The organism is Halomonas sp. GD1P12 (assembly GCF_025725645.1).
Lineage (GTDB): Bacteria > Pseudomonadota > Gammaproteobacteria > Pseudomonadales > Halomonadaceae > Vreelandella.
In genome coordinates, this window is sequence record NZ_CP107007.1 from 3693367 (window position 1) to 3749971 (window position 56605).

General features: G+C 62.4%; 55 protein-coding genes (2 of these 55 running past the window's edge). 20 read left to right on the forward strand and 35 right to left on the reverse strand.

Going from position 1 to position 56605, the window contains the following annotated elements; all coding sequences use genetic code 11:
- The 5 genes from OCT39_RS16975 to cysZ form a co-directional block, all read left to right on the forward strand.
- Nucleotides 1-866: the 3' portion of an ABC transporter permease subunit gene (locus OCT39_RS16975; protein WP_263585612.1), read on the forward strand. It extends 244 nt beyond the left edge of the window; 866 of the gene's 1110 nt are visible here — the last part of the coding sequence; the start codon falls outside the window, past its left edge; it ends in the stop codon at nt 864-866.
- Nucleotides 866-2266 carry a phosphate ABC transporter permease PstA gene (gene pstA / locus OCT39_RS16980; protein WP_263585613.1) on the forward strand — a complete coding sequence of 467 codons (1401 nt, stop codon included), beginning with the start codon at nt 866-868 and terminating at the stop codon, nt 2264-2266. Before OCT39_RS16975 ends, pstA begins: the two co-directional genes overlap by 1 nt.
- The gene (pstB, locus tag OCT39_RS16985) at nt 2263-3066 is read left to right on the forward strand and encodes a phosphate ABC transporter ATP-binding protein PstB (protein WP_263585614.1); all 804 of its coding nucleotides are present in this window, start codon (nt 2263-2265) and stop codon (nt 3064-3066) included. The genes pstA and pstB overlap by 4 nt, the downstream gene beginning before the upstream one ends.
- Nucleotides 3067-3091: 25 nt before the next feature.
- Nucleotides 3092-3817, forward strand: coding sequence for a phosphate signaling complex protein PhoU (gene phoU, locus OCT39_RS16990; RefSeq protein ID WP_263585615.1), 726 nt, complete (start codon nt 3092-3094; stop codon nt 3815-3817).
- Nucleotides 3818-3897: 80 nt separating this feature from the next.
- Nucleotides 3898-4629 carry a sulfate transporter CysZ gene (gene cysZ / locus OCT39_RS16995; RefSeq protein ID WP_263585616.1) on the forward strand — a complete coding sequence of 244 codons (732 nt, stop codon included), beginning with the start codon at nt 3898-3900 and terminating at the stop codon, nt 4627-4629.
- Between the two features lie 334 nt (nt 4630-4963).
- Here cysZ and OCT39_RS17000 read toward each other — a convergent pair whose 3' ends face one another.
- The 5 genes from OCT39_RS17000 to OCT39_RS17020 form a co-directional block, all read right to left on the reverse strand.
- Nucleotides 4964-5311, reverse strand: a complete 348-nt coding sequence (locus OCT39_RS17000; RefSeq protein WP_263585617.1) for a hypothetical protein — start codon at nt 5309-5311, stop codon at nt 4964-4966.
- 298 nt (nt 5312-5609) lie between these two features.
- On the reverse strand, nt 5610-6908 hold the full coding sequence (gene phoR / locus OCT39_RS17005) for a phosphate regulon sensor histidine kinase PhoR (RefSeq protein ID WP_263585618.1): 1299 nt from the start codon (nt 6906-6908) through the stop codon (nt 5610-5612).
- Between the two features lie 3 nt (nt 6909-6911).
- Complete coding sequence (gene phoB, locus OCT39_RS17010; protein ID WP_263585619.1) at nt 6912-7601, reverse strand: phosphate regulon transcriptional regulator PhoB; 690 nt, start codon at nt 7599-7601, stop codon at nt 6912-6914.
- A 99-nt stretch (nt 7602-7700) separates the two neighbouring features.
- On the reverse strand, nt 7701-8591 hold the full coding sequence (gene ubiA, locus OCT39_RS17015; protein ID WP_263585620.1) for a 4-hydroxybenzoate octaprenyltransferase: 891 nt from the start codon (nt 8589-8591) through the stop codon (nt 7701-7703).
- A gap of 33 nt (nt 8592-8624) precedes the next feature.
- Complete coding sequence (locus OCT39_RS17020) at nt 8625-9185, reverse strand: chorismate--pyruvate lyase family protein (RefSeq protein WP_263585621.1); 561 nt, start codon at nt 9183-9185, stop codon at nt 8625-8627.
- 112 nt (nt 9186-9297) lie between these two features.
- Here OCT39_RS17020 and OCT39_RS17025 point away from each other — a divergent pair, with 112 nt between their 5' ends.
- The 4 genes from OCT39_RS17025 to yccS all read left to right on the forward strand — a co-directional run bounded on the left by OCT39_RS17025 (nt 9298) and on the right by yccS (nt 13724).
- Nucleotides 9298-10485, forward strand: coding sequence for an NAD(P)/FAD-dependent oxidoreductase (locus OCT39_RS17025; RefSeq protein ID WP_263585622.1), 1188 nt, complete (start codon nt 9298-9300; stop codon nt 10483-10485).
- Between the two features lie 122 nt (nt 10486-10607).
- The gene (locus OCT39_RS17030; protein ID WP_252107991.1) at nt 10608-10880 is read left to right on the forward strand and encodes an HU family DNA-binding protein; all 273 of its coding nucleotides are present in this window, start codon (nt 10608-10610) and stop codon (nt 10878-10880) included.
- Nucleotides 10880-11236, forward strand: coding sequence for a hypothetical protein (locus OCT39_RS17035; protein ID WP_263585623.1), 357 nt, complete (start codon nt 10880-10882; stop codon nt 11234-11236). Before OCT39_RS17030 ends, OCT39_RS17035 begins: the two co-directional genes overlap by 1 nt.
- A gap of 277 nt (nt 11237-11513) precedes the next feature.
- The gene (gene yccS, locus OCT39_RS17040; protein ID WP_263585624.1) at nt 11514-13724 is read left to right on the forward strand and encodes a YccS family putative transporter; all 2211 of its coding nucleotides are present in this window, start codon (nt 11514-11516) and stop codon (nt 13722-13724) included.
- Here yccS and recG read toward each other — a convergent pair.
- Nucleotides 13721-15799, reverse strand: a complete 2079-nt coding sequence (gene recG, locus OCT39_RS17045) for an ATP-dependent DNA helicase RecG (RefSeq protein ID WP_263585625.1) — start codon at nt 15797-15799, stop codon at nt 13721-13723. The two genes, yccS and recG, sit on opposite strands and share 4 nt — an antisense overlap.
- The gene (locus tag OCT39_RS17050; protein WP_252107987.1) at nt 15796-16707 is read right to left on the reverse strand and encodes a hydrogen peroxide-inducible genes activator; all 912 of its coding nucleotides are present in this window, start codon (nt 16705-16707) and stop codon (nt 15796-15798) included. Before OCT39_RS17050 ends, recG begins: the two co-directional genes overlap by 4 nt.
- Nucleotides 16708-16856: 149 nt before the next feature.
- On the opposite strand from OCT39_RS17050, the gene OCT39_RS17055 reads away from it, so the two are divergent.
- Nucleotides 16857-17738, forward strand: a complete 882-nt coding sequence (locus OCT39_RS17055; RefSeq protein WP_263585626.1) for an SDR family oxidoreductase — start codon at nt 16857-16859, stop codon at nt 17736-17738.
- A gap of 64 nt (nt 17739-17802) precedes the next feature.
- Here the strand turns inward: OCT39_RS17055 and OCT39_RS17060 are convergent, their stop codons facing one another.
- The 4 genes from OCT39_RS17060 to gmk form a co-directional block, all read right to left on the reverse strand.
- On the reverse strand, nt 17803-18192 hold the full coding sequence (locus OCT39_RS17060; protein WP_263585627.1) for a RidA family protein: 390 nt from the start codon (nt 18190-18192) through the stop codon (nt 17803-17805).
- Nucleotides 18193-18265: 73 nt separating this feature from the next.
- Complete coding sequence (locus OCT39_RS17065) at nt 18266-20398, reverse strand: RelA/SpoT family protein (RefSeq protein ID WP_263585628.1); 2133 nt, start codon at nt 20396-20398, stop codon at nt 18266-18268.
- Nucleotides 20399-20423: 25 nt separating this feature from the next.
- Entirely contained in the window at nt 20424-20681 is a 258-nt protein-coding gene (gene rpoZ, locus OCT39_RS17070) for a DNA-directed RNA polymerase subunit omega (protein ID WP_252107983.1), read from the reverse strand.
- Nucleotides 20682-20769: 88 nt separating this feature from the next.
- Nucleotides 20770-21402 (reverse strand): guanylate kinase, encoded by a 633-nt coding sequence (gene gmk / locus OCT39_RS17075; protein WP_263585629.1) that lies wholly within the window; start codon nt 21400-21402, stop codon nt 20770-20772.
- Nucleotides 21403-21558: 156 nt separating this feature from the next.
- Here gmk and OCT39_RS17080 point away from each other — a divergent pair, with 156 nt between their 5' ends.
- Nucleotides 21559-22254, forward strand: coding sequence for an extensin family protein (locus OCT39_RS17080; protein ID WP_263585630.1), 696 nt, complete (start codon nt 21559-21561; stop codon nt 22252-22254).
- A gap of 4 nt (nt 22255-22258) precedes the next feature.
- Here OCT39_RS17080 and OCT39_RS17085 read toward each other — a convergent pair whose 3' ends face one another.
- Nucleotides 22259-22510 (reverse strand): hypothetical protein, encoded by a 252-nt coding sequence (locus tag OCT39_RS17085; protein WP_263585631.1) that lies wholly within the window; start codon nt 22508-22510, stop codon nt 22259-22261.
- A gap of 82 nt (nt 22511-22592) precedes the next feature.
- Nucleotides 22593-23801, reverse strand: a complete 1209-nt coding sequence (locus OCT39_RS17090) for an MFS transporter (protein WP_263585632.1) — start codon at nt 23799-23801, stop codon at nt 22593-22595.
- 168 nt (nt 23802-23969) lie between these two features.
- Between OCT39_RS17090 and OCT39_RS17095 the strand changes: the two genes are divergently transcribed.
- Nucleotides 23970-24581, forward strand: coding sequence for a DNA-3-methyladenine glycosylase family protein (locus OCT39_RS17095; RefSeq protein WP_263585633.1), 612 nt, complete (start codon nt 23970-23972; stop codon nt 24579-24581).
- A 10-nt stretch (nt 24582-24591) separates the two neighbouring features.
- On the opposite strand, the gene OCT39_RS17100 is transcribed toward OCT39_RS17095, so the two are convergent.
- Nucleotides 24592-25467 carry a pirin family protein gene (locus OCT39_RS17100; protein ID WP_263585634.1) on the reverse strand — a complete coding sequence of 292 codons (876 nt, stop codon included), beginning with the start codon at nt 25465-25467 and terminating at the stop codon, nt 24592-24594.
- A 130-nt stretch (nt 25468-25597) separates the two neighbouring features.
- The gene (locus tag OCT39_RS17105; protein WP_263585635.1) at nt 25598-26638 is read right to left on the reverse strand and encodes a zinc-dependent alcohol dehydrogenase family protein; all 1041 of its coding nucleotides are present in this window, start codon (nt 26636-26638) and stop codon (nt 25598-25600) included.
- Between the two features lie 137 nt (nt 26639-26775).
- Here OCT39_RS17105 and OCT39_RS17110 point away from each other — a divergent pair, with 137 nt between their 5' ends.
- Nucleotides 26776-27255, forward strand: a complete 480-nt coding sequence (locus tag OCT39_RS17110) for an Lrp/AsnC family transcriptional regulator (RefSeq protein WP_263585636.1) — start codon at nt 26776-26778, stop codon at nt 27253-27255.
- A 278-nt stretch (nt 27256-27533) separates the two neighbouring features.
- On the opposite strand, the gene OCT39_RS17115 is transcribed toward OCT39_RS17110, so the two are convergent.
- Together OCT39_RS17115 and OCT39_RS17120 are read right to left on the reverse strand one after the other, a co-directional pair.
- Entirely contained in the window at nt 27534-29630 is a 2097-nt protein-coding gene (locus tag OCT39_RS17115) for a putative bifunctional diguanylate cyclase/phosphodiesterase (RefSeq protein WP_263585637.1), read from the reverse strand.
- A 134-nt stretch (nt 29631-29764) separates the two neighbouring features.
- A complete protein-coding gene (locus tag OCT39_RS17120; protein ID WP_263585638.1) occupies nt 29765-30643 on the reverse strand; it encodes a YicC/YloC family endoribonuclease in 879 nt (292 codons plus the stop codon).
- A gap of 126 nt (nt 30644-30769) precedes the next feature.
- Here OCT39_RS17120 and rph point away from each other — a divergent pair, with 126 nt between their 5' ends.
- Nucleotides 30770-31507, forward strand: a complete 738-nt coding sequence (gene rph / locus OCT39_RS17125; protein ID WP_263585639.1) for a ribonuclease PH — start codon at nt 30770-30772, stop codon at nt 31505-31507.
- 109 nt (nt 31508-31616) lie between these two features.
- Here the strand turns inward: rph and OCT39_RS17130 are convergent, their stop codons facing one another.
- Nucleotides 31617-32384, reverse strand: coding sequence for an exodeoxyribonuclease III (locus OCT39_RS17130; RefSeq protein WP_263585640.1), 768 nt, complete (start codon nt 32382-32384; stop codon nt 31617-31619).
- A 134-nt stretch (nt 32385-32518) separates the two neighbouring features.
- On the opposite strand from OCT39_RS17130, the gene pyrE reads away from it, so the two are divergent.
- Nucleotides 32519-33187 (forward strand): orotate phosphoribosyltransferase, encoded by a 669-nt coding sequence (pyrE, locus tag OCT39_RS17135; RefSeq protein WP_263585641.1) that lies wholly within the window; start codon nt 32519-32521, stop codon nt 33185-33187.
- On the opposite strand, the gene OCT39_RS17140 is transcribed toward pyrE, so the two are convergent.
- Nucleotides 33184-33651: a tRNA (cytidine(34)-2'-O)-methyltransferase gene (locus OCT39_RS17140; RefSeq protein WP_263585642.1), complete on the reverse strand. Its 468-nt coding sequence runs from the start codon at nt 33649-33651 to the stop codon at nt 33184-33186. The genes pyrE and OCT39_RS17140 overlap by 4 nt on opposite strands.
- Nucleotides 33652-33892: 241 nt before the next feature.
- Here OCT39_RS17140 and rep point away from each other — a divergent pair, with 241 nt between their 5' ends.
- Nucleotides 33893-35959 carry a DNA helicase Rep gene (gene rep / locus OCT39_RS17145; protein ID WP_263585643.1) on the forward strand — a complete coding sequence of 689 codons (2067 nt, stop codon included), beginning with the start codon at nt 33893-33895 and terminating at the stop codon, nt 35957-35959.
- 85 nt (nt 35960-36044) lie between these two features.
- On the opposite strand, the gene OCT39_RS17150 is transcribed toward rep, so the two are convergent.
- Together OCT39_RS17150 and OCT39_RS17155 are read right to left on the reverse strand one after the other, a co-directional pair.
- Entirely contained in the window at nt 36045-36713 is a 669-nt protein-coding gene (locus tag OCT39_RS17150; RefSeq protein WP_263585644.1) for a c-type cytochrome, read from the reverse strand.
- Between the two features lie 312 nt (nt 36714-37025).
- Nucleotides 37026-37931, reverse strand: coding sequence for a GNAT family N-acetyltransferase (locus tag OCT39_RS17155; RefSeq protein ID WP_263585645.1), 906 nt, complete (start codon nt 37929-37931; stop codon nt 37026-37028).
- Between the two features lie 70 nt (nt 37932-38001).
- On the opposite strand from OCT39_RS17155, the gene OCT39_RS17160 reads away from it, so the two are divergent.
- From OCT39_RS17160 to OCT39_RS17170, 3 genes are all read left to right on the forward strand, one after another.
- Nucleotides 38002-38679 carry a response regulator transcription factor gene (locus OCT39_RS17160; protein WP_263585646.1) on the forward strand — a complete coding sequence of 226 codons (678 nt, stop codon included), beginning with the start codon at nt 38002-38004 and terminating at the stop codon, nt 38677-38679.
- Entirely contained in the window at nt 38676-40085 is a 1410-nt protein-coding gene (locus OCT39_RS17165) for an ATP-binding protein (RefSeq protein WP_263585647.1), read from the forward strand. The genes OCT39_RS17160 and OCT39_RS17165 overlap by 4 nt, the downstream gene beginning before the upstream one ends.
- Before the next feature lie 126 nt (nt 40086-40211).
- Complete coding sequence (locus OCT39_RS17170) at nt 40212-40829, forward strand: CBS domain-containing protein (RefSeq protein WP_263585648.1); 618 nt, start codon at nt 40212-40214, stop codon at nt 40827-40829.
- A 101-nt stretch (nt 40830-40930) separates the two neighbouring features.
- Here the strand turns inward: OCT39_RS17170 and nhaD are convergent, their stop codons facing one another.
- From nhaD to OCT39_RS17195, 5 genes are all read right to left on the reverse strand, one after another.
- A complete protein-coding gene (nhaD, locus tag OCT39_RS17175) occupies nt 40931-42397 on the reverse strand; it encodes a sodium:proton antiporter NhaD (protein ID WP_263585649.1) in 1467 nt (488 codons plus the stop codon).
- A 142-nt stretch (nt 42398-42539) separates the two neighbouring features.
- Nucleotides 42540-44366, reverse strand: coding sequence for a glutamine--fructose-6-phosphate transaminase (isomerizing) (glmS, locus tag OCT39_RS17180; protein ID WP_263585650.1), 1827 nt, complete (start codon nt 44364-44366; stop codon nt 42540-42542).
- A 34-nt stretch (nt 44367-44400) separates the two neighbouring features.
- Nucleotides 44401-45768 (reverse strand): bifunctional UDP-N-acetylglucosamine diphosphorylase/glucosamine-1-phosphate N-acetyltransferase GlmU, encoded by a 1368-nt coding sequence (gene glmU / locus OCT39_RS17185; RefSeq protein WP_263585651.1) that lies wholly within the window; start codon nt 45766-45768, stop codon nt 44401-44403.
- Nucleotide 45769: 1 nt separating this feature from the next.
- On the reverse strand, nt 45770-46900 hold the full coding sequence (locus tag OCT39_RS17190; protein ID WP_263585652.1) for an FAD:protein FMN transferase: 1131 nt from the start codon (nt 46898-46900) through the stop codon (nt 45770-45772).
- 28 nt (nt 46901-46928) lie between these two features.
- On the reverse strand, nt 46929-47729 hold the full coding sequence (locus OCT39_RS17195) for an undecaprenyl-diphosphate phosphatase (protein ID WP_263585653.1): 801 nt from the start codon (nt 47727-47729) through the stop codon (nt 46929-46931).
- 233 nt (nt 47730-47962) lie between these two features.
- On the opposite strand from OCT39_RS17195, the gene OCT39_RS17200 reads away from it, so the two are divergent.
- Nucleotides 47963-49156, forward strand: a complete 1194-nt coding sequence (locus tag OCT39_RS17200; RefSeq protein WP_263585654.1) for a cation diffusion facilitator family transporter — start codon at nt 47963-47965, stop codon at nt 49154-49156.
- 41 nt (nt 49157-49197) lie between these two features.
- Here the strand turns inward: OCT39_RS17200 and mgtE are convergent, their stop codons facing one another.
- The 9 genes from mgtE to atpB all read right to left on the reverse strand — a co-directional run.
- Nucleotides 49198-50583: a magnesium transporter gene (mgtE, locus tag OCT39_RS17205; protein ID WP_263585655.1), complete on the reverse strand. Its 1386-nt coding sequence runs from the start codon at nt 50581-50583 to the stop codon at nt 49198-49200.
- Nucleotides 50584-50739: 156 nt separating this feature from the next.
- Nucleotides 50740-51168: a F0F1 ATP synthase subunit epsilon gene (locus OCT39_RS17210; RefSeq protein WP_263585656.1), complete on the reverse strand. Its 429-nt coding sequence runs from the start codon at nt 51166-51168 to the stop codon at nt 50740-50742.
- 24 nt (nt 51169-51192) lie between these two features.
- The gene (atpD, locus tag OCT39_RS17215) at nt 51193-52572 is read right to left on the reverse strand and encodes a F0F1 ATP synthase subunit beta (RefSeq protein ID WP_263585657.1); all 1380 of its coding nucleotides are present in this window, start codon (nt 52570-52572) and stop codon (nt 51193-51195) included.
- 67 nt (nt 52573-52639) lie between these two features.
- Nucleotides 52640-53527, reverse strand: coding sequence for a F0F1 ATP synthase subunit gamma (atpG, locus tag OCT39_RS17220; RefSeq protein WP_263585658.1), 888 nt, complete (start codon nt 53525-53527; stop codon nt 52640-52642).
- Nucleotides 53528-53592: 65 nt separating this feature from the next.
- The gene (gene atpA, locus OCT39_RS17225; protein ID WP_263585659.1) at nt 53593-55137 is read right to left on the reverse strand and encodes a F0F1 ATP synthase subunit alpha; all 1545 of its coding nucleotides are present in this window, start codon (nt 55135-55137) and stop codon (nt 53593-53595) included.
- A gap of 16 nt (nt 55138-55153) precedes the next feature.
- Nucleotides 55154-55687 (reverse strand): F0F1 ATP synthase subunit delta, encoded by a 534-nt coding sequence (locus tag OCT39_RS17230; protein ID WP_263585660.1) that lies wholly within the window; start codon nt 55685-55687, stop codon nt 55154-55156.
- 11 nt (nt 55688-55698) lie between these two features.
- Nucleotides 55699-56169, reverse strand: a complete 471-nt coding sequence (locus OCT39_RS17235) for a F0F1 ATP synthase subunit B (protein WP_263585661.1) — start codon at nt 56167-56169, stop codon at nt 55699-55701.
- Between the two features lie 76 nt (nt 56170-56245).
- Nucleotides 56246-56473, reverse strand: a complete 228-nt coding sequence (gene atpE / locus OCT39_RS17240) for a F0F1 ATP synthase subunit C (RefSeq protein ID WP_252107852.1) — start codon at nt 56471-56473, stop codon at nt 56246-56248.
- Nucleotides 56474-56541: 68 nt separating this feature from the next.
- Nucleotides 56542-56605, reverse strand: the final stretch of a protein-coding gene (gene atpB / locus OCT39_RS17245; protein WP_263585662.1) for a F0F1 ATP synthase subunit A. Its footprint extends 764 nt past the window's final position; 64 of the gene's 828 nt are visible here — the last part of the coding sequence; its start codon lies beyond the right edge, outside the window; it ends in the stop codon at nt 56542-56544.

Below are 56605 nucleotides of genomic sequence, written 5' to 3' on the forward strand. Positions count from 1 at the left end.
CGCTGGGCGCGGCGATTTTTTCGGCGCTGTTCATGACCGACCGACTGCGCGCGCGCATCAAGCCGAGTCTTGAGCTGATGGAAGCGGTACCCGGCGTGGTGATCGGGTTCGTGGCCGGGCTGGTGCTGGCGCCCTGGGTCGAGCGTCATCTCGCCAGCACCCTTGCGCTGTTATTGTGGCTGCCGCTGTCGGCGGGTCTTGCTGGCATTCTTTGGCACCTGGCGCCGAAGGCGCTGCGCCGGACGCTGTCGCTTGAAAGCGCGGGGCTTTGGCTGCTGCCCTGGATTGCCGCCATGGCGGCGCTGGCGCTTTGGGCGGCGCCGCTTTTGGAGCAGCATTGGCTGGGTAGTGACCTGGCCACGTTTCTGGATCGGCGCTTTGGCATCGACTACACCACTCGCAACACGTTGATCGTCGGGCTGGCGATGGGCTTTGCGATCATTCCGAGCGTTTATTCGCTGGCCGAGGACGCGCTTTACGATATTCCCAGGCCACTGATGGAAGGCGCCCAGGCGCTCGGCGCCAGCCGCTGGCAGGCGCTTTGGAAAGTGGCGCTACCCATGGCCGGGCCGGGCATTTTCTCGGCGGTGATGATCGGCGCCGGGCGCGCCGTGGGCGAAACCATGATCGTGCTGATGGCGAGCAGCAACGCCGCGCTGATGAGCGCAAGCCTTTTTGAGGGGCTGCGCTCGTTTTCCGCAGCGATCGCCATCGAGCTTCCCGAGGCGCCGCCGGATGGGCAAACCTACCATCTTCTGATCTTAGCGGCACTGGTCCTGTTTCTCTTCACCTTTTTGGTCAACACTCTGGCCGAGGTCGTCCGCCAGCGCCTGCGCCGCCGCTATCAGCGGCTGGGAGGCGCCTGATGTCGCGCCCTACTCACCGCCGCCGATGGCCCGGCGACGCGCTCTGGGCTTGGCTTTGCGCCGGGTGCGTGGCGCTGTCGCTGTTCATGCTGGCCACGCTGCTGACACTTCTCACCGTCAAGGGGTTGGGCCATTTCTGGCCGGCAACCCTCGAGGAAGTCACGCTGGGCTCCGGCGAGCAGCTGATCGGCCAGCCACTGCGCGAGGCGCCGATGCCCACCGGCAATGCCACCGAGCGGCTTTATTTCACCGGCAACCGGGAACTGACCGGCGCCGACTGGCGCTGGGTAGGCCTTGACGAGATCGTAAGCGTTGCGACCCCGACAGACGTGATTCGTCTGGAGCGTAGCCCCTGGGGGGACTTCATCGGCCGGCTCATCGCGCTGGAGCTCGACGGCGAGCGTCTCACCGGCGCCGCGGCTTTCGAGCGCATTAGCCAGGTGCTTGCGCTACCGCCTTCTGAGCGCGAGGGCGAACTGGTGCTGCTCTCACCAGGCGGGCGCGGGCTCGTTCAGCCGCTGTCCGGGGTGAACACCTTCGTGGCACCGAATGCGCTCTCGATAGGGGAAAAAATTGCGATCTGGGGTCAGGGCGTGTGGCGCTTTCTCAGCGAAGGCCCGCGCGCGGCCAATACCGGCGGCGGCGTGTGGCCGGCGATTTTCGGCACGCTGTTGATGGTCATATTGATGTCGGTGATCGTGACGCCCTTTGGCGTGCTGGCGGCGGTTTATCTCAACGAGATCGCTCACCAGAACCGCTTGACCCGGCTGGTGCGCATCGGCGTGCGCAACCTCGCCGGCGTTCCCTCGATCGTCTACGGCGTGTTTGGCTTGGGGGTGTTCGTGTATGGGGTGGGCGGCTCGCTCGATCAGTGGTTTTTCGACGACGCATTGCCCTCGCCGACCTTCGGCACCGGCGGGCTTTTATGGGCGTCGCTGACGCTGGCACTGCTGACCCTGCCAGTCGTGATCGTGGCGACCGAAGAGGGGCTTGCGCGCATTCCCGACGCCCAGCGCGAAGGCGCCGTGGCGCTGGGCGCCACGCGCCTGGAGATGCTCACGCGCATCGTGCTGCCCATGGCGACCCCTGCCATGCTGACCGGTGTGATCCTCGCGGTGGCTCGCGCCGCCGGTGAGGTGGCGCCGCTGATGCTGGTGGGCGTGGCCAAGCTCGCCCCGCAAATGCCGCTGGACGGGGAGTTTCCTTACCTGCACCTTGAGCGCAAGTTCATGCACCTTGGCTATCATCTATTCGATAGTGCCTTTCACGGCGACGACGTCGAGGCGGCGATTCCGCTGGTCTACGCCACGGCGCTATTGCTGGTGCTGATCGTGCTGGTGCTTAACTTAACTGCCATATTCCTGCGTCATTATTTACGCCGACAGCGAGGAGAGTCATGAACGCGCCCCTGAACGACGCGCCGCCGGTGGTCACCTTTCCCGTCGAGCAGCGCTGCCTGAACGTCGAGGCGTTTAGCCTGGCCTACGGTCACAAGCCGGCGCTCAAGGCGCTCACCCTCGAGGTGCCGCGCCACCGGGTGACTGCGTTCATCGGGCCGTCGGGCTGTGGCAAGTCGTCGCTTTTGCGCGCGTTCAATCGGCTGCACGATCTCAACGAAAACGCGGCGCACCAGGGCCGCATTCAGCTGGAAGGCGATGACATTTACGCGCCGAATCTCAACGTCAGCGAGCTTCGCCGCCGGGTCGGCATGGTATTTCAAAGCCCCAACCCCTTCCCGATGTCGATCTACGAGAACGTGGCGTTCGGCCTGCGTCTGGAGCGGCGCCTGCCCAAGCGCCAGCGCGACGACATCATCGAATGGGCGCTCACCGCCGCGGCGCTGTGGGACGAAGTCAAGGATCAGCTGCACCGCTCGGCGTGGCAGCTCTCCGGCGGCCAGCAGCAGCGGCTGGTGATCGCGCGCACGTTGGCGGTCAAGCCGGAGGTGCTGCTGCTCGACGAGCCGGCCTCGGCGCTGGACCCGATCTCCACGCTCAAGATCGAGGAGCTGATACGCAATCTCAAAAACGAGCTGACGCTGATCCTGGTGACCCACAACATGCAGCAGGCCGCGCGGGTCTCGGACTACACCGCCTTTCTACACAGCGGCGAGCTCGTTGAATACGGCCCGACCGACCAGGTTTTCACCAACCCCCAACGACCGCGTACCGAAAACTACATTACCGGCCGGGTCATTTGACCCACCCGACCCTCAGGAGGGCTCGATGGATATTACAAGCGATACCCATAGCCAGCATATTTCGCGCCAGTTCAATCAGGAGCTCGAAGAGCTGAAAACTCACCTGATGGCCATGGGCGGACTGGTGGAAAAGCAGGTCCAGAACGCCGTGCACGCGCTGCTGGAAAACGACAGCCACTTGGCCGAGGAAGTGCGTGACAACGACCGCCAGGTCAACGATCTGCAGCTGAAGATCGACGAGGAGTGCACCCGCGTGCTCGCCCGGCGCCAGCCGGCGGCGTCGGATCTGCGCCTGGTGCTGGCGGTCATTCGTGCCACCTCGGATCTCGAGCGTATCGGCGACGAGGCGAGCAAGATCGCCCGCAACGCGCTGCTACTTTCAGAAAACGCCAGTAACGTGCGGGGCCTGGTAGAGGTGCGCCACATCAGCGAGCACGTGCGCAAGATGCTGCGCGATGCGCTCACCGCCTTTGCCCGCTTCGACACCGAGCTTGCCATGCAGGTGGTGCGCGAGGACGAATCCGTGGATGACGAGTACGGTAGCGCCATGCGCTCGCTGATGACCTTCATGATGGAAGATTCGCGCTCGATCACGCCGGTGCTCAGCATCATGTGGGTGCTGCGGGCGCTGGAGCGTGTCGGCGATCACGCCAACAACCTGGCCGAGTACGTGGTCTACCTCGTCAAGGGGCTCGATATTCGCCACAGCGCGCCGGACAGCGTCGACCAGCAGATGCTAAAAAAGCCTTGACCTTTTAGCGCGTTGATCCTGCAATACGCCCGGCTTCTTCACCCACGCTTTTCGTCGGGCGTATTGCGAAAGGATCAACCATGCTGACTGCGGTTTCCGCACTGAGCCAGGGGCTGCGCCTGGTGTATCAAAAGGGGCAACGGCGCTACGTCTTTCTCCCCATTCTCATCAACCTTATCGTCTACATCGGCCTTGTGAGTTTCACCGCACGGCGTTTTTCCGGCTGGCTGGACCACGCCATGGCGAGCATTCCCAGCTGGCTTGATTGGCTCGACTGGCTGCTTTGGCCGCTGTTCGTTTTGAGCCTGCTGGTGGCAATCTTTTTTACGTTCACGCTGGTGACTCATTTTATCGCCGCGCCGTTTTATGGGTTTCTCGCCGCGCGCGTGGAGCGCACCGCCACCGGGGTAGAACCGCTGGATGATCGCGGCCTGGCTAAAACGGCGCTCGACGCAGTAGGTCGCGAGCTCGTAAAGCTGCGCTACATCCTGCCCAGGGTTGCGCTTCTATTCGTCTTCAGCTGGATCCCCGGGCTCAATCTGGCGGCCCCTCTTTTATGGGCGCTGTTTTCGGCCTGGGTGATGGCGATCACCTATCTGGACTATCCGATGGATAACAACAAGGTTAGCTTCAAGGAGATGCGCCGACGGCTGGGCGAGCGCTGGTGGCCCAGCATGAGCTACGGGGGGCTGGTCACGCTGATCACCTGGATACCGCTGGCCAATCTTTTCCTGCTACCGGGAGCAGTCGCCGGGGCAGTGTTGATGTGGGACGCTCACTACCGTGATCTTGAACGGCTGCCTGCCCGTTGAAAGCGGCTGACAGTCACACGTTTCAAGGTTTTTAGAGCGTCACACGCTTATCGATACTTACGACAAGAAAGTAGCACCCACAAAAAATTAGACCCCGCAAAGGGCGGGGTCTGGATCTCGTTTAGCGATTTCGATACGTAACGTAAGCTTCCAATCCTTGTGCGGGTCTCCAACCATGGAATCTACCCTGACAAACGTTTTGATCTTCGCTTGATTCGTTCCTTGAATCGGTGAGCATCCGTGCAATGGGACATCCTTGCCCCTTCTTTTGCTCACTCCATAAGCGTAATACTTTGTACCGAAATTGCAAACAAATGTTACTTAACGCTACTACTTATGACTCGGAGTTTTTCTCGACGACTTCTTCCGGCGACATTTCAGCGCCTTCATCGGTATCGCCTATCGAATCCGGAGCGGTGCCCGTAGAGTCCGGCTCGCCGATCGTTTCATCGTTCGGGCCTTGAGTATGGTGATCAGTCGTGAGCTCTTCCTGGGTATAGTCAGGGCTCTCATTGGTGTTCATATTGACGCCATGATCTTGCGTTTCATCCTGCTCGACCATGCTATCCTGGTTCTCTTCGATAGACGGATGCTCGGTGGTTTGTGCAAAGGCCATCGGGCTTGCCAACAGACCAAACGCAATACCTACGACACCCGCTTTCTTGAGTAGCTCCTTGGACATCATATTCCACCTCCTGAATTGCTGTGGTACCGCTTAAAGTAAGAAAGAGTGCCTTGCGGCGGACTACTTTGAAGCAGCTGTCTTTCTTACTTAAATCTTTGCAGAGGCTGTGCCATAAATCCAATAAAAAATTAAATTACTTTAAAATCAATAATATAAAACATTACAAAACCTGTACAATGCGTTCCATGTGGCTGTATAGGCGCTCTGAAAGTGGCTAAAAATGACACATGAGCATTCCTGTACCACTCTTACATGCCATATTGACACACTTGTACAGGTGTTGTTTCAAAGAGGATCAGCTTAGGCGGGCGGCGGGGAAAATACAGCGGAAGGTAGCGCCAAAGCCCGGGCGACTTTCGATCGAAAGCCGCCCGTCGTGGCGAATCAGCACATGCTTGACGATGGCAAGCCCAAGGCCGGTACCGCCGGTGGCCGTGCTGCGCCCTTTATCGACGCGATAAAAGCGTTCGGTCAGCCGTGGAATGTGTACCGGGTCGATGCCGTGACCGTTGTCCTTGACCTCGATACAGGCGCCGCCTTCGGCAAGCTCGGCGTAGCGCAGCGTAATCGTACTTCCCCCCGGGGCGTAGCGCACGGCGTTGAACACCAGGTTGGACACCGCGCTTCGTAGCTCCTGCTCGCTGCCGATCAGCCGCGCGTCGCTTTCGATCTCGAGCGCGATCTGCTGGGGCGTTTCGTGCTGCTGACCGGACAGCGCCCGGGCGTCCTGACACACGCTTTCCAATAGCGGCCCCAGTGCCAACGGCTGGTGATCCTTGCCGCCCTGATCAATCTCGAGGCGCGAAAGCAGCAGCAAATCGTCGACCAGATTCTGCATGCGCAGGGTTTGCGCCTGCATCTGAGCGACGCTGCGGCCAAGTCTTGGCGGCAGTTGATCGCTCAGATCGCTGTAGGTTTCCAGATAACCGGAGAGCACGGTCAAGGGCGTGCGAAGCTCATGGGAGACGTTGGCGACGAAATCCTGGCGCATCTGCTCCAGCCGGTGCAGCCGGGTAATATCTCGCGCCATCAAGAGCCGCTCATCGTCGCCGTAAAGCGTGATCTGATACTCGAGAATGCGCCGTTCGTCGATGGGTGAGGTGAGCGTTAGAGGCTCACTGTATTCGCGGGACGAGAAGTAGCGCACAAACGCGGGGTCGCGCAACAAATTGGTGATGTGCTGGCCGCGGTCATGGGCGGTTTGAAGCCCCATCATCTTTGTGGCGGCGCTGTTCCACCACTCCAGGTCGCCGTGACGGTCGAGCATGACCACGCTGTCGCGCATCGCCTCCGACGACTCCTGAATACGCGCAAGCGTGGCTCTGAGGCGGCCCTGAGTGATGCGCTGACTTTTCTGGTAGCGGTAGAGCCGGTCCAGAAGCTCGCCCCAGAGCCCGGGCCCGGCGGGTGGCTCCTCGCTCGGCGTAAGCGTTAGCCATAGATAAAGCGCGCGCAGCTGGCGCAAGTGGTAGAAAAGACACACGCCGAGCCCGGCGGCGAGGCCCAACCCCGGCGCGCCAAACAGCCAGCCCATGATCACCCCGAGCGTGGCAAGCCAGGCGATACGCCAGAGTTCCCGGCTCCACAGGTGCACGCGCTAGCTCCGGGCGGAGAAGCGATAGCCGGTGCCGCGCACCGTCTGAATCAGGTTCTGATGAGCATCGCCCAGGGCCTTACGCAGGCGACGAATGTGAACGTCCACGGTGCGCTCCTCGACGTAGACGTTGCCGCCCCATACCTGATCCAGCAGCTGGCTGCGGGTATAGGCGCGCTCCTGGTGGGTCATGAAAAATTGCAGCAGTCGGTATTCCGTCGGCCCCATGTCCAACGCCTTGCCGTGAGCGCTGACCCGGTGGCTTACCGGGTCGAGCAGCAGGCCGTTGATTTCCACCGGGTCCTCCATGCCGCGCGGCGTGGTACGCCGCAGCACCGCTTTCAGGCGCGCGACCAGCTCTCTGGGAGAGAACGGCTTGGTGATGTAGTCGTCGGCACCCGCCTCGAGCCCCTGGATCTTGTTGTCTTCCTCGCCCTTGGCAGTGAGCATGATGATCGGAAGCTCGGCGGTGGCCTCTTCGCGCTTGAGGCGACGGGCCAACTCGATGCCGCTGGTACCGGGCATCATCCAGTCGAGCAGCAGCAGATCCGGCTGGTTGTCGACCACCAGCGCGTGGGCATCCTGGGCGTTATCGGCTTCGAGCACGCGATAGTCCGCCATCTCCAGCGCCACCGCGATCATCTCGCGAATCGGCGCCTCATCGTCGACGATCAAAACGGTTTTGGCGGTCATGGGCGGGCCTCACGGTGTCCAGGCAAAGTGGTCGATGACATATCGGTGACAATCACACCATGAGCGAGTGACAGTTTTATGACACCCGCTTTTGCCACCTTAGCCCGCCACCGGCCAAAAGCTCAAGGCGAGCCCGGCGAAGAGCACAAGCCCCGACCAGTGATTGTTCAAAAACGCCTGAAAGCAGGCCTCGCGCTCGCGGTGAACGATCAGGCGCTGCTGATGCACGAAGGTGGCCGCCATGGCCACAAGGCCCAGCCAGAAAAAACCTCCCAGACTTATAGCCCACCCCACCCAGGCCAGCAGTAACAGCGTGGCCGCCTGCAGCAGGCCAATGATCAGCCGGTCGGCCTGGCCAAACAGCACTGCGGTGGATTTGATGCCGATCTTCAAGTCGTCGTCGCGGTCCACCATGGCGTACTGGGTGTCATAGGCGACGGTCCACAGCACGTTGGCCAGAAATAGTACCCACGCCTCGAGCGGCACGTGACCCAGAACCGCGCCAAAGGCCATGGGGATCGCCCAGGAGAACGCCGCACCGAGCACCACCTGGGGGAAGTGGGTATAGCGCTTCATGAAAGGATACGCGGCGGCAAGCAAAAGCCCGCCCACCGACAGCAACACGGTAAACCAGTTGGTCAACAGCACCAGAATGAACGACACCGCCACCAGCGCGATGAACAGCACCTTGGCTTCGGCTTCCCCGATGCGCCCGGTCGCCAGCGGCCGGTTTTTGGTACGTTTGACGTGGCCGTCGAAGTGGCGATCGGCGTAGTCATTCACCACGCACCCTGCCGCGCGCATGGAGTAGACGCCGGCGATAAAGATCAACAGCACCCCGCGCCCCGGCACCCCCTCGGCGGCGATCCACAGCGCCCAGAGCGTCGGCCACATCAAAAGCCAGGTGCCGATGGGCCGATCAAGGCGCATCAGCGTGATGAAATCACGCGCCCGGGACCAGCCGGTCGGGCGCAGCAGAGAACGGTCCATGCTTACCTCTCGAGGATAAATCGCGCGCCCAGCTTAGCGCGAAGCCAGATCGGGTTCATCCGCCAGGGTCGATAAAAACGCTTCCTGCACCAAAAGCGACAGCCCGCCGTGGTAGAAGATCGAGCGCCGCGCCCAGACGCTCGGAAGCTCTGGCGCCTGGCGATGAGCGAACGCCGGACGCTGGCCGGTGGCGTAAAGCGCGCCGCGCACGAGATCCGGCTGGCGAAACAGCCAGCTCCCCAGCGAACGCTCGCCCAAACGCTCGAGATGCAGCCCCTTGAGCTGCGCCAGCGGCGCCACCGAGCGCGCCACCACCCAAGGGGTGTCATCGATGCACAGCGCCACCTCGCGACACCAAACAAGCCGGCGCGGCGCAAGGCCAAGCGCCTGGGCTTCGTCGCGTTCGGGTACGCCGACGCCCTGGCGCAGCAGCCGTACCCGAAACGCGCGGCGTCTGCCCGCCGCGACCAGCCGTGCGGTCAGCGAATCGGTGGAGGCGACCCACTGCCACCAGGGCGCGCTCATGGCCGGGCGAAACGCCGCGACGGGTTGCCAGCGCGGAAAAAGCGCTATCGGCTGAGTGTGTATTGCCACGCGATCTCCAGAGCGGTCAAGTCGTTCGCGCTAGTGTAACATGATGGCCCAACGCGCTTTTCTCGAGAACATCCGCGTTTCGAGCCCCCGAATTTCAACGTCTGGTGAAGGCATGGCCGACTCTTTCTCTCACGCCGATGCGCCGGTGGATCTTCTCATCATCGGTACCGGCATGGCCGGCATCGGCCTTGCCCGCGAGCTGCGAAGGCTCGGTGATACCCGCTCGATTACCCTGGTAAGCGTCGGCAGCGCCGATGAGTACAGCAAGCCGCTGCTCTCGACGGGCTTTGGCAAGCGCCTGACACCGGAGAAGCTCGCCAAAAAAAGCGCCGCCAGCGTTGCCAATGAGCTCGACGCCACGCTCTGGCCGAACACCCGGGTCGTCGCCCTCGATGGCGACCGCCGCCGGGTCACCCTTGAAGACGGCGAGTATGTGGGCTTCGAGACGCTGGTGCTGGCCACCGGTGCCGGCCCGCGAAACGCCTTCGACATTCCCGCGGGGCTCGCCGAGCGCTTTTTCAGCGTCAACGATTTGGACGATTACCGTCGCTTTTACACCGCCCTGGCGCCAGAACCCGCGCGCGTCGCCGTTGTCGGCGCGGGGCTCGTGGGCTGCGAATTCGCCAACGACCTGCTTGTCGGCGGCCACCAGGTCACGCTGATCGCCCCGGAGACCACGCCGCTGCCCCGCCTTCTGCCGGCAACGCTTGGCCAGGCGCTGGGCCGCGCGTTCGAGGCCGGCGGCATCGAACTTGCGCTGGGTCGCACGGTGAGCCGCATCGCCGCCGGCGAGCACGACGATATCGTTTTGAGCCTGGACAGCGACGACACCCATCACGTCGATGTGGTGCTGATGGCCACCGGGCTTGCGCCGCGAAGCGCGCTGGCGCGCGAGGCGGGCATCAGTGTCAGCGAGAGCGGCATTCGGGTCGACCGGACGCTAGCGACCTCCCATGCCGGCATCTACGCCCTGGGCGATGCGGCGTGCATCGACGGCGTCAACGCCATGTACGTCCCGCCGCTTCAGGCCAGCGTCAAGGCGCTGGCCGCCACCCTCACCGGCCAGCCGACCCGCGTACGCCTCGGCGCCTGGCCGGTGGTGGTAAAAACGCCGCTTCTACCCGTGGTGGCCTATCCGCCGGTCGCGCCGGTCGCCCAGTGGCGCGTCGAGGGTGACGGCGATACGTTGACCGCACTTGCCGACGATAAAGATGGTCAATTAGTCGGTTTTGCGTTGACAGGCGGGGCGGTCAAAAGGAAAGTGGAGCTTTCCAGAGCAGTACCCGCGCTGCTAGGCTAAATCGCAACGCAGTGGCGCTCGAGCCCGGCACTTGGCTTGAGCCGACAAATTAAAACACTCGTTCGTTTTCAATCGCACTCATAAGCGTTACGCTTATTTTTTCTATCAGGGAGACTCCTTTTATGCGCAAACCTGACCTGGCCGCTGCCATCGCCGATAACGCTGACCTGTCCAAGGACAAGGCAGGCCAAGTGCTGAACGTCATTCTCGACGAGATCACCAACAGCGTGGCGAAAGGCGAAGACGTTGCCCTGATCGGCTTTGGTACCTTCACCGTACGCGAGCGCGCTGCCCGCACCGGCAAAAACCCGCAAACTGGCCAGCCGCTGAACATTCCGGCCAGCAAGAACGTGGCGTTCAAGCCCGGTAAAGCGCTCAAGGACGCCGTCTCCTAATGAAACTCCGGCTTGCGCTGTGGCTACTGGGCTTGTTGCTCAAGCGCGCGCTGCGGCGTAAGCCGCGCTTCAAGGAGCAGCTCGAGCGAATGCGCGGTCTGGACTGGGGCATCGCTACCGAGGATCTACACACGGCACGCCACTACCGAATGACGCCCAAGGGCATCGCCACGGGCAAGGGCCTGCCAATCGATCTGGATCTGGAGCTGCGCTTTCGCGACCAGGACGCGGCGCTCAGGATCCTCAAAAAGCCGACCCAGCAGGCGTTTCTGCACGGCATGATGAACGGCGACGTTCGCCTGGTCGGCGATTCCAGCGACCTGACCAAACTGCAGAAGCTTTTAAAGCACCTGTAGCGCTTAACGGCCCGCCTTTTACGGCGGGCCGTTTTGTTAAACACCCTCGCATCACGCCCGACCAGATGGTTCGCTCCCCTGAAAGCGCCCTGCTTTTGCCGCCACAACCCGACTGCTGGCGATAAGCGCCTGACGTAGTGTCGATATCGAACGCCGGCAAACAACGCTGGAGCGTACGCTTTAGGCCAAGCGGTGGTCGGCATAGCCAGGTACCAGGCGACGTTGATATACTGACGATTAGTTATACTAAAGTCTAAATAACAATCGAAGAGACGCCATGCCGATCGCTCTACCCCTTCGCCGCCTTTGGACCCTGGATAAATTCGCCTACAGCCTGCGGGTGTTCATCGCCTTTAGCGGGGCGCTCTTGTTTAGCGTGTTTCAAGCCGACGTGGCGCTGGTCATTCCGCTGTTTCTCGGCATCATCGCCTGTGCGCTCTCGGAAACCGACGACAGCTGGCAGGGGCGGCTTCAGGCGCTGATCGTGACGCTTTTGTGCTTTGCGCTGGCCTCCTTCGTGGTGCAGTGGCTGTTTGCCTGGCCCTGGCTGTTCGCGCTCGGGCTGGGGGTGTCGGCCTTTACGCTGATCATGCTCGGCGCCATCGGCCAGCGCTACGCTACCATCGCTTCGGGCACGCTGATTCTCTCGATCTATTCGATGATCAACATCGAGCAGCATGGCGGCGTCGACGCCGACGTCGCCTCGCGCCAGCTTTTGCTGCTGGCGGGCGCGGCCTGGTACGGCCTCATCTCCGTGATCTGGTGCGCGCTATTCTCACGCCAGCCGGTCAAGCAGAGCATGGCGCGGGTATACAAGACGCTGGGGGAGTTCTTGATCCTCAAGTCGGCGCTGTTCGAGCCGGTACGCGGTGTGGATGTGGAGGCACGCCGGGTGGCGCTGGCGCATCAAAACGGCCAGGTGGTGGCCGCGCTCAACCAGGCCAAGGAGATGATCTTTCGCCGCCTGGAGGGTCAGCGCGGAAGCCAGAAGCTCAACCGCTACCTGCGCATTTACTTCATCGCTCAGGACATCCACGAGCGAGCGAGCTCCACCCACTACCCCTACAGCGCGCTGACCGAGGCGTTCTTTCACCACGACGTGCTGTTTCGCTGCCAGCGCCTTCTGGACCAGCAGGGCCGGGCCTGTCGCCAACTGGCCAAGTCCTTGCTACTCAACCGCCCGTTCGATCACGAACTCAGCGAGCAGGCGCTGATGGACCTGCGCGCCTCGATCGACAATCTGAGTGACCGCGACCGTCCGGAGTGGCGCGCGCTGATTCATCCGCTCAACGCCCTGGCAGACAACCTGGCCACGCTGGAGACGCAGATCGCCAGTGTCCAAAACCCGGATGCAAGCTTCGATCGCCGCGACAGCGCGCTGTTCGATCGTTCGCCGTCGAGCATCAAGGAAGCCTGGAACCGGGTGCGGCTGAATCTGACGCTGGGCTCGCCCACCTTTCGCCACGCCGTGCGCCTGTCGAGTGCGCTGGTCGCAGGCTATGCGCTTTTGCAGTGGCTCGATCCAGAGCAGGGGTTCTGGATTCTCTTGACCACGCTGTTCGTGTGCCGACCCAACTTCGCCACCACGCGGCGCTTTCTTTCCCAGCGGATTCTGGGCACGGTGCTGGGGCTGGTCGTGGGCTGGGCCTCCATTTCGCTTTTCCCCCAGCCCGGTGTTCAAAGCATGATCGCCGTGGCCGCCGGGGTCTGCTTTTTCGCCAACCGCGAGCGCCATTACGTCATCGCCACCGCCTCGATCACGCTGTTGGTGCTGTGCAGCTTCAACCAGGTGGGGGACGGCTTTGACCTGATCTGGCCGCGGCTGTTCGATACGCTGCTCGGCGCGGTCATTGCGGGGCTTGCGGTGTTCTTCATTTTGCCCGACTGGCAGGGGCGGCGGCTCTACCGCGAGGCGGCCAAGGTGCTGACCAGCCACCGTGGCTACCTGGATGAGATCGTTCACCAGTACGAAACCGGTAAACAGGACGATCTGGCCTACCGGCTGGCACGGCGCAACGCCCACAACGCGGATGCGGCGTTCTCGACGCTCTTAACCAACATGCTTCACGAGCCCGGCCACTACCGCAAGCAGGACGCAGACAGCGGGCTGCGCTTTCTGGTGCTCTCCAACACGCTGTTGAGCCACCTGTCGGCACTCGGCGCCCACCGCCACCGGCTGACCGACGACGAAGACGACGCCGCGCTGATGCCCCAGGCCCGGCGTATCAGCGAACTGCTCGAGGCGATGACCCGTGAGCTACACGCGCGCCAGCCCGTCACCGCGCTCGATGAGCAGACCGAGATGCTGCTCGCCGCCCTCGGCGATACGCCGAAGGACGCCGCCACGCCGGTCAGCAGCGAGCGCGCCACCGCGGTGACGCTCTACCGCCCGATCCAGAGCCAGCTCAGGCTGATCGCCGAGCAGCTCACGCCGCTGGCTCAAAGCGCAGCCCGGCTCACCCAGCGGCCCAAATCGGCCGGCCATTAAACCTGCCCGTAGCGTCCGGCGGCTTCCCCCAGCCAGCGGCGCACCAGCACGGCGGTGGCGTCACGGTCGCCTTGAAGCGTTTTCGCCAGCGCCGTGACGCGCTCCAGAAGGTCGGCATCGCGCTCGAGATCGGCGACCTTCATCTGGGCGAGGCCCGTCTGGCGGGTGCCGAGCACCTCGCCCGGGCCGCGAATCTCCAGGTCCTTCTCGGCGATGCGAAAGCCGTCGGTGGTTTCGCGCATCACGCCCAGACGCTCCTTCGAGCTTTTCGACAGCGGCGGGTGGTAAAGCAGCACGCAAAAACTCTCCAGGCTTCCCCGCCCGACCCGTCCGCGCAGCTGATGAAGCTGGGAAAGCCCCAAGCGCTCCGGGTTTTCGATGATCATGAGACTGGCGTTGGGCACGTCCACGCCGACCTCGATCACCGTGGTGGCCACCAGCAAATCCAGCTCGCCTTCCTTGAACGCCGCCATCACTTCGGCCTTTTCCGCCGCTTTCATGCGCCCGTGGATCAAGCCGATGGCAAGCTCGGGTAGCGCTGTTGTCAGCTCCTCGCGGGTGACTTCGGCGGCCTGGCACTGCAGCACCTCGGACTCGTCGATCAGCGTGCAGACCCAGTAAGCCTGGCGGCCATCGCTGCAGGCGCGGCGAATGCGCTCGACCACTTCCGGGCGGCGCTCGTCGGACACCACCACGGTCTTGACCGGCGTGCGCCCCGGCGGCAGCTCGTCGATGATCGAGACGTCCAGATCCGCGTAGGCGCTCATGGCAAGCGTACGGGGAATGGGCGTGGCGGTCATGATCAGCTGGTGCGGGGTAAGCCCGCCCGCCTCGCCTTTTTCGCGCAGCGCCAAGCGCTGGTGCACACCGAAGCGGTGCTGCTCGTCGATGATCGCAAGCCCCAGGCACTTGAAGTGAACGTCCTCCTGGAACAGCGCGTGGGTACCGACCACCATCCGCGCCCGACCATCGGCGATCGCTGCCTTGGCATCGAGGCGGCTTTTACCCTTGAGCTTGCCGGCAAGCCAGGCGACCTCGATACCCAGCGGCTCGAACCAGGCCTTGAAGGAGCGGTAGTGCTGCTCGGCAAGAATCTCCGTGGGCGCCATGATCGCCGCCTGGCAGTCGCCGGCCAGCGCCGACAGCGCGGCCATGGCGGCGACCACGGTTTTGCCCGAGCCGACATCGCCCTGCACCAGCCGCAGCATCGGCGCGGGCTCGGCGAGATCCAGCTCGATCTCCTCGAGCACCCGGCGTTGGGCACCGGTGAGCGCGAAAGGCAGCTTGGCCAGAAAGCGGGTTTGCAGGCCGCGCCCGGCCGGCAGACGCGGGGCGCCGTCGGCCTGGATACGCAGGCGCACTTCGCGAAGGCTCAACTGGTGGGCCAGAAGCTCCTCCAGCGCCAACCGCCGGGTCGCCGGGTGTAGGCCCTGGGCGAGCGTGTCGAGATCGACCTCCGGCGGCGGCTGATGCAACAGCACAAGGCTTGCGTGAAGCCCGGGCAGGCCGAAGCGCTCGGCAAGCTGCGGGGGAATCATGTCCGGCAGCGCCTCCGGGGCGGCTTCGAGTCGCTCGAGCGCCTGCAGCGCCAGCGCCCGCAGCCGGGTCTGGTGGAGCCCTTCGGTGGTCGGGTAGATCGGCGTGTAGTGCTCCTCGACCGGCGTCTCGGCGTCCCCGACCGGGCGGTACTCCGGATGATAGATCTCGAGCCCCGTGGCACCGGCGCGCGCCTCGCCGAAGGCGCGCAGCGTCACGCCCGGGCGCAGCTGCTGGCTCTGCGCCGGGGAGAAGTGGAAAAAGCGCAGGCTCAGGATGCCGCTTTGGTCGCGAAGACGCACCAGAAGGCTTCGCCTTCGCCCCTTGACGATGTCGCAGGCAGTCACTTCGCCTTCGACCACCGCTTCGCTGCCCGCGCGTAAAAGCCCGATCGGGGTCAAGCGCGTGCGGTCCTGGTAGCGCAGCGGCAGGTGAAAGAGCAGATCGCTCACCCGCTCGACGCCCAGGCGCGCAAGCTTGGCCGCCAGCGCCTCGCCGACGCCCTTGAGCTCGGTGACCGGCGCATCAAGCGCGTTCATGGCATGGCCTGCCGGCACTGGTTGATCGCCTGCACCAGCGCATCGATCGCCTTGGGCCTGGGAAAGCTCGCCCGCCAGGCGATGGCGACGGTGCGCGAGGGCGACGGCGAAACGAACGGCCGGCTCGCCAGCAGCGAGCGTTCATCCTTCTGCGTTCCCAGCGCCGACTGCGGCAGCACCGTGATGCCGAGCTTCGAGGCCACCATGTGGCGGATGGTCTCGAGCGAGCCGCCTTCGGCGATCAGCGTATTGCTGGGGCTGTTGAGCTTGTGGGTGATCGCCGGGCAGGCCTCGAGAATCTGGTCGCGAAAACAGTGCCCTTCGCCCAGCAGCAAGAGGCGCTCCTCGAGCAGCGCCTCCTTCTCGATCGCCTCCCGTTCGGTCCAGGGGTGGCTGCTGGGCATCAGCACCTCGAAATCCTCGTCGTAGATCGCCTTGGTCACCACGTCGGTTTCGGTGAACGGGAGCGCGACGATGATGACGTCGAGCTCGCCGCTTTTGAGCTTGCCCCTGAGCGTGCCGGTCAGCCCCTCTTCGATGTAGAGCGGCATCTGCGGCGCCGCCTCGGCCAGTGCCGGCACCAGATGCGGGTAGAGATACGGCCCGATGGTGTAAATGGCACCGATGCGCAGCGGGTTGGCCAGCTGGTCACGGCCGGCGCTGGCCATTTCGAAAATCAGGCTGGACTGCTCCAGCACGCGCTGCGCCTGGGCGACGATTTTCTCGCCAAGCGGGGTGACCTGTACGGTGGATTTGGAGCGCTCGAACAGGGGTGTGTCGAGTTCATCCTCGAGTTTTTTCACCGCCACCGAGAGCGTGGGCTGGGAAACGTGGCAGCGTTCGGCGGCGCGGCCGAAGTGGCGCTCTTGTGCAAGGGTTACGATGTAGCGAAGTTCTGTTAAAGTCATAACGGTGCCGGATGGCATCCTCTCGTAGCAGGTCGTGACTCAGCGTGGCCATGAACGGGACGGCAAGGACAAACAAATTCTCTTGACGATGGCATATCTCAAGAGGACTTTGTATCTAATAGGGAATATTTATCATGAGGAGTGCGCAGGTGAAACTCACTGTACTGATCATCGGCTGTGGCGATATCGGCACCACCCTGGGGCGCGAGCTTACCAGCGAAGGCCATCGCGTCATCGGCGTGCGCCGCCAGGCCGACTCGTTACAGGGGACCGGCATCGAGCCCCTGGCGCTCGACCTTGCGACGCTCGACGATGCCAGTGCCTCTGCGCTGCCCGAAGCCGATTACGTCATCTATACCGTCAGCGCCGACCGCTTCGAGGAGAGCGCCTATCAGAGCGCCTACCCGAACGGCTTGAAACGGGTGCTGGGCGTGCTCGAACAGCACGAAACACCGCCACGGCGCATCTTCTTCGTCTCCTCGACCAGCGTTTACGGTCAGCAGGAGGGTGAAGTAGTCAACGAGGTCAGCCCCACCGATTCGACCAGCTTTTCGGGCACTCTGATGCGCGATGCCGAACAGGCGCTGCTGGATCATCCGCTACCAGGCACGGTCGTGCGCTTTTCCGGTATCTACGGCCCTGGCCGCGACCGGCTGATCCACCAGGTCAAGGGCGGGCGCATGGCGGCGATCACCCCGGCGATCTACTCCAACCGCATCCACCGCGACGATTGCGCCGGGATTCTCGCCCACCTGATCCAGTGTCAGGAGAGCGGTAAACCCCTGGCCGAGCTCTATCTGGGCAGCGACTCCGAGCCCGCCACCATGTACAACGTCATGAGTTGGCTGGCCAAGGAGCTCAAGGCCACCGCGACCGAGACCATGCAGTCGCCGCTGAGACGGCGTACCAGCAAACGCTGCGACAACAGCCGCGTGCGCGAAACCGGCTACGAATTCCGCTACCCCAGCTTTCGCGAAGGCTACGCCCAGATTCTCAAGGAAGGCGGCTTTTTGACCTCCAAAAGCGCCTGATCCCCGTGCCTGTTGACGAAAAAAGCGAGCCCAAAGGCTCGCTTTTTTATGTCCATTCAGCCGCTTAGTCGCCGATGACCATGACCGCTTCCGCTTCGACCTGGCTGCCCTTGGGCAGCGCGCGCACGCCCACCGCGGCGCGGGCCGGGAACGGCGCCTTGAAGAACTCTTCCATCACGCGATTGACGATGGCGAAGTTGTCCAGATCCACGAGATAAAGATTGAGCTTGACGATATCGGAAAGCGACCCGGCGGCCTCTTCGCACACCGCCTGCAGGTTGGTGAAGACCTGGCGGGCCTGGGCTTCGATGTCACCAGAGACGATCTCCATCGAGCTTGGGTCGAGCGGAATCTGACCGGAGAGATAGACCGTGTTGCCCGCCTTGATCGCCTGGGAGTACGGGCCAATGGCAGCCGGTGCCTTTTCGGTGTTGATAACGGCTTTATTGCTCATAATTATGCTGCTCCTGTAATCAAAAAATCCCGCGCGCCCCGGGGCTACCAGGGGCGGCTTACTTAGGGAAGGCTTAGTTGGCCGTTCGAGTTATTTTGCTGACGCTTGGCAGGTTGCGAATGCGTTTCATGATACGCGCGAGGTGCACACGGCCCTTGACCGAGAGGGTCAGGTTCACCGTCGAGAGTTTGGCGTCGCGCTCCTCGATGCCGATCCGCTCGATATTGGCATCGGCGTCGGTGACCAGGCCCGCGAGCTCGGCCACCAGCCCCCGGCGGCTTTCGATCTCGATACGCAGCGCCACCGGGAAGTCCTCGTCGATATTCTCCGACCACTGCAGTGTGAAGAGCTTTTCCGGGTCGCTTTTCAAATCCACCAGGTTTCGGCACTCGTCGCGGTGCACGACGATGCCCTTGCCCACCGACAAATGCCCCACGACCGCATCACCGGGTAGCGGGTGGCAGCAGCGGGCAAAACTCAACACCATGCCTTCGCTGCCGCTGATCACCACCGCGTTATCGCTGTTCTCCAGCCGGTTGATCTCGCGATTCTCGCCCTGGGCGGTATCCGCCAGCCGCCGGGCCGCCACGTAAGCCATGCGATTACCCAGCCCCACCGACTCGAGCAGGGTGTCCAGCGAGGAGACGTCGAGCTCCTTGAGCGCCTTGGTGAAGACCCGCTCGTCGAGCTCCTCGAGGCTCGTCTCATATGAGGCCAGCGCCTTGTTGAGCAGCCGCCGTCCGAGCATGATCGCCTCGGACTGCTGCTGATGCTTCAGGGCGTGGCGAATCGCCGAGCGCGCCTTGGCGGTGGTGACGAAATTGAGCCACGAAAGATTAGGCCGCGCGCCGGGGGCGGTGATGATCTCGAGCGTCTGGCCGCTTTCCAGTCGCGTGGAGAGCGGCGCCAAGTGGCGGTCGATGCGACAGGCGATACAGTTGTTGCCGATATCGGTATGCACGCTGTAGGCGAAGTCGATCACCGTGGCGCCCTGGGGCAGCTCCATGATGTCGCCCTTGGGCGTGAACACGTAGATGTCGTCGGGGAACAGGTCATTCTTGACGTGCTCGATGAACTCCAGCGAGTCGCCGGCGTGGCGCTGCATCTCGAGTAAGCCCTTGACCCAGGCCCGTGCCCGGGCGTGGCTGCCCTCGGCGATCGGATGCTCGGTCTGGCCGGCCTTGTAGAGCCAGTGAGCGGCGATGCCGTTGTTGGCCATCGCTTCCATCTCGCGGGTGCGAATCTGCACCTCGATCGGCATACCGCGCTGACCAAAGAGCGTGGTGTGCAGGCTCTGGTAGCCGTTCGCCTTGGGAATGGCGATGTAATCCTTGAAGCGCCCGGGCACCGGCTTGAAGAGGTTGTGCACCACGCCGAGTATCCGGTAGCAGCTCGCCACATCGTCGGTGATGATGCGAAAGCCGAACACGTCCATGATCTCGGCAAAGGGCTTTCGCTGGTCGCGCATCTTCTTGTAGATGGAGAGCAAATGCTTTTGCCGACCGATCACCGTGCCCTTGAGTTCTTCGTCGTCCAGGCTTTGTTGCAGCGACGACTGAATCTGGCGCATCGCGCTTCGCCGGTTACCGCGGGCGCTGGCCACCGCGCGCTTGATCCGCTCGGCGCGCATCGGGTGGATCGCCTGAAACGAAAGATCCTCGAGCTCGATGCGGATGGTGTTGATCCCGAGCCGCCCGGCCACGCGGGCGTAGATCTCCAGCGTCTCGCGGGCGATGCGCCGCTTCTTGTCCGGCCGCAGCGCCCCCAGTGTGCGCATGTTGTGCAGCCGATCGGCGAGCTTGACGATGATGACGCGAATGTCCCGCGACATCGCCAGCACCATCTTCTGGAAGTTCTCCGCCTGAGCGACCGCCTTGTCCTCGAAGGTGATCTGGGTGAGCTTCGAGACGCCGTCGACCAGCTCCGCCACCGGCTGACCGAACTGCTCGCCAAGGGCTTTTTTTGAGACGCCGGTATCCTCGATCACATCGTGCAGCATGGCCGCCATCAGGCTTTGATGGTCCATGTGCATGTTGGCGAGGATGTTGGCGACGGCGAGCGGGTGGGTGACGTAGGGCTCGCCGGAGCGGCGCCGCTGGCCATCATGGGCCTGTTCGGCGTAGTAGAAGGCGCGTTTGACCTGCTGGATCTCGTCCGAGGGTAGATAGCCGCCGAGTCGGTCGGCCAGGTCATCGATGGTGAACATGGAACGCGCCCCTTCGGTTCCGGACTTAGTCGTCGATCTGGATGCTGGGCGCGGCCGGACGCTGGCGCACCGGCGCCTCGACCGGCTCGTCGAGCACCGTGTGATCGACCAAGCCTGCGGCGATTTCACGCAGCGCCATGACCGTGGGCTTGTCGTTCTCCCAGGCAAGCTGCGCATCGCGGGAGCCGCGGGCGAGCTGGCGGGCCCGCTGGGTAGAGATCATCACCAGCTTGAAGCGGTTTTCTACGTTTTCGAGACAATCTTCGACGGTTACGCGCGCCATGGGAGCTTTCCTTTAAAAAACGACGCCGGGCCGGCAGGGCGTGAAACGACCGCCGACTCGGCAAAAATGGGTCACTGGACCCGATAGATTACTCGACCGCCGGCGCCTGTGACAAGAGCGCCTTGAGCAGCGAGGCATGGCGATGCTGCATGGCAGCACGTGTAAGCCGCTGGCTGGTGATCAGCGCCTGCAGCTCGCCAAGCGCGGTGGTGAAATCGTCGTTGATCACCAGGTAATCATACTCGTCGTAATGGGTCATCTCATTGACCGCATCACGCATGCGCCGCGCGATCACCGCGTGCTCGTCGGTACCGCGATTTGACAGGCGCCGCTCGAGCTCGGCCCGTGACGGCGGCAGGATGAAGATCGATACCGCATCACTCATCTGCTCGCGCACCTGCTGGGCGCCCTGCCAGTCGATTTCGAGAATCACGTCCTGACCGGCGGCGAGCAGCTCCTGCACGGCGTGGCGCGAGGTGCCATAATAGTTATCGAACACGCGGGCGTATTCGAAAAAATCGCCGCGTTGGATCATGGCTTCGAACGTCGCGACCGGGCAGAAATGGTAGTTCACTCCGTCCACTTCGCCTTCGCGCCGGCCGCGCGTGGTGTGCGATACCGATACCTGAAGACCGTCCAGGCTCTCGATCAGCTCGCGAACCAGGCTGGTTTTTCCCGCGCCCGACGGCGCCGACACGATAAACAGCGTACCCTGGGACATGAAACGCTCCCCTCAAAAACAGTCGTTGACCCTGGCGTCGCCACGCTTACCGCTCGCAGGTGGCGCTAAAGCCGGGCAGTATCGCATACCTGCCGCGCGGGCTGTAGTAAAAGCCTGGGCGCGCTCAATAAGCGTTAGTCACCCAAGGAGAGTGGCATGCGAGGAACGGTTTTCATTCTGGCGCTGATAGCCCTGGGCGTGGCGCTGCAAAAAGGCATCATCGAGATTCCCCGTCAATGGGCGCCCTGGGCCCCGCTGCATATCGACGACCCGATCACGCCGGTCACCAAACTCAAGCTCAAGCGCCTGGAAGGCGACCGTCAAGGGTGTCTGGCCGCGCTCGACACCGTACCCGCAAGCGAGCTCGACTACACGCCGGTGGCAGACTACTCGCCGACGGCGAGCTGCCCACTTTCCAACATCGTGCGCATCAATTCTAGCAGCGTACGCTTCAACCGAAGCTTCGTCGCCTCCTGCCCCATGGCGTTGGCTTGGGTCATGTTCGAGCGCCACGAACTTCAGCCCGCCGCCGTCGAGCTTATGAGTAGCCGCGTCAGCCAGGTGGATCACGTGGGAAGTTTTGCCTGTCGCAACGTTTACGGAAGATCAACGGGAAGGCGGAGCGAGCACGCTACCGCGGAAGCGCTGGATGTTACGGGGTTTCGGTTCGAAAACGGCCAGCGCATTACGCTGATCAGCAACTGGGACGACGAGGGGTCAGTAGGAGCGTTCTTTAGAGCGGCGCGGGATGGCGCCTGCAAGAGCTTTGGGAACGTGCTGGGACCAAACTATAACGCCGCGCATGCCGACCACTTTCACATGGGCATGCGCGGCTACGGGCTGTGTCGTTAGACGATTACTCGAGGTTGATGTCGTCTTCGTCGGTCAGCGCGCCCGCCGCGGCACCTGCGCCGGCACCGAGGATCGCGCCGCCACCGATGCTGCCGCCGGTGGCCGCCGCGGTACCCGCGCCTACCGCGGCGCCCACACCCGCGCCGCTGGTGGCACGCTCACCGGTGGTGGAACCACAGCCAGCCAGGCCAATCGTCAGTGCCGCAATGGCGGAAAGCGTCACGATGCGCGAGGTTTTCAAAATCGGGGTATGCATGAGTCATCTCCTTATGGGGTGCACTTATACAACCTAGAAAGGTTTGCGCAACTTTGCCAGCCTTGTTTGCGCAAACGCCGATTTAACTCATGTTATTACTGAGCGAGGGTGCCGGATACGTGCGTTTTTCCAGCCACCGCCCAAAAACGAAGATCGCAAGCCCACATAGCGCAAGCCCGGTACCCACGAAGCCCGTGCTCGACGGCGTGAAGCCGGCGCTGATGGCAAGCCCGGCAAGCCAGGCGCCCAGGGCGTTGGCGCCGTTGAACGCCGCGTGATTGAGCGAGGCCGCCATGGTCTGCGCATCTTCGGCCACGTCCATCAGGCGCGTTTGCAGCGACGGCGCCAGCGCCATGCTGGTGCCCACCAGGCCGACGAACAGAAGTCCGGTCCAGACGCTGTTGGCGGCAAAGTAGTAGAGCCCCTGAATCACCGCACACCAGATCAAAATGCGCGGGATCGCGCGCATCAGGTTCTTGTCCGCCATGCGCCCGCCCACCAGGTTGCCGATGATCGAACCGATACCGAAGATCACCAGCACCAGCGGGCCGAGCGCCTCGCTCATGCCGGCCTGGCGGGTCAGCGTGGGCATCACGTAACTGAAGATGGAGAACATGCCGCCGCAGCCGATGCAGGCGATGGCCACGGTCACCAGCACGCGCTGCTTCAGGAGCGCCGAGAGCTCTTTCACGGGGCTTGCCGCCGAATCGACCGGCTGTACCGGCACGAACAGGCGGATCAACAGCGCCGTGATGACGGCAATGACGCCTACGCCGGTAAACGCGATCTGCCAGCCGAACTGATTGCCCGCCCAGGTGCCCAGCGGCGCGCCGAGCAAAATCGCTACGGTCAGCCCCATCATGACCCGCGACACCGCCCGCGCCCGCTGATCCACCGGCACCGCCCCCGCCGCGACCAGCGCGGCCACGCCAAAGTAGGCGCCGTGAGGCAGCCCTGCCAGAAAACGCAAGCCCACGAAGGACCAGAACTCCGGCGCCATGGCACTGGCGATGTTACCAACGGCAAACACGAGCATCAGCAGAATCAATAACAGACGCCGCGGCATGCGCGCCGCCAGCGCCGAGATGATCGGTGCCCCCACGACCACGCCCAGGGCGTAGCTGCTAATGGCGTAGCCCACCTGGGGCACGGTGACCGCGAGATCCCCCGCCACCCGGTTCATCAACCCCATGATGACGAACTCGCTGGTACCGATCCCGAAACCGCCCAGCGCTAACGCAAACTCGGCCAGCCGCGGATTACGCGCCCAACCGGTGGAAGACTCCTGCACACTTGACTCCTCGGGCCTCTGCCCGCTTATCGATTCACAATGGCGCGAATGATCGCAGTATTAGACGAAAGTAGAAACACGTGCGGCCAAAAAGACGGGCGCCAACGCCCTCGTTGACGTTTAGGGCGGATACACTCAAGAACGATACCGCCCATTCAGCGAGTTTTTATGACACCCGAGACCATTCCCCAGGCCATGGCCGCCCTTGCCAAGGTTGATGCCGATATCGCCCGCGCCCTACCCCAGGTCGGCGCCCCCGCCGCCCGGGCGCGCGAGCGCGGCTTTGCCACCTTCTTCTCGACCATCGTCAGCCAGCAGCTCTCCGTCGAGGCGGCGCGCTCGATCATGAATCGGGTCAACACTCTGCTGCCGGCGCTTCATGCCCAAGCGGTGATGGACGTGGAGGGCGAGGTACTGCGCGATGCAGGGCTCTCCTGGCGCAAGGTCGAGTATGCCAGGGGGCTGGCCGAGGCGGAGCTCGCCGGCACCTTCAGCGCCGATGGGCTCGAGCAGTTGAGCGATGAAGAGGTCATCAGCGCCATCACCGCCCTCAGAGGTTTCGGGCGCTGGAGCGCCGAGATTTATCTGATGTTCTCGCTCGGGCGAACGGACGTGTTCCCCGCGGACGATTTGGCCCTGCGCGTGGCGCTGGGGCGGCTGAAAAGAATGGACGACAAGCCCACGCCCAAACAGGCGCGCCAAATGGTCGAACACTGGGCGCCCTGGCGCAGCGTAGGCGCGCTTTTTCTGTGGCACTACTACCGCGGCGAGCCGCTTTAACCACGCATCCTCAGGCGTTCAAGCCCCCGAACTTACCCGCCTGGTAATCCTCGACCGCCTGAATGATCTCCTCGCGGGTGGTCATTACGAAGGGGCCGTGAGAGTAGACCGGCTCGTCGATCACATCGCCGTGGCCGAAGATCAGCCGCGCATCGCTCGATGCCTCGAGTTCGACATGGCCGCCCTCACGATCAAGCTCGATCAGGTGTTGGGCCTTTACTGGCTCGCCGCCCACACTCACATCACCCTTCACCACGTAGAGAAACACCTGCCGCGTTGGGGCGACGGGCAGCGTCTCGCGGCTGCCGGCGGCAAGCGTGAGCGTGGACATGAACACGCCAGTCAACGTATCGATGGGGCCCTGAAGGCTCTCCCACTGTCCGGCGATCAGGTTCAGCTCGACGCCGCCGGCAAGGGGAATTCGGGGAATATCGCCCTGCTGCAGGCCGACGTAGTGCGGCGCGCTCATCTTGAGCTTCGAGGGCAGGTTGATCCAGAGCTGCAGAATCTCCAGCGGCCCGCCGTCGCGCTTGAACTCCGGCGGCGACACTTCCGCGTGGACGATACCGCTGCCGGCGGTCATCCACTGCACACCACCTTCATGAATCACGCTCTGATGGTCGGTGCTGTCGGCGTGGGCCAGCGAGCCTTCGAGAATGAACGTCACCGTCTCGAAGCCGCGGTGCGGGTGCGGGCCAAACGGCAGCCCCTGGTTGTTCGCGGGATACGTCTGCGGGCCGTGGTGGTTCAAAAACAGAAACGGGTCGAGCTGATCGAGCCCGGGCCCCGGTAGCGGCCGCCGGGTGGTGAGATCACCGATATCGTCGCGGTGGGCCGCGTGCTGGCGGATGACGCGGCGCGGGGTTTCAACGTTCGACGCGGACATGTATCGCTCCTTTATCCAGAATGCGCCCAGTGTAAAACCCGGCGCCACGGTTGAGGAGCGAATAATCTGCTTGGGTTGGTTGAAGTAAATCGAGTGGACGCTCCGGGCCGTCGCAGCCCGGCTTCACTGGCTAGAACTCGGTGACGACCGTCACCCCGGCGCTTTCGAACGTATCCATAGTCACCAGCACATCGATCGACGCCTCCAGGCTGATGCGCCGGCCGATCAGCCGCTCAGGGGCCAGCTTGCCGGACTCGATCATCGCCAGCATGTCGCCGTAGCGGTGGGCCTGCATGCCGTGGCTGCCAAGGATTTCCAGCTCGTTGGCGATGATCTGACTCATGGGCACTGCGGGCGTGCTGTGATCGGCAAGCATTAGCCCCACCTGAACGTGGCGGCCGCGCTTTCTCAGATTGCTGATCGAGTTGAAGCAGGTACTTGGGTGGCCCAGCGCATCCAGCGAGACGTGAGCGCCGCCTTGGGTGATCTCGCGCACCGCTTCGACCACGCTACCCACCTCGGCGGCGTTGACGGTCGCCACCGCGCCCAGCTGGCGAGCCAGCTTCAGTGCTTTCTCCGAGATATCCACCGCGACCACGTTGGCGCCCAGGGCATTGGCGATCATCACCGCCGAGAGCCCGACACCGCCGCAGCCGTGCACCGCCACCCATTGGCCCGCCGCGGCGCGCCCCTGGTCCACCACCGCGCGAAACGAGGTCACGAAACGACACCCCAGGCTCGCCGCCGTGGCGAAATCGAGACGTTCCGGCAGCGCCACCAGGTTTACGTCGGCGTAGTGAATGCTCACGTACTCGGCAAAGGAGCCCCAGTGGGTAAAGCCCGGCTGGAACTGATGATCGCACACCTGATGGTTACCCGAATGGCACTCCGGGCAGGCACCGCAGCCGCCCACGAACGGTACCGTTACCCGATCGCCGACGCGCCAGCGGGTCACGTCCTTGCCCACCGCTTCCACGATGCCCGCAAGCTCATGACCCGGCACGTGAGGCAGCACGACATCCGGGTCGTGCCCCATCCAGGCGTGCCAGTCGCTGCGGCATACGCCGTTGGCCATCACCTTCACCACCACGCCGTGGGGTTCGGGCGTCGGGTCAGGTACCTGCTGGATGGCCGGCGGAGCGGAAAAGTTTTCGAAAACAACGGCTTTCATGGAGTACTCCAACGCAGTCATGTGGCGTTTTACTATAACCAGCCGCGCTTGAAATTACTTTTCTGTTGGCTGGACGACAAGACTAATAATGAAGCACTCTTTCATTTGGTTCGGCTAATTTGAAAGAGATAACCACCATGAGCCAAATAGACAAAGTGGATGCCAAAATTATTGGCCACCTGCAGGCCGACGGCCGCCTCTCCAATTCCAAACTGGCCGAGCGGCTTTCCATCAGCGAAGCGACCTGCTGGCGGCGCCATAAACGCCTGGAGGAGAGCGGCGTCATCGAGGGCTATCAAGCTAACTTGAACCGCCGCGCCATCGGCGGCAGCGTACTCGCGTTCGTACAGATCACCTGCACCCAGCACGATGAGGCCGCCACCGCCGAGTTCGAGCGTTTGATACAACAAAGCTCGCGGGTGCTCGCCTGCCACAACACCACCGGCGAAGCGGACTTCCTGCTGCAGGTCGTCGCCCGCGACCTGGACGATTACAGCCACTTCGTCGAGCGGGTACTGCGCCAACTGCCTGGCGTTTCGAGCATCCGCTCGAATCTGTCGCTGCGGGAAGTGAAGGTGACGAACCAGTTGCCGGTGGAAGAATTGGTGGGTGATTAGTCAGCGGATGGCAAGGCTTTCTTCACGCGCATTTAAACTTCCCATCGGCGCTTAAAGACTGCCTGGAAATCCTCTTCTACCTCGTCAAAAAGAAGAGTCAGGAGAAGCGGCTCACGCACGCCATGGTCGAATAACGCGGAATAAGAGAAGACGAACTCGAGCTTGGGTTTTCTATCATTCAGAAAGCGAAAAACCTAGATGAAGCTCACCAAGGTTTAGACGCCAACCGGACACTCCCAGTCCATTTGTGGCTCATTTTGAGCCCTCTGTATCTTGAATCAATTTTCGTTATTCGTTCTATCAATCATTGAAGCGTGGCGCCCCCAAAACCGCTTCAACTCTTCCCCCTCCAGCGCTTCGCTGAACAGAAACCCCTGATACTCATGGGTGTGAAGTTGGCGTATCAGCGACAGCTGCTGCTCGCTTTCCACGCCTTCGGCCACAACCTGCAAGTTCAGGCTTTGCGCCAGCGCAATGACGGCCTTGACGATGGCGGCGTCCTGCACATCGGTAACGACGTGGGACATGAACGAGCGGTCGATCTTCAAGCGGTCGATGGGGAGGCGGCGCAGAAGCGCCAGGTTCGAGTAGCCGGTGCCGAAGTCGTCGACTGACAGCGTCACACCCATCCCGCGCAGCTCGACCAGTATAGTGAGCGCGACCTCCGGATTGAGCACCAGCGCGCTTTCAGTGAGTTCGAGTTCCAGATGGGAAGGTTCCAAACCGGTCTCTTCGAGCACTTTCTTGACCATATCGATGAAGTGGCGGTTATTGAGCTGGATCGCTGAAATGTTGACCGAGACGAACAGCGGCTGCGCCATCTCTTCCTGCCAGTCAAAGGCATAGGTGCAGGCGGTTCGCAGCACCCACTCGCCGATTGGCAGGATCAGGCCCGTGTCCTCGGCCACCGGGATGATCTCACTGGGCTCCACCGTGCCCAGTTCCTCGTCTTCCCAGCGAAGCAGCGCCTCTACCCCGGTAATGCGGCCGTTATCGACATCCACCCTAGGCTGGTAGGCCAGGCGCAAACCGTCGTTGTCGATCGCCAGACGCAGGCGCCGCTCGAGAGCAGCACGGCGTTTTTCGTGGGAGGTCATGTCCAGCTCGAAGAACTGGAAGTTGTTGCGTCCCATGCGCTTGGCGGCGTACATGGCGGCGTCGGCGTGAATCATCAGCGAGTGCTTGTCGCTGCCGTCCTCGGGATGAAGGCTGATCCCGATACTGGTCGAGACCTTGACCAGACTTGCGCCAATTTGAAACGGGTTCGCCAACGTGCTCACTAGCCGTTTGGCCAATTCGGCGGCGTCTTCGCGCGTGGAGTGTTCACCCAGCAGTACGATGAACTCATCGCCGCCAACCCTGGCGACCGTATCGGCCTCGCGAATCATGGTTCTTAACCGAATCGCGGCCTGACGGATGAGCTGGTCGCCGACGTGGTGGCCCAGCGTATCGTTGACCTGCTTGAAGCGGTCCAGATCGACGAAGAACAGCGCGAAAGGCACCTGCTGGCCTAGCTGCTCTTCCAAACGCTCCTCGAGCAGCAGCCGATTGGGCAGCTGGGTGAGCGCGTCGCGGTAGATCATCTGCTTGAGCTCGGCGTTGGCCTCCTGAAGCGAGGCGGCCAGCTGCGCGTTGCGTGACGACATATGGGCGTCGAACAGCGAGATCATCAGCGCCGCCAGCATGATGCAGGTAGAGACCAGCGCTACGCTAATGGCCAGCTGGCCGGTAGAGATGCCGACATTGGCAGAAGGCACGAACCCTTGTGGATAGACCGCTGCCGCCATGCCGGTATAGTGCATGCCGGAAATACCCACGGCCATGACCAGCGCCGCAATCAGGCGCTGCCAAAGCGGCGCGCGGCGCGTACCGGTCGGGTTGAGCCGAAAGGCGAGCCAGAGCGCCACGCCAGAGGCGGAGACCGCAATCGCCACCGAGGTCAAAAAAAGCGCTGGCGCATAGCGCATGCTGCCTTCGATATGCATCGCCGCCATGCCGACGTAGTGCATCAAACACACGCCGCCGCCCATGATCAGCGCACCGATGGACAGTCGTGACAGCGATACCCGCCCGGACTGCACGATAAATAGCGCCAGCGCCGAGGACGCAATCGCCGCCACCAGCGAGAGTAGCGTCAGGAAAATACCGTAATCGACGCGGGCGCCCATCTCCATGGCCAGCATGCCGATGAAATGCATCGCCCAGATGCCGGTGCCCATGGCAAAGGCGCCGCCGGCCAGCCATAAGTGGCGCACGACGCCACGGCTTGCCCGAACGCGGCCGGCGAGGTCCAGCGCGGTGAACGACGCGATGCTGGCCACACCAAAAGAGAGCAGGACCAACGCCAGATTGTAGGACGTGTGATGATCGTGCATGGCGCGTTTTTACCAGAGCCGCGTGGAAAGAGTGACTGATTTTAAATCAAGTTAATCCACTTGCTCTGGGTTATCAAACGGCTATCCAGCCAACACTTCATTCTTTCGGCTGACCTCGTCTCATACCGATCGGTCTACTCAATATTCTGAATCTGCTCACGCATCTGCTCGATCAGCACCTTCAATTCCACCGCGCATCGTGTGGTGTCGGCGACCACCGATTTCGACGAGAGCGTGTTGGCTTCGCGGTTGAGCTCCTGCATGAGAAAGTCGAGCCGGCGTCCCTGGGGGCCCTTTTGGGTGAGCTGGCGGCGCACCTCATCGACGTGGGTGTCGAGGCGGTCGAGCTCTTCGTCGACGTCCGCCTTTTGCGCCACTATGACCAGCTCCGCTTCCAGCCGCTGGGGGTCGAGCTCGGTGCGGGCGGCTTCCAGCCGCTCGAGTAGTAGCGCGCGCTGGCGCTCGAGAATTTGTGGAAGAAAGCCGCGTACCTGATTGACCTGTTCGCTGACCGCGTCGAGCCGTGACGCGATCATCTCGCCGAGCTTGTCGCCTTCACGGGCGCGGGCGTCGATCAGATCCAACAGTGCCTGGTCGAACAGCGCGAGTGCCCGCGCCTTGATCAAATCCTGATCGAGATGACGGGTTTGCAGGACGCCGGGGTAATTCAACAACTCGAGTGTGGTGGGCGCGCGGGCGTCGGGGATCCGGGCGTTGATCGTCGCCAACGCATTGGCGATTTCTGCCAGTTGCGCCTCGTCGACACTGGGCGCCTGGGCCTCCTCGGCGCTTTCGAAGCGCAGAGTGCACTCTATCTTGCCGCGGGCCAGGCGCTGCCTGAGCGCTTCGCGCAGGGCGGGCTCGAGATCGCGCAGCGCCTCCGGCAGGCGAAAATGCAGGTCCAAGTAGCGCTGGTTCACGGAGCGGATTTCGATCTGCAGGGTGCCGATGGCGCTGGCTTCTTCGGCCCGGGAAAACGCGGTCATGCTGTGTACGCGGTGAGTAGCGGCCATTGAGGTCATCCTTGTGAGAGCGCATTTGCGCCAGTCTACCTGAGGTGGGCGGGTTTAGGCGGTCAGGACGTGTACAATGGGCGCCTTTTATGAATTCTGCGCGCTCACGCGCAATTGAGAGGTGCCATGCGTCCCGATGTTGTTCGCCCCAGCGGCCGCGAGGCCGACCAGCTGCGCGATATTCGCCTGACCCGTGACTATACCCGCCACGCCGAGGGCTCGGTGCTGGTGGAGTTCGGCGATACCAAAGTGCTGTGTAACGCAAGCGTCGAGGCGGGCGTGCCGCGCTGGCTGCGCGGCAAGCACCAGGGCTGGGTCACCGCCGAGTACGGCATGCTGCCCCGCGCCACCCACACGCGAGGCGGCCGTGAAGCCAGCCGCGGCAAGCAGGGCGGACGCACGCTCGAGATCCAGCGGCTGATCGGGCGCAGCCTGCGCGCGGCGGTGGATCTCAAGAAGCTCGGCGAGTTCACCATCACCGTGGATTGCGACGTGATCCAGGCCGACGGCGGCACCCGCACCGCAGCGATCACCGGCGGCTGCGTGGCGCTGGTGGATGCGATCCGTTTTCTTCAGCGCGAGAAAAAGATCAAGGGCGACCCGTTCAAACAGCTGGTGAGCGCGATTTCGGTGGGCATCTTCAAGGGGTCGGCGGTGCTGGATCTGGACTACCCGGAAGACAGCAAGGCCGACACCGATCTGAACGTGGTGATGACGGAAAGCGGTGAGCTGATCGAGGTGCAGGGCACCGCCGAGACCAAAGCCTTCAGCCGCCACGAACTCAACGCCATGCTGGATCTGGCCGAGAAGGCCGGCGCCGAGCTGCTCGAGCATCAGCGCGAGGCACTGGGCATTCGCGGCTGATCGGCTGCGCCCATGTAGAAACGTCAACGTGTAGAAACGCCAAAGGCCAGCATGATGCTGGCCTTTTTGCGAACGGCTCGCTAAAGGCGACGCGGGAAGCCGTCTTCGCTTAAAGCGCGAGATCGTACTCGACGATCAGCGGCGCGTACTCGGAGAAGGTGGCGTCATAGTCGATCCAGGCGTCGACCACGTGGCGGCGAAAGTTCGGGCCGACCAGCTGGTAATCGATGCGCCAACCTTCCTGGCGGTCGCGAGGAACATCCTGGTCGAGCTTCGGCCACCAGGTGTATTCGCCGGCGTCGCGGTTGATTTCGCGGAAGGTGTCGATGAAGCCGGTCGGGCCGAGCACCTGGTCCATCCAGGCGCGCTCTTCCGGGCGAAAGCCAGAGGTGAGCTGGTTGTCGGACCAGTTGGCCAGATCGACAGTCTTGTGGGCGATGTGCCAGGTCCCGCAGATGATGTACTCGCGGCGCTTGCGCGACATCTTGGTCAGGTACTCCTGGTACTGCTCCATGAAGGCGTGCTTGGCCTTTTGGTCCGAGCCGTCGGGCATCAAAAACGTGGCGATGCTGAAGCGGTCATAGTCCGCCTGCAAAAAGCGCCCTTCGTGGTCGCACTGGGGAAAGCCCAGCCCGTACATGATCGCCTTGGGAATCTTACGACAATAAAGGCCCACGCCGGAGAAGCCGTCCTCCTCGGCATCGAGAAAATAGCCTTCGAAGCCTTCCGGATAGAGGATATGGTCGCCCAGTTCGAAGCTCTTGGCCTTGAGATTCTGCACGCAGACCACGTCGACATCCTGCTGAGCCAGCCAGTCCAGGAAGCCTCGGTCGACGGCATCGCGTATACCATTGACATTAATGCTGGCAATTTTCATAAATCGTCCCTTTTGCGTCGCTGCGGTATGATACCCGACGTTTCGACGTTTGGGTAAATAGGCAGCCTCAATCAGGCGTGTTACCTGATCAAATCGGTTACTTTCACTCACTTTCGACTCAAGAGACGATCATTGTGACTTCGACTCTCAAAACCTATCAGCGCGACTTCATCGCCTTCGCCATCGAACAGGGCGTACTCAAATTCGGCGAGTTCACGCTCAAGTCCGGGCGTGTCAGCCCCTATTTCTTCAACGCCGGTCTTTTTCAAACCGGACGCGCCTTGGCCAAACTCGGCCGCTTCTACGCCCAGGCGATCATGGACAGCGACCTTCGCGCCGATGTGCTCTTCGGCCCGGCCTACAAGGGCATTCCCCTGGCCGCCGTGACCGCCGCGGCGCTTGCCGACCATCATGGCCGGGACATGCCCTACGCCTTCAATCGCAAGGAGGCGAAGGCCCACGGCGAAGGCGGCAACATCGTCGGCGCAGCGCTTGCCGGCGACATTCTGATCATCGACGATGTGATCACCGCCGGTACCGCCATTCGCGAGGTGATGACGCTGATCGAGGCTCAAAGCGCCCGCGCCGCCGGCGTCATCATCGCGCTGGATCGCCAGGAGCGCGGCCAGGGCGAGAAGAGCGCGCTGCAGGAAGTCACCGCCAACTACGGCATGCCCGTCGTTAGTATCGTCACGCTCGAGCAGGTACTTGAATATCTCGAAGAGCATGCCGGCGGCGAGATGCTCGCCTACGCCGAGGCGGTGCGCGCCTACCGCGACCGCTACGGCGTCACCGCCGCCTAATTGCCGGCGCCCTGGTAGCCCTGCTGGCGCCAGGCCTCGTAACTCACCACCGCGACGGCGTTGGAGAGATTGAGACTGCGGTTGTTGGGCTGCATGGGGATCCGAAGCTTTTGGGCATCGTCGATCGCGGCGTGGACATCCGCTGAGAGCCCGCCGGTTTCCGAGCCGAACAGCAGCACGTCCCCCGGGGCAAAGGCGGCCTCGCTGTGCGCCTTGACGCCTTTCGTGGTGATCGCCCAGATCCGGCGGCCGGCCATCGCCTCGACAAAGGCGGCGAAATTGGCGTGGCGCGTCACGTTGGCCAGGTCCCGATAGTCGAGCCCCGCGCGGCGAAGCTTCTTCTCCTCGAGATCGAAGCCCAACGGCTCGATCAAATGCAGCCGACAGCCGTTATTGGCCACCAGGCGCATGATGTTGCCCGTATTGGGCGCCATGCGCGGCTCGAACAGCGCTACTTCAAACATGCCTCTTCCTTTGCGTGCTGCGCCGGCCGGTAGATCAACGGCCGGGGCAGGCTCAACGCGGAAAGCAAAGGCGTGGCGCCTTTAGCGGTCGCGTATTATACAAGCTCTTATAGAACTTTGGTCTAATGCTATAAAAGATTTTTTAGACGCTACCGGCCACTTTTATTCACCGGTTTCGCCTTCGTCTTGCCGGCCTGTATGATACGGCCAAAGCGTCCCGCTTTCCTCTCAGGTAGTGATCATGTCCTCTATTCTCAGCCGCATCAAAGGCCTCAACCCGCGACAGCAAGAGGCGGTTCGATATATCGACGGCCCCTGCCTGGTACTGGCTGGCGCAGGCTCGGGCAAGACCAGCGTGATCACCACCAAGATCGCCTATCTCGTTCAGGAGTGCGGCATGAGCGCGCGGCGAATCGCCGCGGTCACCTTCACCAACAAGGCCGCCCGAGAGATGAAAGAGCGGGTCGGCCAGATGCTCAAGGGCAAGGAAGGCCACGGGCTGACCGTCTCGACCTTCCACACCCTGGGGCTCAACATCATTCGCGGCGAGCTGAAAACCCTGGGCTACAAGCCGGGCTTTTCGCTGTTTGACCCGGAAGACGCCAAGGCGCTCTTGCGCGATCTGATGAACAAGGACGCTCAGGTCGACGCCGAGCAGATCAACGCGGTGCAGGCCAAAATCTCCACCTGGAAAAACGATCTGGTGCTGCCAAGCCAGGCGCTATCCCACGCCGAAGACGAGGACGAGCAGTTCGCCGCGCGGGTGTATGAAGCCTACATGCGCCATTTGAAAGCCTACAACGCGGTGGATTTCGACGACCTGATTCTGCTGCCGGTAGTGCTTTTGCAAAACGACGCAGAGGCGCTGGCGCGCTGGCGGCGCAAGATCCACTACATGCTGGTGGACGAGTATCAGGACACCAACGTCTCGCAGTATCTTTTAGTGAAGCTTTTGATGGCCGAGCGCGCCACCTTCACCGTGGTCGGCGACGACGATCAGTCGATCTACGCCTGGCGCGGCGCGCGCCCGGAGAACCTGGTGACGCTGGGCGAGGATTTTCCCCGCTTGAACGTCATCAAGCTTGAGCAGAACTATCGCTCCACCGGTACCATCCTGCGCGCGGCGAACACGCTGATTGCCAATAACCCCCACGTCTACGACAAGACGCTCTGGTCGGAGATGGGCGACGGCGCGCCGATCCGCGTGGTAGTCAACCGCCACGAGGAGGCCGAGGCGGAGCGGGTGGCGAGCGAAATGCTCACCCGGCGCATCAAGGAGAAAGCGGAGTGGCGCGACTTCGCGGTACTCTACCGGGGCAATTTTCAGGCCAGGCTTTTGGAGCTCAAGCTCCAGCACTACCAGATTCCCTACAAGCTCTCCGGCGGCACCTCGTTTTTCTCGCGCAACGAGATCAAGGACGCCATGGCCTACCTGCGCCTTCTGATCAATCCGGCGGACGACAACGCCTTCTTGCGCATCGTCAACGTGCCGCGCCGCGAGATCGGCCCCGGCACGCTCGAAAAGCTCGCCAACTACGCCAACGACCAGGCCTCCGGCCGCGCCATTTCGCTGTTCAACGCCTGCCGCGAATTGGGCCTGGAGCAGGTGCTGCCGACCCGGGCGGTGGAGCGTCTGGGGCGCTTTACCCACTTCATCGAAGGGGTCAGAAAGCGCATGGACCAGGGTGACGCCATCGCCGCCATTCGCGACATGCTGCGCGACATGGATTACGAGGCCTGGCTCTACCAGAACGCCAGCGCCCCGACCATCGCCGAACGGCGCATGGCCAACGTGTGGATCTTGATCGACCAGCTCGAGAAGTCGCTCAATCGCGACCCGGAAGAGGACGACGACTCGACGGCAACAGAAACCGACGGCGTCGAAGCGGCCATCTCGCGGCTGGTGCTGCGCGATATTCTCGAGCAGCAGGCCGAGGAGGACGACTCCGACCGCGTGCAGCTACTCACCATGCACGCCTCGAAAGGTTTGGAGTTTCCCCACGTCTACCTGATGGGGCTCGAAGAGGATCTGCTACCCCACCGTAACGCCATCGAGGTCGGCACCGTCGAGGAGGAGCGCCGCCTGGCCTACGTGGGTATCACCCGTGCCCGGCGTACGCTGACCATGACGCTGGCCCGCCAGCGCAAGGCGTACGGCGAGCTGATGGACTGCCAGCCGAGCCGCTTTCTCGACGAGCTGCCCGCCGACGACCTCGAATGGGAGGGGCGCGCCGACAAGGAAGACCCGGACAAGAAACAGGCACGCGGCAAGGATGCGATCGCCGGGCTGCGCTCGCTGCTGGGCTAGATACGCGCACGATAAAATCGGGTGAATATCGAGTTATCCACAGCCGGACCGAGCCGAGCGGCTGTGGATGGCTTGAATGGGCGCGTTAGCGGACGCGCTCGATCATGTAGTCCACCATCGCCTTGAGCTCGTCGTCGCTGGCGGTGCTCGCGCCCCGGGGTGGCATCACGCCCTTGCCCAGGATCACACTTTGATAGAGCGTCTCACGCCCCTGCGCCAGCCGCTCCCGCCAGGCGCTTGCGTCACCCAGTTTCGGCGAGCGGGCGATACCGGTGGCGTGGCAGGTGGCGCAGCGCGCGCGAACGTAAAGCGCCTCGCCGTCGAGACGGCGGTGATCGACGCTTGAGCCTTCGCTTTCGGTGTCAGACTCGGCATCGTCAGCAACCGGTAGCGGCGTCTCGCCCTCGACACTCTCATCAAACGCCTCGCTCTTTTCAGCCGGCGTCGCCATGACCGGCTCGATCAGATAGTGCGTGGCCGCACGTATCTCGTCGTCGGTCAGGTTGGGATTGCCGCCGCGGGGCGGCATGGCGCCGATGCCGTCGATGGCGTGCTGCACCAGCGTCTCGACGTCCTGCTCCAGGCGCGCCGTCCAGTGATCGCTTTCGCCGCGGATCGGCGCGCCGGCCACGCCGGTTTGGTGACACGCCATGCAGAGCCGGTCATAGACCGCCTCGCCCTCTCCGGTCTCACCGGCCACGGCGACGCTTGATAAAACGCCGAACACTACTGCCGCTACGCGCCTGACGCTCACCGTGGACTCCTTGTATGACACATCGCCCCGACCGGCCGAAAGCCACGTCGGGGCGTGAAGAAAAAGGGGGAAACGATCGCGAGCGCTAGTGCGTCGCGACCGATGGCTGGCTCGAACGTCAAGCCCACGCCGACACCGTCAGAAGATGAGCTTGAACACGCCCGTTAGCGTCAACAAACCGACGAGGAAGATAAATACGATAATACCGAGAATGATTTTCACCAGCGTTCCTCCATGAATTGAACAGTCGTCCTTGTGCGAACGCCCTCAGTATAGAGTAAAAAGGCGTTTTTCAACGACCGTTTGCCGCGATTACGAAGGCTGACGCCACGCATAAAGCCATTGCTCGCTTTCACGCTCGAACCCGGCATCGAGGTAAAGCCTGACGGCCGGGGCGTTCTGCGCATCGACGGTTAGACAAAGCTCACGGGCGCCAGCCTGAAACGCCAGCCGCATCGCCCGCTCTAAAAGCGCCCGGCCAAGCCCTCGACCGCGTAAGCCCGGCAATAACCCCATCAGCTGAAGCTCCCAGCGCGCGGGGCCTTGCGGTGCCAGCAGCAGCACACCCGCCGTTTCGCCATCGTGAAGAATGCGATACCAGTGCCTGGGGGCATCGGGAGCCCCGGCGTAAAATCCCGACAGTAGCGTTCGTATCGGCAGCGCCTCGAGCAGCGCCGGACAGTCGAGCGAGCCGTCGCTGACGCCTTGTAACAGCGAGAGCTGCGCTTCGCGCTCGAGCGCGTCGAACGGGGCTGTCTCAAGCGTCTGCGTGGCAGGCGGCGTTGAAAGCGTGACGTTCAAGTGCCAAAGCGTAGCCAAGCGCTCCATGGCGCTTCGTACAAGCACCGGCTCCCAGTGCCTGTCACCTGCCGCAAGCGCCACGTGGCAAAGTGCGACTCCCTGCTCGTCGACCGACTGACGGGCATCTCTCAAAAGCGCGCCCACACACGCGTGCTGAACACCGGGTAGCCAGAGCCGGGCGATGGCCCCCTCCATGGGCTCGATCCATAGCGCCGTCTCGATGTGAGCGCCTCGTTTGACGACGCGAAGCCCCTGCCAATCGCTTTTCGGTGCACGCTTCATCCGCTGTAACGCGCGCTGCAGGTCGGCCTGACAGGACGGGTCTGTCACCGCACCGAGCTTCAAGAGCGCTTCGCGGCGCTGCTTGAAAGGGCACGCGCCCACGCAATAGTGGTCGAACGCTTCGTGACATGGCATGTTAGCTTCTCCGACGTAACGCGACGGATTCGTCCGGTCCCGCTGTGAATGAAAGGAGTCCTGCACTGCTATGCGTATACTGCTGGTCGAAGACGATCCCAGTCTAGCGTCGGGAATTCGCCTGGCCTTGAAGCCCGAACACTACACCGTGGATCATCTTGGCGATGGCGCCGCGGCGTTGAACGTCCTGAAAAACGAAATTTTCGATGCGGTTATTCTGGACCTGGGCCTGCCGCGCCTGGATGGCATGGCGGTGCTGGAAGGCGCACGCCGTCTCAACGTACAGGTGCCCGTGCTGATCCTCACCGCCCGCGACGGTGTCGACAGCCGCATTGCCGGGCTCGACGCCGGTGCCGACGACTACCTGACCAAACCCTTCGAGGTCGAGGAGCTCAAGGCGCGCCTGCGGGCGCTGTTACGCCGAAGCCAGGGTCAGGTAAGCTCCAGGCTTTGCTGCCGCGGTATCGAGCTCGATCCGGAGTCGCTCAGCGTCACCTACCAGGGCCAGGAGATCGCGCTGTCGCGCCGCGAGTTTACCCTGCTGCAGGAGTTCATGAGCCATCCGGGGCGCGTGTTCACCCGTGACGCGCTCGCTCAGCTGCTTTACGGCTGGGAGGAGGATGTCGAGAGTAACGCCATCGAGGTGCACGTTCATCATCTTCGCCGCAAGCTCTTCAGCGACGCGGTGCGCACCGTGCGCGGCATCGGCTACGTGATGGACAAGGCCACCGCAGAGCCTGCGCCGTGACATCGCTTCGCCAGCGCACTCTCGGCCTGACCCTGCTGGTGTTTGGTCTTAGCGTGCTGGTCATCGGCTATATCAGCTATCGCTACGCCGCCCAGGAGATCGAGGAGCTTTACGACGCGAGCCTTTCGCAAAACGCGCGGCTGCTCGAAGGATTTTTGCGCGCGCCGCTGCCCGAGGCCGACCGCGACGTGCTGCTGGAGAGCCTCGCCCGGGCGCTCTCCGAGGCAGAAGGCGCATCGGAGCGCGCCGACAGTCCTCTCTACGAAAGCCACCGCTACGAAAGCCCGCTGGTGTTCCAGCTCTGGGAAGGTGATTCGCTGCTGCTGCGTTCGACGGCGGCCCCAACCGCGGCGCTCAACCGGCAGCCGCCGGGCTACTCCTCGCTCGAGGTAGAGAACCAGGCATGGCGCGTCTACACGCTGAGCGTGCCGGAGACCGACCGCCGGGTGGTCGTGGGCGAGCGTGAGGACGTGCGCGACGAGCTGATCGCCCGGGTGGCACTTCGCACCCTGATGCCGGATCTGTTGGGTCTGCCGCTTTTGACGGCGCTTTTGTGGTGGTCGATCGGCTGGGGGCTGTCGCCGCTGTCGCGCATGGCCGAACAGATCCGAAACCGCGACCCTAATAATCTGAAACCGCTCTCGCGGGAGCCACTGCCGCTCGAGCTTGCCACCATCGCCGGCGCGCTCGACCGGCTGCTCGAACGAGTGGGCCGGCTGAGAGCGCGCGAAAAGCGCTTCATCGCCGATGCTACCCACGAGCTTCGAACGCCGCTGGCCGTGCTCGACCTTCACGCCCAGAACGCGCTGGCCGCCGATAACGCCGAGGATCGCGGGACCTCGTTGACGCTCCTGCGCGATGGCGTAGCGCGCGCCACCCGGCTGGTTGGCCAGCTTTTGACGCTTGCACGGCTCGACCCGGACGTGGATGCGCCGCCGGCGGCCAGGCGTATCGACGTCGCTTTTGAAACTCGCGAAACGCTGGCGAAGCTCTCGCCGCTGGCCGCCAAAAGCGGCCATCAGCTGTTAATGAATGCCGACCCGCACGCAAGCTGGCGCATGGATGAGGAGCCCGGCGCCATCGAAACGCTGATCCAGAACCTGGTCGGCAACGCGCTGCAGCACGCCCCACCCCAGACCACCGTGACCGTCACCCTAAAGGCCGATGCAAAAACCGTCACCGTTCTCGTCGACGACCAGGGCCCGGGCATTATCGAGAGCGAGCGCCTGCGCGCCCTGGAGCGTTTTCAGCGCGCGGGGCCAGGTGCCGGGGCGGGTCTGGGGCTTTCGATCGTCGGGCGGCTGGTCACGCGCCACTCGGGTGAACTGAGTCTCGAGGACGCCCCCGACGGCGGGCTTCGCGTGCGCGCAGTGCTTGCACGTCACGCGGCGGCTACACCGTCATAGCGTTGGGTTATCACCTTCATTTAACAAAGTTTGGACACTCTTAAGCTTGTGATAAGAATCATGTGTAACTCTTGAAGTACGAAACGGGCTCCCAGGCTCGCTCACTCTTACTCTGGAGGTATCGCCATGAATCTGATGGTTCGCAAACCCAAGCCGCTTGTCCAATTCGGCCAGACCCCGTTCCTGACCACTCCGGCTGCGAAAAAGCTGACCCCGGACAGCCCGGCGTTCGAGCTTTTGACCGATTTCAAACAGGTCGCCCCGCAGTCGGTCGCCTCGGATATGCCGATCAACGAGGCGAATCTGAAAATGCGCCACAGCGGTGTTCGCCTGCTGTTCGTAATCGACCCGGAAGGCCACTGCATCGGCGTGCTGACCTCCAAGGAAGTGATCGGCACTCGCCGCGTGAACCTGGCCATGCAGCAGCGCCAGATCGATCGCGAGGAAGTCACCGCCGAGATGATCATGACGCCCTGGGAGAAGCTCAGCGCCATGCCGCTGGAGCATCTGGAATCCCTGAGCATTCAGGATCTGATTCTCTCCATGGAGAGCTTTACCGAGCAGCACCTGTTGATCACCGAGCACAACGACGAGCACGCGCTGAGCGTTCGCGGCCTGATCTCGGTGACCGATATTCAAAATGCCATCGGTAAGGGCGCGAACAGCAAGGTATCGAGCTCCGCCATCCCGATGGCCAGCAGCTTCGCCGATATTTGCCAGGTTATCACCGGCCACGATTTGTAAGCCCCGCCTGTTTTGCCGAACGAATTTGCCGAATAAAAAAACCGCCCTCCTTCGAGGGCGGTTTTCGTTTGGCTCACGCCATACGTCAAACGCTTGCGAGCCTAGAACAGCGAGGCGTTGATCAGCAGGTGCGCGCCGATACTCGCGGCGTAGCCGAGCAAAATGGCCGGCACCCAGCGTAGATGCACCGCAAAGGTGTAGATGCCGCGGGCCTGACCCATCAGCGCCACGCCCGCCGCCGAGCCCATGGAGAGCAGGCTTCCGCCTACGCCAGCGGTCAGGGTGATCAGCAGCCAGTTGCCCTCGGACATGTCCGGCGCCATGGAGAGCACGGCGAACATGACGGGAATGTTATCCACCACCGCCGAGATCAGCCCCAGCACCACGTTGGCCCAGACCGGATTCCAGCCGCCGTAGAGCGTCTCGGAGAGAAGCGCGAGATAGCCCATGAACCCGAGCCCGCCCACGCACAGCACTACCCCGTAGAAGAACAGCAGCGTGTCCCACTCGGAGCGGGCGATCCGGCTGAAGATATCGAAGGGCACCACGCTTCCAAGCTGCTCGAGCTTTTTCCAGTCGCCGCGGCGCGAGTAGCGCTCACGCTTGCGCTCGAGCGAGCGCGGCAGACTCCGGCGCAGGTAGTAGCCGAAGAACTGCAAAAGCCCGAGACCGAACATCATGCCCATCGCCGGCGGCAGGTAGAGTATCGAGTGGCACAGCACCGAGATCGCCACGGTCAGCAGGAAAAGCACGATGATGCGTCGTGCGCCGCGCTTGAGCCAGACGTTTTCGGTGAGCGCGGCGGGCTGACGATTCTGGATGAAGAAGTTCATGATGGTGGCGGGGACCATGAAATTGATGATCGCCGGCACCAGCAGCACGAAAAAGCCCATGAACGGTACCTGACCACCCTGCCACACCATCAGCGTGGTGATATCGCCAAACGGGCTGAAGGCGCCGCCGGCGTTGGAGGCAACCACCACGTTGACACAGCAAAGGCCGATGAACTTGTTATCGCCTTCGGCGACCTTGAGCACCACGGCGCACATCAGCATCGCCGTGGTCATGTTGTTGGCGATCGACGAGATGAAAAAGGCGAGCACGCCGGTGATCCAGAAAAGGCTACGGTAGCTAAAGCCCTTGCGCACGAGCCAGGCGCGCAGCGCATCGAACACCCGGCGCTCCTCCATGGCGTTGATGTAGGTCATCGCCACCAGCAAAAACAGCAAAAGCTCGGTGTACTCCAGAAGCGTTTCGCGAAACGCCTCCTCCGAGACCTCGGGCATGCCCGCCTGCACGTAGACCCAAGCCACGATCGCCCAGATCAGCCCCGCCGCAACCAGCACGGGCTTGGACTTGCGCATGTGGATGATTTCTTCGGACATCACCAGCGCATAGGCGAGGATAAACAGCGCAACGGCGGTGATACCGGCAGCAGATGTGGTGAGATCGATGGGGCCGGGGGCGGCGAAGGCGAGCGAGGGAAAAGCGAGAAGCACAAACGAGATCAACAGCCAGGCACCCCGGCGGTTGGAGCACCGGGCTGCGAGGGCGTTTGATGGAGTCATGGCGGCGAGATCCTGGGCGTTTAGGTGGAGAGACACCGCCGAATGATAAGCACACTAACGACGTGTTGCAACGCAGCGGTTGCGCATACGATGCGACAATTGACCGCGTCTTGCAAAGCCCAATTTGTGAATCTTTGCAACGTTATTCGACGGTGACGCTCTTGGCCAGGTTACGCGGCTGGTCGACGTCGGTGCCCTTGAGTACCGCCACGTGATAACTCAGAAGCTGCAGCGGAAGCGTATAGAGAAGCGGCGCCAGCGCTTCGTGCACGTGGGGTAATGTCAGTACCTCGATGCCTTCCTCGGGCTTGATGCCCACGTTCTCGTCGGCGAAGACAAAAAGCTGCCCGCCGCGAGCGCGAACTTCCTGCAGGTTCGACTTGAGCTTTTCGAGCAGGTCATCGTTGGGCGCCACCGAAACTACCGGCATTTCGCTGTCGACCAGCGCAAGAGGGCCGTGCTTGAGCTCACCGGCCGGGTACGCCTCGGCGTGAATGTAGGAGATCTCCTTGAGCTTGAGCGCGCCTTCCAGCGCTACCGGGTAGTGGGCGCCACGCCCTAAAAAGAGCGCGTGGTGCTTCTCGGCAAAGGCCTGGGAGAGCGTCTCGATCTGGCTATCCAGCGCCAGCACTTTTTGGCAAAGCTCGGGCAGCGTGCGCAGTACTTCGACGATGTCGCGGTAATCGCCCCGCTCTTTTACCTTCGCCACCGACAGCGTCAGCAGCATCAGCGCCACCAGCTGGGTGGTGAATGCCTTGGTCGAGGCCACGCCGATCTCCGGGCCAGCGCGGGTCATCAGCGCCACATCGGATTCGCGTACCAGCGAGCTTCCCGGCACGTTGCAGATCGCAAGCGTTCCCACATAGCCCAGGGTTTTGGCAAAGCGCAGCGCCGCCATGGTGTCCGCGGTTTCGCCGGACTGGGAGAGCGTGACGAACAGCGTGTCGTCTGGTACCACCGGGCAGCGGTAGCGATACTCCGAGGCGACCTCCACCTGAACCGGCACGCCGGCGTAGCGCTCGAGCCAGTAGCGCGCGACCATACCTGCATGGTAGCTCGTGCCACAGGCGACGATATGGATCTGGCGCGTGGCCTTGAACAGCGACACCGCCTCGGGGCCGAAGCTTTCGACCAGCACGCTGTCGGCGCTCAAGCGCCCTTCCAGCGCCGCGCTGATCAGCCCGGGCTGCTCGAAGATCTCCTTGAGCATGTAGTGGCGGTATTCACCCTTGCTCGCCGCACCGTCACCGTGCTCGAAGGTCTGAACCGGGCGGTCGACGGATGTTCCGTCGCGGTCGATCACCTGAACCTTGCCGTGCTCGCGCAGCACCACCAGATCGCCCTCTTCGAGATAGATGAAGCGGTCGGTCACCGGCAAAAGCGCCATCGGATCCGAGGCGAGAAACGCCTCGTCGATGCCCACGCCGACCACCAGGGGGCTTCCCTGACGGGCGCCGATCACCACGTTCGGCTCCGCGGCGCTCACTACCCCCAGCGCGTAGGCGCCGCCGAGCTGGTCGACGATCTGCCGGGTCGCCTCATAAAGACTCGCGCCCCCCTTGATACGCTCGTCGAGCAGATGAGCGATCACTTCGGTATCGGTTTGCGACTCAAACGTATAGCCGTCGCCTTCGAGGCGGCGTTTGATCGATTCGAAGTTTTCGATGATGCCGTTATGCACCACGGCGACCCGGTCGCTGCTGTGGTGCGGGTGGGCGTTGGCCTCGACGGGCGTGCCGTGGGTGGCCCAGCGGGTGTGGGCAATGCCGAAGGTGCCGGGCAGCGGTGCATCCTCGAGTTTTTGTGCCAGTGCGGCCACCTTGCCGACCGCACGGTGGCGCTTTAGCTGGCCACCGCTTGGCACCGTCATTCCGGCAGAGTCATAGCCCCGGTACTCCAGGCGCCGAAGACCCTCCAGCAGAATTTCCTGTACGTTGCGCTGTGCAACCGCTGCGACGATGCCACACATGGCTCACTCCTTGGCGTTTTGGGCAGTAATAGGGTTAAGACGTTTTTTTGGCCGGGCGTGACCAGGGCGTTTTCTGGGTTTGCTGACTGCGCGCCAACGCCAACGCATGGTCGTCGACATCCCGCGTCACCGTCGAGCCCGCGCCGACCGTCGCCCCCGCGCCGATCAGCACAGGGGCGACCAGGGCGCTGTTGGAGCCGATGAACGCACCGTTCTCGATGACGGTTTGATGCTTGTTCGCACCGTCGTAATTGCAGGTAATCACGCCGGCGCCCACGTTCACATCGCGGCCCAAACGCGCATCGCCTACATAACTCAAATGGTTGATCTTACTGCCTTCGCCCACCTCGGCATTCTTGGTCTCGACGAAGTTGCCAATTTTGGCCCCCCGCGCCAGCCGCGTTCCCGGGCGCAGTCGGGCAAAGGGGCCAATCTGATTGTGGCCAGTGGTTACGGTATCTTCTATTACGCTGTGGCTGTCAATCGTACTATCGGGGCCCAGCGTGCTGTTTTTAATCACACTGTAGGGCCCGACGCGTACGCCTTTTTCCAGGCGTACTTCGCCTTCGAACACGCACCCGACGTCGATGAAGACGTCCTCGCCACAGGTGAGCGAGCCGCGCACGTCCAGCCGTGTCGGGTCCGCCAGCGCCACGCCCTGCTCCATCAACGCCTCGGCCAGCATAAGCTGGTGGGCGCGCTCAAGCCTGGCCATCTGAGCGCGATTGTTGATGCCTTCGACCTCGAGAGCGCTTTGCGGCTGGGCGGTGCAGACTCGGGTGCCTTCATTACTTGCAAGCTCGATCACGTCGGTCAGGTAGTACTCGCCCTGGGCGTTTTGATCCGAGAGCTTTGGCAGCCAGCGCGAGAGCTGCTCGCTGGTCATCGCCATGATGCCGGTGTTGCATTCGGTGATGGCGAGCTCGTCACGGCTGGCATCCTTTTGCTCGACGATGGCGACCGCCTCGCCCTGCTCGTTGCGCTTGATGCGCCCGTAGCCGGTGGGGTCGGGAAGCGTGACCGTCAAGAGCCCCATGTGGCGATCGTCGACCTGGTCGAGCAGCGCGCGCAGGGTGTCGGTTTGAATCAAGGGCACGTCGCCGTAGAGCACCAGTACCTTGCCGCTTCCCCACTGCGATTGGGCCTGGGCGACGGCGTGGCCGGTGCCTTTCTGCTCGGTCTGGACGGCGAAATTAACGTTCTGGCCTTCGAGCGCTTCGCGCAGCTGGTCTGCGCCGTGGCCGATCACCACATGGGTACGCGTGGGCGAAAGCGCAAAAGCGCTATCCAGCACGTGCTGAACCAAAGGTTTACCGGCCAGTTGATGGAGCACCTTGGGCGTTTGCGAGCGCATTCTCGAGCCCTTGCCAGCGGCGAGAATGACGATATCGAGTTCTTGCACGTTATTCACCTGTTGCGTCGGGTGTCGTCTCGGCGTTCCATACATCGACGCCGAGCGTTTGAATGAGGTCTTCACCGAAGTAGTCGACGAAGGCGGGACTCGCCACGCTCTGCCACTGCCCTTCGTCGCCGCTTACGAGCATCAGCACGCTCAGGTCGTTGTCGACGGCCATCTGCATACCGACCTCCTCGCCCACCACCAAAAGCGCGGTGGCCCAGGCGTCCGCCCAGGCATTCGAGGGATGAAACACCGACACCGAGGCAAGGCTGTGGGTAACCGGGCGCCCGGTGCGCGGGTCCAGGGTGTGGGCGTAGCGCTGCCCGTCCACTTCGAAGTAGTTGCGGTAGTCACCGGAGGTAGCCACCGACAGCGTCTCCAGCGGAATGATGTGCTGCGCTTGGGGGCGCCCGTCTCGGGGCACCTCGATGCCGATGCGCCAGGGCTCCTGCTCGGCGGCAACCCGGTGGCCGCGGGCGATCAGATCACCGCCCAGATTGACCAGGTAGTTGTCGATGCCTTGCTTGTCGAGATACGCCGCGACCCGATCCGTGGCGTGGCCTTTGGCTACCCCGGAGAGGTCGACGAAAACGTCGCGCACGCGCCGCGCCTGCATTTTCTGCGTATCCACTTCGACGGCATCGAAGCCGATGCGCGCCAGGCGCTCTTCGAGTTCCTGATCGGAAGGGATTTCCTGAGGCCGCGCCTCGGGGCCAAAACTCCAAAGATTGACCAGCTCACCGACGGTGATATCGAAGGCGCCGTTGCTCGCCTCGGCCACCGACTGGCTGATCGCCATCACTTCGATCAGCTCGTTGGAGAGCGGCTGCCACTCGTCGAGCGGGGCATCGTTGAAGGCGATCAGCTCCGAGTCGTCGCGGTAGGTGGACATCGCCTGATCGACATCCTCGAGCTCGGCGAGAATGCCCTCCTCGAGCGACTGCGCCTCACCCTGGGTGAGCGGATCGGCAATGGTGACCTGATAGAACGTACCAAAGATGCCGCCCTCCAGGCGTACGGGCGAGTCGAGCGGGCGGTCGCTTTCCGAGCAGCCCGCCAACAGGCCAAGCGCCAGCAGCAGCGCGAGAGGAAGATAGCGCGCGGGTCGGTTCGCGCTCGGCGAGGTCATTTTCATGCAGGATCTCTTCGAAAACGCTGGGCGGCTAAACGTAAAAGAACCACAACAGCCAAAGGCCAAATAATACGCGATAAACCACGAAGGGTTGCATACTCAACTTTCTAATCACCGCTAAAAAGTAGTGAATACAGAGATAGGCGCTGACGCCGGAGAGCAGGGTCGCCCAGAGCATGGCGGTGACGTCGACCGACACCGGCGTGCTGACGAGTTTGAAGGTTTCGAGCCCGCCGGCCAGTACGATTACGGGAATGGAGAGCAGAAACGAGAAGCGCGAAGCCCCCTCCCGGCCCATTCCCACCATCAGCGCGGCGGTCATCGTGATGCCCGAGCGCGAGGTGCCGGGAATGAGCGCAAGCACCTGGGCGGCGCCAATGATGAGAGCATCCTTCAGGCGCATGTCGTACTCCGTGCGCTCACCGCGCTTTTTCATGTCGGCGTAGCCCAGCAGCAGCCCGAACACGATGAGGCTGACCGCGATGACGGATGTCGAGCGCATGTTCGCCTCGACGACGTCCTGAAGCAGAAAACCGACCGCGCACACCGGAAGGGTTGCCACCACCACCCAAAGCGCCAGCGTTGCGTCGCGATTGATGCCTTTGCCGCCCAAAGTGGCGAACGTACTGGTCACCATCTGCCAAAGCTCGTGGCGAAAATAGAGGATGACCGCGCTGAGACTGCCCAGATGCAGCGCCACGTCGAACGCCAGGCCCTGGTCGTCCCAGTCGGTTAGTACGGGAACCAGAATGAGATGCGCCGAGCTCGAAACGGGAAGAAACTCGGTCAACCCCTGTACGACTGCCAGCACCACTACTTGAAGCCAATCCATGAATAATCCTGTTCGTATGACGTTATTCGGGTGCTGTCTGAAAAGCCGGCGAGCGGCCACGCTTTTCAGACAAGACCTCTTCGATGTGGCCCTGACCGGGTTGCAAGAATACACATCCTCTCGATATTTGTCCGCTTTGTAACATCAAGTGAACAAACGTTCAGGGGTATGGATGAAGCCTTGATGCGCTACAATAGAGCCCTATCGATCGTGCAAGCCCCGGCAGGGAACCCATGTCTGAGACCGTAGAATCGCCAGTGGTTCAACACTATGCGCTCGACCATCAAAAAGCCAAGCGGGTGACCTACGTGGGCGCTTGGCTCGACGCGCTTTTAAGCATCGTGAAAGTGGCGGTTGGCTATCTGGTCGGCTCGGCGGCGCTGATTGCCGACGGCATTCACTCGCTCTCCGATCTGGTCACCGATGGCTTCGTACTCACGGCCATCCATTACGGCCGCCAGGGGCCGGACGACGACCACCACTATGGTCATGGGCGTATCGAAACGCTGACCACGCTGCTGCTGGGCAGTATCCTGATTTTCGTGGCCGGGGCGATCGCCTGGTCGAGCGTCGATCGACTGTTGAACGGCGAAGGCGTCAACGCGCCGGGCGTGGTGGCGATTGCGATCACCGTGGCGGCGCTTTTGAGCAAGGAGTGGATCTTTCGCTACACCATGCGCGTGGCGAAGGAGGTGAAGTCGAAGCTTCTGGAAGCCAATGCCTGGCACTCGCGAAGCGACGCGCTCTCCACCGCCGTGGTGCTGGTAGCGCTTCTCGGCGCGCAGTTCGGCGCCGGCTGGCTGGACGCCGTGGCCGCCGTGGTGGTCGGGCTGTTGGTCGGCAAGGTGGGTTGGGATCTTCTGTGGCAGTCCGCTCGCGAGCTCGTCGATACCGCACTGCCCGAGGAGGTGCAGCGCCAGATGTACGATGTGGCCTGCAGCGTGCCAGGCGTTGACAGCGTGCACGACCTGCGCACGCGCCAGTCTGCGGGCTGGGTAATGGTCGATCTGCATATCGTGGTGGGGCCGACGATCACCGTGTCAGAAGCCCACGAGATCGGCAACGAAGTGAGCCGCCGGCTGCGCCACGAATTTCCGCTGCTCACCGACGTGATTTTCCATATCGACCCGGAAGACGACGCCGGCGAAGGCGACCCAAGCAAGCTGCCGGGCCTGCCGCTGCGCCCGGAGGTCGAAGCCGCGCTCGACGAGCGTTGGTACGCGCACCCGGTGTGGCGCACCCTGAATGATCTACAGCTTCACTACCTGGACAACAAGGTGTCGGTGTCGCTGATCATCAGCGACCCGGTGCACCAGCCGCCCCAGTGCCTGGCCAGCCAGCTCAAGGCCATGGCCGGCGATATCGAATGGCTGGGCCACGTCGAGATTCTCTTCATCACCCGGGCGGCGAGCAGCGCGCTGCGCTAGTCGCATTTGACTGGTTGACACCGTCTGCTGGTTCCAACGGTCTAGTTCACGCTGACCAGTACGGCAGTGGCGATGCTGAAGTAGATCAATACGCCCGTGGCGTCGATCAGCGTGGTCACCAGTGGCGCCGAGGCCGTGGCCGGGTCGACCTTGAAGCGCTCGAGTACGAAGGGCAGGCACATGCCAATCAGGCTGCCAAACAGCACGATCACTACCATGCTCAGCGCAACGATTCCCGCCACCGCCTGGCCGCCGCGCATGATGCCAATCGGCGCCACCGCAATCGCCATGGTCACCCCCAAAGAGCCTGCGACCAGAAGCTCCCGGCCGAGCATCTTGCTCCAATCCTTTACCCCGACATCCCCGGTCGCCATACCGCGCACCATCAGCGTCGCCGCCTGGGCGCCGGCGTTGCCGCCGCTGCCGATCAGAAGTGGTAAAAAGAATACCAGCGCTACCTGAGCGGCGATCACGTCCTCGAAGTAGGCGATGCCTGCTCCAGAGAAAAGATTGGCGAACACCAGCAGCACCAGCCAGGTCACACGCTTGCGGTAAAGGCTTGTGAGCGATACGCGGCTCACGCCGTCCTCGAGCTGGCCGATCGACATCCCCTTGTGGATATCCTCGGTCGCCTCGGACTCCGCCACGTCCATCGCATCGTCGTGGGTGACGATGCCGACCATGCGCCGATCACTATCGATCACCGGCAGCGCCAGCAGATCGTAGCGGGCGACCACGCGGGCGACATCCTCCTGGGCGCGATCCACGGCGGTGCTGATCACATCCTTGATCATGATATCGTCGATCACCGCGCCCGGACGCGCCACCATCAACTGGCGCAGCGACATGGTGCCGATCAGCTCGCCGTCGCTATCCAGCACGTAGAGCTGGTAGACCGTCTCCGCGTCCGGCGCGGTCTGGCGAACGCGCATCAGCGCCTGCGACACCGTCATGCCGCTGGCGATCGCGACATAGTCCGAGGTCATGATGGCGCCGGCGGTACCCTGCTCGTAGCTTGCCAGGCGCTTTAGATCCTCGCGCTCCTGGTGGGCCATGCGCCGCAACAGCGCCTCGCGGCGATCTTCACCCAGCAGGTTGAAAAGATCCGCCCGTTCGTCAGAGCCCATCTCTTCGAGAAGTTTCAGTACCTGGGTGTCAGAGAGCTCGCCGACGACCTCGAGCTGGCTTTCCCCGGGCAGGTAGCCCAGTACGTTGGCAGCGCGCTCCGGTGAGAGAATATCGAGGATGGCGATCGCTGCCGGCAGCCGCTCGTCATCCTCGATAAGCTCCTCGAGCACTTCGCCGATATCCGCCGAGCGAATTTCCGCCAGCCGCCCGGCGAGCAGGTCCCGGCGCACGGGGTTGGCGTCGAGCGCGTTCAAGAGCGCCGCTTTCAATGCCTGCAGGGTTTCATCGTTTAGCGACATCGCAATTTCCTCTACTAAACCCAGTGGGCAGGATGAAGGGTGACCGTGCGTTTTTTGACGCGGCGCGTATGCGCCTATAGTAGCAGAGAAAAAAAACGCTCCCTGAACCCGATGGGCTCAAGGAGCGTGTTCGTCGCGCGAGAGGCGTAGATCTTCCTAGCCCTTGCCCGCCTTCTTGCGCAGCTGCTGGATCGTACGCAGCTGGGCCACGGCTTCGGCAAGCTCTGCCGATGCGCGCGTGTAGTCGAGCTCAGCGGACTTGTCGTTGAAGGCTTTCAGCGCTTCTTCCCGCGCCTGTTCGGCAGCGGCTTCGTCAAGGTCGCTCGCTCGCGAGGCGGCATCGGCCAGGATGGTCACGTGGTCCGGCTGGACCTCCATGAAGCCCCCGGAGACAAAGAAATGATCTTCCTTGCCACCGTCGTGAAACACGCGAACCGGCCCGGGCTGTAGCTCAGTCAAAAGCGGAGCGTGCCCCGGCAGAATACCGAGATCGCCCACGACGCCGGCCGCCACCACCATTTCGATGGCTCCCGAGAAGATCGAGTCTTCGGCGCTGACGATATTGCAAGTGAAGCTATTCGCCATAGCGAATCCCCCTATTGAACGGGATTACTTCTTCATCTGGTTGGCTTTTTCGACCGCTTCGTCGATAGAGCCGACCATGTAGAAGGCCTGTTCGGGCAGATCGTCATAATCACCGTCGAGAATGCCCTGGAAGCCCTTGATCGTGTCTTTCAGCGACACGTATTTGCCCGGCGAACCAGTAAACACCTCGGCCACGAAGAACGGCTGCGACAGGAAACGCTGGATCTTACGCGCCCGGGCCACGGCCAGCTTGTCTTCGTCCGACAGCTCGTCCATACCCAGAATGGCGATGATATCCTTGAGTTCCTTGTAGCGCTGCAGAACACCCTGAACACCGCGGGCGATGTTGTAGTGCTCTTCACCTACCACCAGCGGGTCGAGCTGACGCGAGGTGGAGTCCAGCGGATCGATCGCCGGGTAGATACCCAGTTCGGCGATGGAGCGCGCCAGTACCACGGTGGCGTCCAGGTGCGAGAAGGTGGTTGCCGGCGACGGGTCGGTCAAGTCATCCGCGGGAACGTAAACCGCCTGCACGGAGGTGATCGAACCGTTCTTGGTCGAGGTGATACGCTCCTGCAGAACGCCCATCTCCTCGGCCAGCGTCGGCTGGTAACCTACCGCGGACGGCATACGGCCCAAGAGCGCCGATACTTCGGTACCCGCCAGGGTGTAGCGGTAGATGTTGTCGACGAACAGCAGAACGTCGCGGCCTTCGTCACGGAATTTTTCCGCGATGGTCAGGCCGGTCAGCGCCACGCGCAGACGGTTACCCGGCGGCTCGTTCATCTGACCGTATACCAGCGATACCTTGTCGATAACGTTGGACTCGGTCATCTCGTGATAGAAGTCGTTACCCTCACGCGTACGCTCACCGACACCGGCGAATACGGAGTAGCCGCTGTGCTCGGTGGCGATGTTGCGGATAAGCTCCATCATGTTGACGGTTTTACCCACACCCGCGCCGCCGAACAGGCCTACCTTACCGCCCTTGGCGAACGGGCACACCAGGTCGATGACCTTGATGCCGGTTTCCAAAAGCTCGTTGGAAGCAGCCTGGTCGGCGTAGCTCGGCGCCTTGCGGTGAATCGGCATGCGCTCGGTTTCACCGATGGGGCCGGCTTCGTCGATCGGCTCGCCGAGCACGTTCATGATCCGGCCCAGCGTCTCTTTACCGACCGGCACGGAGATTGCGGCCCCTGTGTTGGTCACGTCCAGATTACGCTTCAGGCCCTCGGTGGAGCCCATGGCGATGGTGCGCACCACGCCGTCGCCCAGCTGCTGCTGGACTTCGAGGATGGTCTCTTTATCAGAGACTTTCAGCGCGTCGTAGACCTTGGGCACAGAGTCCCGCGGAAACTCTACGTCAATCACCGCGCCGATGATTTGTACGATACGTCCGCTCATCTTGGTTCCTCTTTAAAACCTGCAAATGAAACCTGTCTGCCTGAAGCCGTTGGCGGCTCCAAAGGCGTTATACGGCTGAAGCGCCGCCGACAATCTCGGAAATTTCCTGGGTAATGGCGGCCTGGCGGGCCTTGTTGTAGACCATCTCCAGATCGTCGATCAGATTACCCGCGTTGTCGGTCGCGCTCTTCATGGCGATCATCCGGGCGGCCTGTTCGCACGCACCGTTTTCGACCACCGCCTGATACACCTGGGATTCGATAAAGCGAATCAGCAGGCTGTCCAGCAACGCCTTGGCATCCGGTTCATACAGGTAGTCCCAGCTTCCGGGACGGGCGTTTTCTTCGTTGTCATGTCCGGCGTTCTCACCCATGTCGGATGAGAGCGGCAGGAGCTGACGAACCACCGGCTTTTGCGTCATGGTGTTGACGAATTCGTTGTACACCACGTATAGACGATCCAGTCGGCCTTCGTCGTACGCTTCGAGCATGACCTTGACACTACCGATCAGACCCTCGACGGTCGGCTTTTCGCCCAATCCGCTTTTCGCCGCAACCAGGTTGCCGCCGTACTTGCGGAAAAAGGCGCCAGCCTTCGAGCCCAGGGCGCAGAAGTCCAGCTCGGCGCCTTCCTCTCTCCAGGCGGCGGCGTCTTTCAGCACGGCCTTGAAGAGGTTGACGTTCAAACCGCCGCACAGACCGCGGTCGGTGGACACCACGATGTAACCAACGCGCTTCACCTCGCGCTCGACCATGTAGTCGTGCTTGTACTCGGGGTTGGCGTCAGCGATGTGGCCGACCACGTTACGAATCTGTCGTGCGTAGGGCTGGCCAGCCTTCATCAGATCTTGTGCTTTACGCATCTTCGACGCAGCGACCATTTCCATGGCGCTGGTGATTTTCTGCGTATTTTTGATGCTCCCGATCTGGGTGCGTATCTCTTTTGCAGCTGCCATAGCGATCTACCCTTCGTTCGTGGCTCTCAGAAAGTAGGCAAGCCCGCCGCGAGGCGGGCCAATCATTACCAGCTCTGAGTCGCCTTGAACTGTTCGAGACCCGACTTCAAGCCGTTTTTGATCTCGTCGTTGTAGTCGCCGGTCTGGTTGATCTTGTCCATCAGATCAGCGTGCTCGGACTTCATGTAGTCGTGCAGGGCACGCTCGAAATCCAGCACCTTGTCGACGCTGACATCATCCAGATGACCTTCGTTGGCGGCGTACAGGGTAAGCGCCATTTCAGCCACGGACATCGGCGAGTATTGATTTTGCTTCATCAGCTCGGTGACGCGCTGACCGTGCTCGAGCTGCTTGCGCGTGGCTTCGTCCAGATCCGAGGCGAACTGCGAGAACGCCGCCAGCTCACGGTACTGGGCGAGTGCCAGACGCACGCTACCACCAAGCTTCTTGATGATCTTGGTCTGGGCCGAGCCACCAACACGCGATACCGAGAGACCGGCGTTGATCGCCGGGCGGATGCCCGAGTTGAACAGGTTGGTCTCCAAAAAGATCTGACCGTCGGTGATCGAGATCACGTTGGTCGGAACGAACGCGGAGACGTCGCCGCCCTGGGTTTCGATGATCGGCAGTGCGGTCAAGGAACCGGTCTTGCCGGTTACTTCGCCGTTCGTGAATTTCTCCACGTAGTCGGCGTTGACGCGCGCGGCGCGCTCCAGAAGACGCGAGTGGAGGTAGAACACGTCACCCGGGTAAGCTTCACGGCCCGGCGGACGACGCAGCAAAAGCGATACCTGACGATACGCCACGGCCTGCTTGGAAAGATCGTCATAGACGATCAGCGCGTCTTCGCCGCGATCGCGGAAGTACTCGCCCATGGTGCAGCCGGAGTAGGCGGCGAGGAACTGCATCGGCGCCGGGTCGGCAGCGCCGGCCGCGACCACGATGGTGTGCTCCATCGCGCCGTGCTCTTCGAGCTTGCGTACCACGTTGGCGATGGTCGACTGCTTCTGACCGATCGCGACGTAGACACAGGTGACGCCCTTGCCTTTCTGGTTGATGATCGCGTCGATCGCGATCGCCGACTTACCGATCTGACGGTCGCCGATGATCAGCTCACGCTGACCGCGACCGATCGGCACCATGGAGTCGATCGACTTCAGACCCGTCTGGATCGGCTCGTCGACGGACTGACGTGTGATGACGCCCGGCGCGACTTTCTCGACCGCGTCGGTCATCTTGGCGTCGATGTCGCCCTTGCCGTCGATGGGGTTACCGAGCGCGTCGACCACGCGGCCAACGAGTTCAGGGCCTACCGGCACTTCGAGGATGCGACCGGTACACTTGGCGGTCATGCCCTCTTCGAGGAGCAGGTAATCGCCCAGTACGACGGCACCCACGGAGTCGCGCTCCAGGTTGAGTACCATGCCGAACACGGAGTTCGGAAATTCGATCATTTCACCAAACATCGCGTCTTCGAGGCCGTGAATTTTCACGATACCGTCGGAAACGGTGACGATGGTGCCCTGATTACGGGCTTCGGATGCGACGTCAAGCTTCTCGATACGCTGCTTGATGATGTCGCTGATCTCGGAAGGATTCAGTTGCTGCATGCCATGTCCCTCGGACTCAAGCGGTGAGCGCGTCAGAAAGGCGGTTCAATCGACCGCGTACCGAACCGTCGATGACGGTGTCGCCGGCACGCAGGATGACACCGCCGATGAGCGACTTGTCTACCTGAGTAGTAATGGAGATTTCGCGATTCAGACGCTTTTTAAGCGCGTTTGCCAACTTGGTTTTCTGCGGCGCCGTCAGCTTGTAAGCCGACGTGACCAGCACCTCGACACGCTCCTCGTGTTCGGCGCGCAGGCGCTCGAACTGATCGGCGATGAAGGGCAGAGCCATGAGGCGCCCCTGAGCGGCCAGCGTCGTCAAGAAACGATCCAGGCCGTCGGGCTTTTCCGACAACAGGTCGCACAGAAGCTCGACCTTTTGCTCGCTGGACACCTTCGGGCTGCCAAGCACGCGGCGAAGCGTGTCATCGGCGACTGCAACGCTTAGGAAGTTCAGCGTCTGGGACCAGCTATCAAACGCTTGTTGGTCACGCGCGTATTCAAACGCCGCCTTGGCGTAAGGACGAGCGACGGTCAGTAATTCCGCCATGGGTCACCTCCTTACAGTTCGGCGGCAAGCTCATCAAGCAACTTGCGATGTGCGTTCTCGTCGACCGACTCTTGCAAAATACGCTCAGCGCCGATGATCGCGAGGTGAGACACCTGAGCAAGAAGCTCGCTTTTCGCGCGATTGACCTCTTGCTCGATTTCAGAGCGGGCGCTTGCAATGATGCGCTCGCCTTCAACTCGCGCCTGCTCCCGCGCCTCTTCGATCATCTGGGCAGAGCGCTTGTTGGCCTGCTCGATGATAGCGGATGCCTGCTCCTTGCTCTCCTTGAGCGTCTGCTCGGAGCGCTCCTGGGCAAGTTCGAGATCGCGCGTTGCACGGCTGGCTGCGTCCAAACCATCAGCAATTTTCTTCTGGCGCTCGTGAAGCGCGTTGCTGATCGGAGGCCACACGTACTTTATGCAAAACCAGACAAAGATCGCGAAGGCGATCGTCTGCCCGATAAGCGTCATGTTGATATTCACAGGACTGTACCTCTGACAAGTTCGTGGCGACCGGGGTAAAACAAAACCGAGCGAAAAAGCGCCCGGTCAGGTTTGATTAACCGGCAACAACGAAGATCAGGTACATCGCGATACCAACACCGATCATCGGTACCGCATCCAGCAGACCCGCCATCAGGAAGGTTTTGGTTTGCAGCTGGTCGCCAAGCTCCGGCTGGCGAGCAGTGGACTCGATCAGCTTACCGCCGAGGATCGCAAAGCCGATACCGGTGCCGAGTGCACCCAGACCGATCATGATGGAAGCAGCAATGTAGATCATTTCCATGGTAATGCTCCTGGTTTTTCAAGTTTAAGGTTGAGGTTGAGGGTTGAAGTTAAGGGTGGATCTTGAGATCAGTGGTGTTCGTGAGCAGCGCTCAGGTAGACCACGGACAAAACGGTAAAGATGAACGCCTGC

Coding starts and splice junctions, on each gene's coding strand:
- OCT39_RS17050 (WP_252107987.1), bottom strand. CDS start 16,707: ATGACTTTAACAGAACTTCGCTACATCGTAACCCTTGCACAAGAGCGC.
- OCT39_RS17095 (WP_263585633.1), top strand. CDS start 23,970: ATGACACCCGAGACCATTCCCCAGGCCATGGCCGCCCTTGCCAAGGTT.
- rph (WP_263585639.1), top strand. CDS start 30,770: ATGCGTCCCGATGTTGTTCGCCCCAGCGGCCGCGAGGCCGACCAGCTG.
- OCT39_RS17065 (WP_263585628.1), bottom strand. CDS start 20,398: ATGTTCACCATCGATGACCTGGCCGACCGACTCGGCGGCTATCTACCC.
- OCT39_RS17140 (WP_263585642.1), bottom strand. CDS start 33,651: ATGTTTGAAGTAGCGCTGTTCGAGCCGCGCATGGCGCCCAATACGGGC.
- OCT39_RS17210 (WP_263585656.1), bottom strand. CDS start 51,168: ATGGCGAATAGCTTCACTTGCAATATCGTCAGCGCCGAAGACTCGATC.
- OCT39_RS17155 (WP_263585645.1), bottom strand. CDS start 37,931: ATGCCATGTCACGAAGCGTTCGACCACTATTGCGTGGGCGCGTGCCCT.
- OCT39_RS17080 (WP_263585630.1), top strand. CDS start 21,559: ATGCGAGGAACGGTTTTCATTCTGGCGCTGATAGCCCTGGGCGTGGCG.
- phoB (WP_263585619.1), bottom strand. CDS start 7,601: ATGACCGCCAAAACCGTTTTGATCGTCGACGATGAGGCGCCGATTCGC.
- atpE (WP_252107852.1), bottom strand. CDS start 56,473: ATGGAAATGATCTACATTGCTGCTTCCATCATGATCGGTCTGGGTGCA.
- OCT39_RS17025 (WP_263585622.1), top strand. CDS start 9,298: ATGGCCGACTCTTTCTCTCACGCCGATGCGCCGGTGGATCTTCTCATC.
- OCT39_RS17030 (WP_252107991.1), top strand. CDS start 10,608: ATGCGCAAACCTGACCTGGCCGCTGCCATCGCCGATAACGCTGACCTG.
- OCT39_RS17195 (WP_263585653.1), bottom strand. CDS start 47,729: ATGGATTGGCTTCAAGTAGTGGTGCTGGCAGTCGTACAGGGGTTGACC.
- OCT39_RS17110 (WP_263585636.1), top strand. CDS start 26,776: ATGAGCCAAATAGACAAAGTGGATGCCAAAATTATTGGCCACCTGCAG.
- OCT39_RS17085 (WP_263585631.1), bottom strand. CDS start 22,510: ATGCATACCCCGATTTTGAAAACCTCGCGCATCGTGACGCTTTCCGCC.
- ubiA (WP_263585620.1), bottom strand. CDS start 8,591: ATGGACCGTTCTCTGCTGCGCCCGACCGGCTGGTCCCGGGCGCGTGAT.
- OCT39_RS17190 (WP_263585652.1), bottom strand. CDS start 46,900: ATGAAAATGACCTCGCCGAGCGCGAACCGACCCGCGCGCTATCTTCCT.
- OCT39_RS17000 (WP_263585617.1), bottom strand. CDS start 5,311: ATGTCCAAGGAGCTACTCAAGAAAGCGGGTGTCGTAGGTATTGCGTTT.
- OCT39_RS17035 (WP_263585623.1), top strand. CDS start 10,880: ATGAAACTCCGGCTTGCGCTGTGGCTACTGGGCTTGTTGCTCAAGCGC.
- cysZ (WP_263585616.1), top strand. CDS start 3,898: ATGCTGACTGCGGTTTCCGCACTGAGCCAGGGGCTGCGCCTGGTGTAT.
- yccS (WP_263585624.1), top strand. CDS start 11,514: ATGCCGATCGCTCTACCCCTTCGCCGCCTTTGGACCCTGGATAAATTC.
- OCT39_RS17115 (WP_263585637.1), bottom strand. CDS start 29,630: ATGCACGATCATCACACGTCCTACAATCTGGCGTTGGTCCTGCTCTCT.
- mgtE (WP_263585655.1), bottom strand. CDS start 50,583: ATGTCGCTAAACGATGAAACCCTGCAGGCATTGAAAGCGGCGCTCTTG.
- gmk (WP_263585629.1), bottom strand. CDS start 21,402: ATGTCCCAGGGTACGCTGTTTATCGTGTCGGCGCCGTCGGGCGCGGGA.
- nhaD (WP_263585649.1), bottom strand. CDS start 42,397: ATGACTCCATCAAACGCCCTCGCAGCCCGGTGCTCCAACCGCCGGGGT.
- OCT39_RS17200 (WP_263585654.1), top strand. CDS start 47,963: ATGTCTGAGACCGTAGAATCGCCAGTGGTTCAACACTATGCGCTCGAC.
- rpoZ (WP_252107983.1), bottom strand. CDS start 20,681: ATGGCGCGCGTAACCGTCGAAGATTGTCTCGAAAACGTAGAAAACCGC.
- pstB (WP_263585614.1), top strand. CDS start 2,263: ATGAACGCGCCCCTGAACGACGCGCCGCCGGTGGTCACCTTTCCCGTC.
- phoU (WP_263585615.1), top strand. CDS start 3,092: ATGGATATTACAAGCGATACCCATAGCCAGCATATTTCGCGCCAGTTC.
- OCT39_RS17060 (WP_263585627.1), bottom strand. CDS start 18,192: ATGAGCAATAAAGCCGTTATCAACACCGAAAAGGCACCGGCTGCCATT.
- atpG (WP_263585658.1), bottom strand. CDS start 53,527: ATGGCAGCTGCAAAAGAGATACGCACCCAGATCGGGAGCATCAAAAAT.
- glmS (WP_263585650.1), bottom strand. CDS start 44,366: ATGTGTGGCATCGTCGCAGCGGTTGCACAGCGCAACGTACAGGAAATT.
- OCT39_RS17105 (WP_263585635.1), bottom strand. CDS start 26,638: ATGAAAGCCGTTGTTTTCGAAAACTTTTCCGCTCCGCCGGCCATCCAG.
- OCT39_RS17100 (WP_263585634.1), bottom strand. CDS start 25,467: ATGTCCGCGTCGAACGTTGAAACCCCGCGCCGCGTCATCCGCCAGCAC.
- OCT39_RS17120 (WP_263585638.1), bottom strand. CDS start 30,643: ATGGCCGCTACTCACCGCGTACACAGCATGACCGCGTTTTCCCGGGCC.
- recG (WP_263585625.1), bottom strand. CDS start 15,799: ATGAACGCGCTTGATGCGCCGGTCACCGAGCTCAAGGGCGTCGGCGAG.
- pstA (WP_263585613.1), top strand. CDS start 866: ATGTCGCGCCCTACTCACCGCCGCCGATGGCCCGGCGACGCGCTCTGG.
- OCT39_RS17230 (WP_263585660.1), bottom strand. CDS start 55,687: ATGGCGGAATTACTGACCGTCGCTCGTCCTTACGCCAAGGCGGCGTTT.
- OCT39_RS17170 (WP_263585648.1), top strand. CDS start 40,212: ATGAATCTGATGGTTCGCAAACCCAAGCCGCTTGTCCAATTCGGCCAG.
- OCT39_RS17160 (WP_263585646.1), top strand. CDS start 38,002: ATGCGTATACTGCTGGTCGAAGACGATCCCAGTCTAGCGTCGGGAATT.
- rep (WP_263585643.1), top strand. CDS start 33,893: ATGTCCTCTATTCTCAGCCGCATCAAAGGCCTCAACCCGCGACAGCAA.
- OCT39_RS17130 (WP_263585640.1), bottom strand. CDS start 32,384: ATGAAAATTGCCAGCATTAATGTCAATGGTATACGCGATGCCGTCGAC.
- atpA (WP_263585659.1), bottom strand. CDS start 55,137: ATGCAGCAACTGAATCCTTCCGAGATCAGCGACATCATCAAGCAGCGT.
- atpD (WP_263585657.1), bottom strand. CDS start 52,572: ATGAGCGGACGTATCGTACAAATCATCGGCGCGGTGATTGACGTAGAG.